Below are 57671 nucleotides of genomic sequence, written 5' to 3'. Positions count from 1 at the left end.
AGAACGATCAGTTTGCTCTAGGGGTAAAGGGCTAGGCGGAATGATTTGGCACATTGCAGTACACCCTGATTTTTATAGGCAAGGAATCGGTCAACAACTACTGAGTGCGGCAGAATATAAAGCTAAGAAAATTGGCTTAAATCGTTTTGAGGCTTGGACAAGAGATGATCTATGGGTTCAAAACTGGTATCAATCTATGAATTTTAATATGGTTGAATCGTATTACCACGTATATTTTGAAGGCGATGAAATGGACAATAAAATTCAAAAAAACGTGCACAATCTATACGTAATAAATGCTTTTGCTCACTATGTCGGGAACGAAATTGACCAATTTAAAAATAATAAACGAATTCATCAGTGCGTTTGTTTTGAAAAGTATTTTTAATTTGAAATACCTATCCATATTAAACAATAATTGTATTCAATTATCGGGCGCGATCCAGGAACAAGGATCAGCGCTCGTTTTTATATGGGCTAAATAGAAAAATAGTTTATTGTAGGAATTTTTAGCTTATGAAATAATTGGCATTAACCAGTAGGGTAGTCTAATTCAACAAGGAAGTGATAATATGCAAGGTTATAATGTATTGATGGTTTATAACAAAGATATGGACAAGTTGTTAATGTGTGAAAGATTGAAAAACCCTTATAAAGGCTTAAGTAATTTAGTAGGCGGAAAAATTGAAGATGGAGAAAAAGGTATAGATGCTGCTTATAGAGAACTTCATGAAGAAACTAATATTTCCAGTGAGGACATAAATCTTCATCACTTAATGGATTTTAAATACTTTCTACAAGATTGTTATGTTGAAGTATATGTTGGTAGATTAAAACGAGATGTACTAGTTTCTGGAAATGAAAATATTCTTTATTGGTCTAATTTAGATAATAACTTTTTTGATATGTCCTTATATGCTGGAGAAGGAAATATAGGTCATATGATAGAGCAAGTAAATTATGTTAAAGACAAGCTATTCTCCGATAAAGACTTGTTTGTATAGTACGTTTTTCTTAAAACTTATCTTCAACAATCGGGCGCGTTTCTAAAGTAAAAAGAACGAATTGTAAGAGAAAAATAGTTGGTTTTATATCAGATAAGGTGAGGTTTAATGGAGTTCAAATATTATCTTAGTGGAATTGGATGGGCAACTTGCATTGTTGAAGTTAACTCGCAAAAATTGGAGTTTACAGCAAGTTATTTAACTGACTGTTTAGATGACTTTCTAAAATCATTAATGTATTTAAATTCTTTTTGTGTTCCTAAAGATGAGGTAATGAAAAAAACTGAATGTGAATGGCAGGGTGAACCAGAGGGAATTGTGTGGTCTTTTGAATTAAAAGCAAATCACAAACTAATTGTTGAGGTAATGTATTTTGAAGATGAATACAACAAAGAAAACTCTCGAACATTAATAAAAACTGAGTACCCGTATGATGATTTTTTAAGAACTGTTTTGATTGAAATAGATGCCCTAATAAAAAGACACGGAATTATTGGTTACAGAGAAGAATGGTATGATTTTGATTTTCCCTTAAGTTCCTTTTTAAAATTAAAGCACTATATAATGAAAAAACAGAAATACCCTGTAAAACAAGAAATGGGAGAGTTTGACGAAGAAACAAGAAGCAATATAAATTTCGATTTAGAATTATTATTACAAGAAATTAACAAGTCTTATTAAACAATATGGCGCTTTCCTGCAGCAATGAACAGCACTTATTTGAATTTAGTGCCATTTAATCGAATGTTTCATTTAAAAGTGATGAAAATTAGACATAATTTTATTTAGTTTAATGGCTGGTTATTGAAACAGGGGCTAGAGGTGGTTATATGAAAAACGGTTACCCACGACAAGGGTTAAGAATAAGATGTGAACAAGGAGTTCATTCAGAAGTTAGAAGGGCTTGTCTGGGATTTGCAAAATGGTTAAGGAAAGAATTTGAATTTCCTATTCGAGTTGTTGTTTATCTAAAAAAAGATTATCAAATTAAAAGTCAGACTGATAAAGAATTAGTATCGGGTACATTTTTTGGACCCTACTACAAAAATGAAGAACCATATATAAGGATCGCTACTGGTGACTATTCAGAATTACTTGGAGAGAGTGGTCAAGATAATGCTCTCTGGGCTATTCTTGGAACGTTTGCTCATGAGTTAGGACACTATTATCAATGGATTGATGACGAACTTGATGATGAAGATGCAGAAGAAGGAGCAGAAAATAATAGAGAGTATATGCTTGATTTGTTTGCTGAGACCATAGAGCATCCATAAGAAATAAGATTTTTTTTAAAACTTCAAGGGGGACGTATCTGCAATATCACCTCCCGATGTATGTCATATTACAATTTCAGCAATCGGGCGCAATAATCTAATATTGCGTCCTTTTTGTCTTGAAAAATGATTGTCAGATCTGAGGATATTTGAAATAATTGGTATTAAGTTAAAAGGCAGGATTGTTGAGTAAGAACAATATTAAGTAAGGGGGATTAAAATGCTATTATTTATACTTTTTTATATTTTGGTTATCCCAATATGTGTCCTATTGCATGAAATAGGTCATGGTTTAGGAGTTGTTTCCCTTTCAAAGTCTGACGTGCATATTTATCTTGGAAAAAGAAATAAGGAAAATAAAGAAAACTTCAGTATAGGAAGGCTTCACTTTCATATAGTTTGGTCATATGTAGGCTTCGCTTATTGGAAAGGAAATTTAAACAAAAGTCAGAGGATTGGAGCTTTGGCAGGTGGACCTGTCATGTCGTTATTACTTGTGTTTATATTTGGATTGATAGCGTTTTTGGTACCTCAAGGAGATTTACGTTTATTTTTTTTAGGAGCAACATATTTAAATCTTTCCATGTTTTTTTTTACAATATTTCCTATGACTTATCCTCGTTGGATGGGGTCTTTAAATGGTCATCCGTCTGATGGACTGCAACTGTTACGACTTTTAAGAAAGTAACGATTATCAATCTCTTTATTAAAGAAAATAGGGCTTTTATTTAGTAACGCGTTTATTGCGTGTAATGGCTGCTTTTGCTGAACAAAGTTAGATGAAGGGGTTTTAATAAATGGAAATAGAATTGTTACGAAAAGCATTAGAAAATGATAATCAAGATGTAGTATACAGTTTGTTAGAGCAAATCGGGAAAAATAAACAAAATGAAGCTATTCCCCTACTCATACATTATTTAAAATGCACTCATAATCATATGTTAAGAAATTCAATTGCACTTTCCCTAAGTGATATTAGAAACGAAGTAGCAGTAGAACCATTAATAGAAATGATAAATGACCCGAAAACTTTGGGGTATAGAGGTACCTTGCTTTATGCATTGAAGCCATTCGATTGTTCGCCCCACCTTGAAACACTGATTTATCATTTGCTAACAGGTAACTACGAAGTCCAAATGAATTCTTATCAACTAATCGAAGAAAGTATTAAATCAAAAATTGACGATGAAGTTCTATTAAATTGTATATTAAAAGTAAAGAAAGAACTAGATGAAATAGAAAGACAACAGGATATACTCTCAGATGCTTTAGAAATGTTATTCTCCTTAAAGAAAAATATAGTTATTCAATCACCTTATTGAACTAGTGTGTGATCTACAATAACGATCTTAAGCAATCTAGGAGCGATTGCAGCATAGTAGGCCTTAAGAAAAAGCTATATAGGAGTGAGTTATATGGATAGGTTTTTATTTGTATTTGGTATTATCGTATTTTTCTTTAGTTTTATATTTTTTGTAATGAATTTTTTTTCTGATTATGAAGGTACCACAATGGTAGGTTCTTTATTAGTAATGCTTAATGCAGGTATAGCGATAGGTGTTTCAGAGATTTTATCAAGAACAAAAAAACTAACATAACATTCAATCTTTATTAAACAACCTAGGGCTATAGTTGAAGAAATGTATAGTTATCTTGGAATCGAATCTTCCGCAATTGGGCGCAATAATCTAATATTGCGTCCTTTTTGTCTTGAAAAATGATTGTCAGATCTGAGGATATTTGAAATAATTGGTATTAATTTAAAGGGCAGTTTAGTTCAAGAATGATAGATGGTAAATTTAGAATATGTTAGTCTAAATTTCTGTATTAAAGGGGTCAGGTATGAGAGAAGAAATTAAATCTCAAATAGGAAAATTAGTTGGTTTGAAATTACAGTATGCAGGACGGGCATCAAACCTCTTTTGGCTTGGTTTTGGGGACATAGTTCAAATAGTCCGAAGGAGCAGAACCGAGGAAACAGCAGAATATGCTTTACATATCCAATGTTCGTGGAGAATTACTTTAGGAAACAAAATTGTTGTTGCTTCTAGGGATTTCTATACTCCATACTCACAATGGGTTGAAAAAAATGAGGATTTCGACTGGGATATACAAGGCAACAATAGATTTGATGAACGTATTAAACATTTTACAAAAGACAATAGACAAATAGAAGTTTTACAAATTGTTTCTGATGAAGTCGGTGGATTTAATGTTACCTTGTCTGGGGGTTACAATTTAGAAGTATTTCCAGATAGTTCCGAAGAAGATGAACAAAGTGAACATTGGAGACTCTTTAATCGGAAAAAAAATAATTATCATTTTATTGTAACTGGAAATGGAATTGAAAAAGTTTGAACTTCAACTAAAGGGTGCTTTAGTTCAATAACAATCTTCAGCAATCTAGGGGCTTTTCTTTAATAAGATATTAATTGAAGATCCTCAACTATAGGGCGCGATTGTTTTAAACGGTTGCGCCGTATTCGAGCTAAATTGTTGAGGAACTCTCCGATGGACTTAATAAAATGAGGTGAAAAAAATGGAATTTTTATTGGTACTTTTCATTTTCCCTGCTGCTGTTATTGTAGCTTCAATCATTGGGATTCTTTTGTTTAAAAAGTGGTTTATAGTTCCAGCGTTAACATTAGTTGTTTTTGCAATCTTAATGTTTACATTATTTAATGAATCATTCTTTATCTGGGTAGTGATTTATACAATTCTTTCGCTCGTTATTAGTTTGATGGTAAAATTTACCAAATGGCTATTTATCCGATAAGAGGCAATACACCTTTATTCAATTATCGGGCGCAAATGTTTAACTACAGCGAGGACTTATATTTCATTCTCTAGCGAATAACTAATAAATGTGAAAGGGGATATAAAATTATGCCGTTTCATGAGTTTGGAATTATTGAGGATTTTAATATTCGAAAAGATTATAGTTACTACTCTCCAGAAGAATATAGTTGTATTTCAGTGGATGATGATCTCATTCAAAACTTTTCAGAGAGCTTAAAAATGATGAAGAGCTATTTCCATTCGTATGAAAGACTAGGATTCGGACTAGCATATTGTGGAGTTACGATTATTCCACCAGAATCTTTAACATTATTTTATGAAGTTATTGTATCTTCTCCGAGTTTCAAAGAGTCAAGCAATCTTACAGACTTAGCAGCAAAAGTTTCTAAATCAAATGAAGAAAAGAGATATATGATCCACTTCGGGATTTAAATAATAGTATATTTAAAAATCGGGCGCCTTTCTTCAATAAGACAAGAATTAATCGTCTTCGTAAATCGGGGGCGATGCATAAATTAGGGGCATCGCCTTTGTTATTTAACAAAAGGGCAGATTGGTAGAAGAATGAATTAATATGGTATTAATTAAACGAGTGAAAATCATTATAGGAGTGTAAAAGGTGATAAAAATACAAAACAAATCTGAAAATTTAATTATTGTAGTACACGAAATTTATGGTATTAACCAACATATGACAGATTTATGTGAGTTATTATCAGAACAAAATTTTGATGTGATTTGTCCAAATTTATTAGAACAAGAAATACCTTTTGACTATTCACAAGAGGAAGAAGCTTATCGTAATTTTATGGATGTTGTAGGTTTCACAAATACACTACAAAAAGTAAAAAATATAATATTAGATAATCAAGATGAGTACTCAAAAATATTTATCATTGGATTTAGTGTAGGGGCAACTGTTGCTTGGTTGTGTAGTAAGGAAGAGTGTGTCGAAGGTATTGTTGGATACTATGGTTCACGTATTAGAGACTATGTTAATATATCTCCAAAATGTTCAACACTGCTATTTTTCCCGAAAGAAGAAAAATCATTTAATGTTGATGAACTAATTTTAACATTAGATAAAAAGAATATAGATGTACATATATGCAAGGGTCACCACGGATTTGGCGATCCATATTCACCTAAATACAATGTAGAATCAGCACAATATACATTTAGAGAAACATTAAACTTCATTAAAACGAACTGAGTTGTTTATTCCACATTCGGGCGCGATCCTGTAACAAGGATTAGCGCTCTTTTTTCAAAGAAGACTCTTTAGGACGAAGGGAATATGGTCGAGCTTCTTGAAATTATAAGATATGCAAGACGTGGAAAAATACTAAATAAGGCGTATTGCTTATATATTCCTATAAGAATATTATTAATTTTCTAAAAACTATTGAAAAGGTATTAGGAAAAAGGTAGCCTGATATTGGGAGTTAATACCAAAAATGTAAAAGCAGAGGTTATATTCTATGTAACAAGAAATTAACTATGTTTTTATGTAGTGCTTTACTAGTAACAACTTTTTTTGTGAGTCCGCTTGGAGCTGATGCTCACCATGGGGGATCAAATTGTGTTACACATAATACTTACTATTCTTGTATAGGTGGGAATTGGAATTAGGTTACTCAACAATATAGACTTCTTTCAGATGGTTCTACCTGTCCAATTCAATAACATAGAATTATTGTTTTAGATAGAAGTATTAACTCCCAACCAATCGGAGGGATTAGTCATGTTTCATTACATAAAATCTTCTTTTAGAGAAAGAGCTATTTTGTTTTTTGTTATATTCATTATCTTAAATGTTGTTGGATTTGGTTATATTGGTGCATTGGCCGTATCTGATCAAATGACTTTGACTGCGAACAAGAACCTAGAGGAGCATTGGAGATATCAATACGATATCTTGGTACTACCTAAGGAAGTGAGCGAGAAAAGGGCTCTAGAAGGTGGTTGGGTGCCACCACAATCGAATATTGCCAGCTACGGGGGCATGTCACTAGAAGATCTAGAGGTGATTCGCGGGATTTCTGGTGTGGAAACAGCCGCGCCACTAGCAATCATTGGTTTTTATCAGGGTGACTTTTTAAATGTGCAAGCCGAAGATGCCATTCCTGGTGAATTCTATATAGTCAAGGGAGAGAAGAAGGCTTTTGATGGGTTGCGGGAATATCATTTTCATACAGAAGAATATGTGACCAATTATTATGAGCCTGAAATGGAAGATTCGCTGCTGTTTCAGCGTTTTAATGAAGAAAAGAACATTCCAGAAGGCTTCCGCATCCAAGTTCCACCAGGTACTCATTTTCGCTATCCCAATGAATTGTTGGTGGTTGCCATTGATCCAGAAGCAGAAGAGCGTTTGTTTCAGCTCTCAGAAAGCACCGATGTGGATCTTTCTCTCTTGAATGAGACGATAAAGCGAGGGGAGTTTTTGCCGCATATTCCTTTTTTGGCGTTGCGAAATCAAGGATATGCTGTGGAGGAGTCCTTTGAGGTTAGTCGGATAAAGGTTCCTGATACTGTCATGGAGCAAGATTTGAGTGGAGGAGTGGAGAACTACTTATATAATCTACCACGGGAAACGATCGCTTCCATTAGTCTTCCTACCTATTCGGAGAAGTGGAAAAATAAGAAGGTAGAGCTGTTCATTGATAAATACAATATTCAAGAAAATCCTGTGCCCTATTCCACCTATTCGACCTTGTATAAGTACAGCCCGTTGCTATACGAAACGAAAACTACCGGGGCGAACACGATTCCGACCGTTACAGCTAAGCGTTTTCCACCGCCAGAATTCGCGGAATTTACCATCGACTTTCCTAGCTATCGTCAAAAATATGGTGATGAGGACATGCAAGTCACACCAAACATTATTGGCTATTATGATGCAGCAAAAATTAAGCCTGTGGTGGAAACCTCTTGGGAGGAAGGGGATCCGGTCGATATTTACACCCCTCATCACAGCACGATCCTGAAAGATGGAGCGGGGAAATCTGTCGAGCCCACTCCATTGATTCCGATACCGTTAAAAAGTGCCTACTATCCGGGAGCACCGGACCTGCTTACCTCTATTGAAGTAGCAAAATATTATTATCAAAACACGCCACCACTTTCATCCGTAAGGGTTTTAGTAGAGGGAGTGGAGGAAAGGTCTGAGGAGAGCCAGCGGAAAATAGAGCAGGTCGCTCAAGAAATCATGGAACAAACGGGACACCATGTGGAAATCATGCTTGGCTCTGCCGGTGGAAAAGTCCATATCGAACTCGAAGGTACAGCGGAAGGCGAGGTTGGGACCGTAGAGGAAGCCTGGCAGCAGCAGGGGGTAAACTGGAGCATCGAAAAGCAGATGAATGAGACTAACAAATGGCTATTTCTCTATCTGCTCATCATCTGCTTTATTTTCATCTACACGACCATCACCCACAGCCTTTTAAAGCGCGCAACAGAATTCTCGACATTGCGTTCGATTGGCTGGCCCCGAAAGAAGATTATGATTAGTTTGGCTTTTGAAATTGTGGCACTCAGCTCCGTGGGCTTGCTTTCCATCGTCTTTGCTGACCTGTACTTTCAGCTGTTAGGAGCCTTGGACTTCCTTCTCATATGGGGGATATTTATTTTCATTATTTCGGTTGGATATGTAACTGGTAGCAGAAAAGCGTTGAGTAAATCTCCACGAGCCAGTGTTTCAGGGGAAAATGGTCATTGGCGCGGGGGAGGACTACTAGCGATAAATAGCATTGGCACATATGTGTTCCATCAAGTAATGAGAAGGCCATTGCGATTCGGCTTGCTAGCAGGCTCCTTGTCTCTAACCCTATTTATCGGTATTCTTTTTACTGCAACCCAGCAAGGAATGTCTGATTTTCTGTTTTTGAGTGTGCTTGGGGAAACGATAGATTTGGAGATTCAATCCTATCAGAAGATGTTCATTTTCGGGGGATTAACTCTTACCATCGTAAGCATTTTTTTCCTCCTTTATCTTAATGCAGCCGAGAGGAGAAAGGAATTCTTTATTATGCGCTCCATTGGATGGTCACAAAAACAAATTGAACTATTCTTAGGGCTGGAAGCTAGTTTCATTGCTTTGACAGGGTCCATGGTCGGTTCGCTGAGTGCCTTCTGGGCAATTTATGCATGGACAGAGATATCCTTGCCGCTTTGGATTTATGGTTTAGCCATTTTAGTATCTATCGGCCTGTTTTTGTTGTGCACGTTCATTATTTCAAGATTCATTGATATGAAGGGAACAGTAAAAGATCAACACGCAGCTTAGGAGGTGGGAAGAAATGATAATTCTAAAGGATGTCGAAAAGCATTACAAGCTGGACCATGAAAAGCTGAATATATTAAAAGGTGTCAACCTATCTATCCAAAAGGGTTCTTATGTTGCCATTACCGGCCCGTCTGGTTCAGGAAAATCCACTCTATTACATGCCATAGGTGGGTTAGAATCCATTAATAACGGAGAGATTTGGATTCAGGAACAGCCGATTCATCAACTAAAGGAAGCCCAGCTAGCCAAAATCAGATCTGAAAAAATAGGCTATATTTTTCAACAGTTTCAGTTATTATCTTCTGCCACCGCATTAGAAAATGTGATGATGCCGTTGCTTAAGTTTTTTTCTAATAAAGAAATAAGATCTAAAGCGGAAGAAGCGTTAATTAGGGTAGGCCTTGGGCACCGCATCCATCATTTGCCTTCCCGTCTGTCAGGCGGGGAGCAGCAACGTGTTGCCATTGCAAGAGCACTAGTGACAGAACCATCCATTATACTTGCTGATGAACCAACAGGAAACCTTGATTCAGAAAACAGCCATCACATCATCTCGCTACTAGAGGAAATTCATAAAGACGGCGTCACCGTCATTCTCATTACACACGATCAAACCATCGCAGATCGGGCTGAAAGAATCGTTCATTTCTTGGATGGAAAAATAGTTGATCTAATTAGTTGACACACTTTTTTATCCTTCTTATTCCATAAGAGTAAGGGGGATTCTTCTTTTTTGAATGGTGAGGATAATTACATTGCTATTCAACGATTAGAGCAGTTTCAGAAGTAATGAAAGCGAGTATTCAACAATCGTATAAACCCTACTTTCTAGTCGATGTAAACTAGGAGAGTGAAGGAGAATTTGTCGAAAGTTTGGGATAAGGCGAAGTTGTTAAACTTAGTCGTGAAGATATCAATGTCGCCTCAAAATCGGTCATCGTTCATGGAAAAGGGGATAAGCTTGAAAGGAGTAATCTTTTTGAAAAGATGGTCTATAGTTTGCTTTATTATTTGTCTATTGCTCTGGATTCCTAATATATTTTTTCATATTGCTAGTCCTTTTTGGATGTGCACATTTATTATAGGTCCAATAGGAATTGCTTTCAGCCTCTATGGTAAGAACTATATACTTGCTTTCCTTAATCTAGTTATGACATTTAGTTTCTTTTTGTTTATGGCGATAGGATATTATATTAATAGTTTATAAAGGACCACACTTCAAGAAACATTTTTTTCTAATGATTCTGGCAAAAGCATTCTTACTTGGCGGGATGAAGATCTTACTTAAAAAAACTAATTATAAATTAACACCAAATGAAGTGAGTAAAGACCAATTAGTTAAGATGGGAGAGTCTTTTCAATAGTACTTATTAATGAAATTGGAGCGATTGTAGAAGAAGAAAATTCCCTTTGTGTTAATGGGGGAGGTTGCTTGGATTAGGAATACATAAAAGAGAAAATGGAGGGGTAACCATTTATGAACGAATTTGTTAAATGTCCTAAATGCAGTAATGAGGGGAAGAGGGGATATATTTTTTCTCCTCGCAGAATTTGTTGGTCAGATTCGTCTGATTCAATCATCGCTGATTTAGAGAGTGAAATATTAATAAAAGATGCAATCTTTCAAATTAGTAAAACTCCAGCATTTAGATGTGAAAACTGTAATTTAGTTGTATTTGAATATAAAAAATAATGATATAAATAAGCAGAGCTTAATAACCATACTATCTTAAACAATCTAGGAGCGATAGCTGCATAGGGTGATCGTACTTTAAATACTTAAATATCGGGCAGTACTTCTCTTTGTCGAATCTCTTTGGAGAGTATAAATAAATAGATATAAGTGGCGCTTTATTGAAATAAGCTAATGACACATACTCCTAAATGTTAAGGACTTTTGTGTCGCTCGTCTTCTTTACTATAGCCTAACTGTATTGTTTACATAACATAATTATCGTTACTAAAATACCGAGCTGAATCGATATCAGCCCGGTGGGTATAGTCTATACTTCTTTTAATTCCAATTGATAATCCTTTCCCTTTTGAACATAGGTATCAATGGACATCTGTATAAGTTCCAAATCTCTCTCCGTTAACTCCCGAACGACTTTTCCTGGTGAACCAACTACAAGGGAACGGGGAGGTATTTTCTTACCAGGAGGAATGAGGGTATTCGCACCGATTATGCATTCTTCCCCAATATCAGCACCATCAAGAATTGTTGAACCCATTCCGACAATACAGCGTTTGCGGATCGTACAACCATGAAGAATGGCAGTATGTCCAACAGTCACTTCATCCTCAATCACTAAAGGAAACCCCTCATATAAGTGTCCGGTCACATTATCCTGTATACTACATCTTTTACCAATTGTAATTGGACCCTCGTCACCGCGCAGTACAGCATTAAACCAAACTGTAGATTCTTCACCTATTGTCACATCGCCAATAATTCTAGCTCCTGGTGCAACAAATACAGAACGGTCGAGTTGAGGCTTCTTTCCACCATATGGATATAACATTGCATTCCCTCCTATGTAAATGTAGATATTGTCTAAATTTTATAATTAGTATAACATTATTTTTACGAGGGGTGAAAGAAATGATAAACAACTTAAAAGAGATCTTACAAATAGAGGTTCCCATTATTCAAGGTGGGATGGGGAATATCAGTAATGCCACACTTACGGCTGCTGTATCTAATGCAGGGGGATTAGGTACCATTGGTGCGGGGACCATGCCTCCCGATAAAGTGGAGAAGATTATTCTTGAAACGAAAAATAAAACGACTAAACCATTTGCAGTAAATGTAGCAATTTCTGTCTCTCCATTTACGAGAGACATTCTAATGCTCATCATCAAGCATAAAGTACCAGTTGTGTCTCTTTCTGCTGGAAACCCAGCTCCATTAATTCCTAAGTTAAAAGAGAATGGTATAAAAGTAATTTGTGTGGTTGCATCACCAAAACAAGCACAAAAAGCCGAAAATGCTGGAGCCGATATACTTGTTGCAGAAGGCTATGAAGCTGCAGGAATCAATTCTAATCTTGAAACAACCACGATGACACTGATTCCTCAAATTGTTCAAAAGGTGGAAATACCAGTTGCGGCTGCTGGGGGAATAGGGGATGGTCGTGGATTGGCAGCAGCGCTTTCATTAGGGGCCCAAGGAGTACAAATGGGAACAAGACTTATTGCGACAAAGGATGCTCCCTTTCATGCAAACTATAAAAATATGATTCTCCAAGCTGACGATTCAGGAACAGTGATTGTTGGGAGATCGGTTGGGCGTGTGAGAAGAGTGTTACAAACCCCATATGCACATCTACTTCTACAAAAAGAAAAAGAAGGAATTGACCTAGAGGGCTTCAACAATCTTACCACAGAGATTCAGCATATACGTGGAGCAATGGAGGGCGATTTACAAAATGGATTTATTAATGGAGGGCAAATCTCAGGAGCCATAACCACCATTCCAACAGTTCAGGAACTAGTTGAATCAATGGTAAAAGAAGCGAAAGAACAGTTAAATAGAGCATCATCGCTTATATAACAATCAGGAGACCTTTAATGGGTCTCTTTTTTAAATTCTGTAACACTAAGAGAAGGATTTTAGCTATTAATCTCGTATTTATACTAAAATAATAAACTTATTTAAATTTTTCGAATATATTGACACTATTTTAAAACAAGTGGTAATATAACGATAAATTTACGAAAGTTTTAATTATCATCATAGGATTGACATTTTTTGTATGCGGTTTCACCTGTAATTGGTTTTCTACCTTTTGCAGATAAATATATAAGGGGGATTAGGATGAAACGGTTTAAAGTGAAATCTATGTTAGCTTCATTAGCCTGTGTGGCCTTGCTTGCAGGGTGTGGAACAGACGCTACAGGGGGAGATTCTAAGGAACAAATTGTGATTGGTGTAACACAAATTGTGGAGCATCCATCACTCGATGCGGCCTTTGATGGCTTCAAAAAAGCCCTCGAGGACAACGGTTATAAAGAAGGTGAGAATGTTAAATTTGATGTTCAAGTTGCCGGCGGAGATCCCAATAACAACAAAACAATTGCAGACAAATTTGTGGCAGATGAAGTGGAATTGATTTTTGCCAACTCCACTCCAAGTGCACAAAGTGCTTTGCAAGCAACAAAGGAAATTCCAATTGTTTTTACTTCCGTTACGGATCCTGTAGGTGCAGAGCTTGTTGCCTCCTTTGATAAACCAGGAGAAAACATTACGGGTACATCTGATACACATCCAGATGCGATTGCAAGTACAATTAACTTTATTGTCGATGAAATCGGAGCAAAAAACATCGGTGTCCTTTATAATGCTGGAGAACAAAACTCTGTTGTACAGGTGAAAAATATTAAAGAACTAGCTGAAGCGAAAGGCGCGAGCTTAGTAGAAGCATCCGTTTCCACATCAGCAGAAGTTCAACAGGCAGCAGAATCACTCATCGGTAGAGTAGATGCCATTTATATCCCAACGGATAACACGGTTGTCTCTGCATTCCAGACTGTAGTGGGTGTTGCAAATAATGAACAAATCCCTTTGTTTGCTGGAGAGCTTGATTCGATGAAGCTTGGTGCTGTGGCAGCATCTGGATTCAGTTATTATGATCTTGGCTATGAAACAGGCCTAATGGCAGTGCAAATTTTAAAAGGGGAAAAGAAGCCTTCTGAAATTCCTGTTGCTTACCCTCAAAATCTCAAGCTAGTCATTAATACGAACGCTGCAGAAGCGCAAGGGGTAGAAATTAAGGAAGAATGGACTGAGATTGCAGAATTTCACGATGAAAGTAAATAAATAAATGAAGGAGATGATTCGGACGTGGTTACAGCTATTTTTGGTTCAGTCGAATTGGGAATCATCTACGGAATCATGGCCCTGGGGGTATATTTAACCTTTAGGGTCCTTGATTTTCCGGACCTGACGGTAGATGGTAGTTTTGTTACAGGTGCGGCAGTGGCTGCTACGATGATCGTGAATGGTCAAAGTCCACTCATGGCCACGATGGTGGCAATGGTAGCAGGTTTTCTTGCGGGGTGTTTAACAGGTGTACTACATACGTTTGGAAGAATCAATGCCTTGCTTTCAGGAATACTGATGATGATTGCACTGTATTCTATTAACCTAAGAATTATGGGGAGATCCAATGTTCCTCTATTAAACAGTGAAACGTTCTTTACAGGGGTGAGAGATTGGTGGAATGCGACTGGCATTGATCCATTTATCAATAATCTCTTTATTTCTATCGGATTAGAGAATTTTCTTCCACGAACTTGGGGTTTCATTTTTGTGATGCTAATCGTCACGTTTGCTATTAAATTTGTGACAGATTGGTTTTTGAAAACAGAAGTTGGCCTTGCCATGCGAGCAACAGGTGATAATAAACGGATGATCCGCAGTCTTTCCGCAAATACGAATGGCCTCGTTATTTTAGGGCTGGGTCTCTCTAATGCAATGGTTGCTTTTTCTGGAGCATTAATTGCTCAGCACGGTGGGTATGCAGATGTTGGAATGGGAATCGGGATGATTATCATTGGCTTAGCATCTGTCATCATCGGTGAAGCGATTTTTGGTACAAAAACGATTGCCAGAACGACCCTTGCTGTTATTGGAGGAGCGATTATTTACAGAGTGGTGATTACCTTAGCACTACGTGTGGAATTTTTAGAAACTGGCGATTTGAAAATCATCACAGCCACTATCGTTGTTCTCGCACTTATTACACCTAAATTGATAGAAGGCTGGAAAGAAAAGCGGCGAAAAAGGCAAAAGATGCTTAAGCTCCAAAGTCTTGCCACTTCAACAGGAGGGGGGAATCAAGGTGCTGCATCTAACACAGATTAACAAGGTTTTTAATGAGGGAACTTTAGATGAAAAAAATGCGCTAGATTCTATCAATCTTTCACTGAAAAAGGGAGATTTTGTGACCATCATCGGTAGTAACGGGGCAGGTAAGTCCACGATGATGAACATGGTATCTGGCGTGTTAACACCTGATACAGGTGCTGTTGAGATTGATGGGAAAAATGTAACCTATATGGCAGAGCATAAGCGTGCCAAATATATAGGAAGAGTGTTTCAGGATCCGATGGCTGGTACAGCACCTTCCATGACCATTGAAGAAAACCTTGCCATGGCATTTTCCAGAAACAAAACAAGAACATTAAAGCTCGGGGTTACGAAAAAAAGAAAAACCTACTTTAAAGATGTACTCGAGTCCCTTCATCTCGGTCTTGAAAACAGATTGACGGCTAAAGTAGGATTGTTGTCAGGTGGCGAAAGGCAGGCTCTATCTTTACTGATGGCAACATTCACAAATCCAGCAATCTTGCTTTTAGATGAGCATACGGCGGCATTAGATCCTGCCAGAGCTGAACTAATTACGAACATTACAAAAGAAATTGTGGCAGATAAAGGCCTAACTACTCTTATGGTGACTCATAACATGCAGCAGGCTCTTGATCTTGGAAATAGACTAATAATGATGGACAAGGGTCAAATTATTTTAGAAGTTGGGGAAGAAGAGAAAAAGACGCTCACAATTGAGAGGCTACTAGCTGAATTTCAACGAATCAGAGGTCAAAAGATGACCAATGACCGCGCATTGCTCAGTTAGGTTTTTAAGTGGAATGGATAAGAATCCTTTCCGCTTTTTTATTATTCGATTATTTATAAAATTTCTGCAATTTATTGACTGTTTATTTAACGGAATGATATGATAGCGTTAAATAAACGTTATACGTTTCATAGAAAAAAACAGATTAAAGGGTGGTTATTTTGACAAATATGAAAACGCTTACTTCTGTAGTTGGGGGGCTCGATATGTTCGATAAAATTCAACAACATCAACAAGTGGTTTTTTGTAACGATCCTGATACAGGGTTAAAAGCTATCATTGCCATACATAACACAACATTAGGTCCAGCACTTGGTGGATGCCGCATGCAGCCTTATCAATCAGTAGATGCGGCATTATATGATGTATTAAGGCTTTCCAAAGGCATGACTTATAAATGTGCCGCGGCAGATGTGGATTTTGGTGGAGGAAAAGCAGTCATCATAGGTGACCCGAAAAAAGACAAAACACCGGAGCTTTTCCGGGCATTTGGTCAATTTGTCGAATCCTTAAATGGACGTTTTTATACAGGTACTGATATGGGGACTTCTCCAGAAGACTTCGTTCATGCACTCAAAGAAACCAATTGTATTGTTGGTGTCGATGAAGTGTATGGAGGCAGTGGTGATTCCTCTGTTCCGACAGCTCAAGGGGTTCTTTATGGAATAGAAGCTACGAATCTAACACTTTGGGGATCTAAAAATCTCTACGGAAAAAGCTATGCCATTCAAGGGCTAGGAAAAGTTGGGGCGAAGGTTGCTGATCAGCTTTTGCAAGCTGGAGCTGACTTATACGTAACCGACATTAATGAGGAAGCAATAGAAAATCTCCAACTTAAAGCAAGGGAAATGGGTGCTGGTTTGAAGGTGGTTGCTGGAGATGAAATTTATTCAGTAGCGGCTGATATTTTTATCCCTTGTGCATTGGGTGGCATCATTAACGACCAGACAGTTGAGCAGCTAAAAGTGAAAGCGGTGGTTGGTTCTGCTAATAACCAGCTGTTGGAAAATCATCATTGTGCGATGCTTCAGGAAAAAGGAATACTTTATGCACCTGACTATATTGTCAATGCCGGTGGACTTATCCAAGTAGCGGATGAGCTTTATGAGCCGAATAAGGAAAGAGTACTGAGAAAAACGATGGCAATTTACAATTCCTTAATGGATGTATATAAAGAAGCAGATAAAATGAATATCACGACAGTCGAAGCTGCAAACAATTTCTGTGAACAAAGACTTGTCGACAGAAGCAGAAGAAATAGCTTTTTCAGCCATTCCAAACGACCAAAATGGTCAGTAAGAGTTTAACAAAAGGGAGGGAAATCGATGTTAGATCATTTTCCTATTCATCAAATAATGGATAATGAAGGAAATATTATTGATAAAGACTATGAATCGAAAATTACAGAAGAGCTTGGTAAAACGATGTACCGACATATGCAACGTATCCGCATGTTTGACAAAAAGGCGGTTAGCCTTCAGCGTCAAGGAAGAATAGGTACCTATGCACCTTTTGAAGGTCAGGAGGCTTCCCAGGTAGGGAGTGCGCTTTCCTTGGGGAGCGACGATTGGATGTTTCCAACCTACCGAGATCATGGTGCAACGATGACATTTGGTCATTCTCTGTTAAATATTCTCCTTTTCTGGAACGGCAGAAATGAAGGCTGCATCCCTGCAAATGGAAAAAAAGTGTTTCCACCAGGAATCCCTATCGCTACCCAGCTTCCTCATGCAGTTGGAGCAGCTTATGCAGAAAAAAGAAAGGGAACAGATAATGTCAGTATCGTGTATTTTGGTGATGGAGCAACTTCAGAGGGTGATTTTCATGAGGGCTTAAACTTTGCCAGTGTCTTAGGAGCACCTGTTGTGTTTTTCAACCAAAATAACGAATATGCCATTTCTGTCCCACTTACCAAACAAATGAAAACAAAAACGATTGCACAAAAAGGGCTTTCTTATGATATTCCTAGTTTGCGTATAGATGGAAATGATATTTTTGCTGTTTATTTTTATACTCTAAAGGCAGTAGAACGGGCTAGAAATGGTGATGGACCAACATTGATAGAGGCACTTACATGGAGATATGGCGCACATACAACAGCGGATGATCCAACAAAGTATAGGAATCAAACGGACAGTGAACAAAAGCGAGAAAATGATCCTATTCTCCGTTTAGAAAGATTTATGAATAAGAATGGCTGGTTAAATGAAGAGGCAAAAGACGCATTGTTACAAGAGCTTTCTAAAGAAATAGATGAAGCCATTATAGAAATGGAGAATTTCCCGAAAGCGAATCCAGCAGATATGTTTGATTATGTATTTGAAAAACCTACATGGGGAATACAGCAACAGAAAAAAGAACTTCTTCAAGTGCTAAGAGGTGAAGCATAATGGAAACGGCAGTAAAGACGAAAACACTAACGATGGTTCAGGCAATTACAGATGGTCTAGATACCATGCTTTCCCTTGACGAAAATGTTCTTTTGATGGGAGAAGACATTGGTGTTAATGGTGGAGTCTTCCGTGCAACCGACGGCCTACAACAGAAGCATGGGGAAGAACGCGTCCTTGATACACCTCTTAGTGAGGCAGGTTTTATTGGAGCAGCAATTGGCATGGCTGTAAATGGGTTTAAACCTGTAGCAGAAATTCAGTTCTTAGGATTTATCTATCCAGCCTATGAGCAGATTATGACTCATGCTTCGAGAATCAGAGCAAGAACGATGGGTCATTATACAGTCCCCATGGTCATTAGGGCACCATATGGAGCAGGTGTTAGAGCACCAGAAATTCATTCTGATAGCACCGAAGCTTTGTTCACACATATGCCTGGTATTAAGGTGGTTTGTCCATCAAATCCTTATGATGCTAAGGGTTTGTTAATTGCGGCTATTGAAGACCCTGATCCTGTTCTTTTTCTAGAACCCATGCGTTGTTACAGATCTGTAAGAGATGAGGTACCGGAAGGTCATTATACGGTGGAAATTGGAAAAGGAAAACGATGTCAAGAGGGGGAAGATGTTTCTGTTATTGCTTGGGGTGCCATGATTCCTGTCGCCATGCAGGCTGCTAAGGAGTTGAAAGCAGACGGAATAACGTGTGACGTTATTGACCTCAGAAGCTTGTATCCAATCGATAAAGAAATCATAAGTGAATCTGTACAGAAAACAGGAAGAACCGTCATTGTTCATGAAGCACATGCACAAACGAGCGTCAGTGGGGACGTGATGGCTATTATTAATGAAACTTCTTTTCTTTTTCAAAAAGCACCAACAGAACGAGTCACTGGGTTTGATGTCCCAGTACCTTACTTCGGATTTGAAGACTATTACCTTCCTACAAAAGAAAGAATTATCGCTGCAGTGAAAAAAGTAATGAACTTTTAGGGGGTCCATCTATATGATTGAGGTCAAGCTTCATGATATTGGCGAAGGAATGACACAGGCGGATGTGTTGACCTTTTTCGTTAAATCGGGGGATTCAGTAAAGCCGGATCAACCATTAGTTGAGGTACAAACAGATAAAATGACAGCAGAAATTCCAGCACCTGCTGCAGGTGTGATTAAAGAAATTAAAGTAGAAGTAGGGCAAACGATACCAGTAGGGACGACGATTTTTCTAATGGAATCAGATGGAAGCAGCAACAAAGCTGAGGACGAAAAAGTCATTGAAACTACTAATCTATCTGCTTCTAAACCAACAGCATCGACAAAAACGTTTCGTATTATGGCTGCACCTTACACAAGAAAAATAGCACGTGAAGCTGGTGTCAATATTGAAGAAGTGAAAGGAACAGGACCGGGTGGAAGAATTACCGATGAGGATGTGTTCCGTTTTATTTCAAATGAAGAGAAATCACCAGAAGTAACCGAAAAAGAAAAATCTGTTCCACAAAAGAGCGCTTCATCCACAACTACTTTACCAAAAGAGACTTCCCAAACTATTCCTTTTCGGGGAAGAAGAAAACAAATTGCTCACAAGATGGCACAATCACTTCGCACCATACCTCATTGCACACATTTTGAAGAAGTGGATGCTACAAATATTTTGGAAATGAGAGCAGCTTGGAAAAATAATCAAGCTACTATATCGGCTACTGCCTTTTTCCTAAAGGCCATATCGGTAGCCTTAAAGGATTACCCAATTTTTAATGCGAGATTGAACGAAGCAGAAGAAACGATTGAACTAATTAGGGAACACCATATTGGAATCGCTACCGATACAGAAGAGGGCTTAATCGTACCTGTTGTCAAAAATGTCGAAGCTAAATCACTGCGTGAGATCCATGCAAGCCTCAAAGATCTAACAGGAAGAGCGCAAGAAAACAAGTTATCGATGCAAGACATCTCAGGAGGTAGCTTTACCATTAGCAATGTCGGTCCTCTTGGTGGAAGTATTGGGGCCACCCCAATTATCAACCATCCAGAAGTCGCGTTGATATCCTTTCACAAAACGAAGAAGCGTCCGGTTGTAAATGATCAGGATGAAATCGTTATTCGTTCCATGATGAACATCTCCATGTCCTTTGACCACCGTGTAGCGGATGGCGCGACGGCGGTAGCCTTTACAAACAGACTGAGTCAACTTCTAGAACAACCAAACTTATTAATGATGGAGCTGGTGTAAATGGTAGTTGGAGAATTATCACAAGAAAGAGATGTTGTCATTATTGGCGGGGGACCTGGAGGATATCATGCCGCAATACGAGCGGCCCAGCTAGGGCTACAAGTAACACTTATTGAAAAAAAACAATTAGGTGGATTGTGTCTGCATGAAGGCTGCATCCCCTCCAAGCTACATACTGCTGCAGCGCAAAATTTTGAGCGATTACATGGTTTTAAAAATCTTGGAATGAAAATAGATCAGGTAGTCTTCGCCCTTGACGTGTTACAAGAACATAAACATAAAACCATTAACACATTAAAAAAGGGAATTGAAGCTCTTTGTAAAGCTAACAAGATTGAAATTATTGAAGGAGAGGCTTCCTTCTTAGCACAAGGAAAAATTGGCGTGGAAAATGGACATCAATATGACACCTTTACCTATCAGTATGCCATTATTGCGTCAGGCTGTCCGAGAAAGCCAATCCTTGAAACAAAAACTAAAACTTTAACTCCTAAAACGATGTGGAATTTAGATGAGCTTCCAGATGAACTAATTCTTTATGGAAATGATGATTATGTGCTTGAAATTGCAACGGCTTTTAATAGCTTCGGGTCATCTGTGACCATTCTTTTGCCGCCGAATTCAGACGAATTTTCCTTTGATAGTTCACTGACAAAAGAACTGAACAGGCAACTGAAAAAACAAAAAATAAAAGTTATTAAGTTATCAGAGCCACCAACCATCGAGGAGATAGGTGACAAGTATGAAATTAACTGTAAAGATAAGGCCAACTCTACTCTACAATTAACAAGCTCTCATGTTTATGTTGCAGAAGAAAGAGCACCCAAAGAAGTTACATTAGGATTAGATCGTGCTGGAGTGAATCTAGATGACCGCTCATTTGTAGAAATTAATGAAGGTTGTCAAACCAATGTACCTAACATCTACGCAATAGGTGATATCACATCGGGGCCTGCCTTAGCAGTAAAAGCGATCAAACAAGGGAAAGTGGCCGCAGAAAATATCAGTGGTATGAATACAGTTTATGATTTAACGTTTCTCCCTCGGGTACTGCAAACCATTCCTCCCATTGCTACAGTTGGATTAACTGAACATGCTGCAATAGATGCTGGATATAAGGTGAAGATTGGTGAGAGTCCACTACAGTCAAATGGGTATGCAACCATTATTGGGGAGAAAGCAGGAGTCATTAAAACCATCTCCGACCAAGAAACAGATGTACTTCTAGGGATGCATATTATTGGATCGCATGCAGTGGAACAAATCAGTTCAGGGGTCCTTGCTTTGGAAATGGTTGCAAGAGAGGAGGACATGTTGTTCCCGTTGTATCCACATCCAAGCTTAAATGAGTGTTTGCTAGAATCAGTAGAGGATACAACAGATAAAGCGATTCACAAACCACCACAAGTAAAAAAGCAAAAGGTTACAGCAACTTGATAGCGCTTTCTCGCGTCAAAGCATTTTAGCTTTAAATGGTACTCTTGCCAACGTGAAAATCAATCGCTTATATTGAATATTAGAATAGTAAAAATTTTATAATAATATGGGAGGTCTTCTGATGAACGTTGAAAAAGCAGTGCTTCAAAAGGATCAGGTGGAAGAAGTTTTTCCAGTAAAAGATGTAGATTATTTAGAGATTTATTCTGGTAACGCAAAACAAGCAATGCACTTTTTTGCTACTACCTTTGGGTTTATGCCAATTGCTTACTCTGGACTTGAAACAGGAAACAGAGAAAGTGTTTCGTATGTATTAAAGCAACGAAATGTCCGTCTTGTTATTACAGGTTCATTAAAACAAGAAACAAAAGTATCCGAATTTGTGAAAAAACACGGTGACGGTGTAAAAGATATTGCGCTTGTAGTGGAAGACGTAGAAGCGGCATACAATGGGGCTGTTGAAAGAGGAGCAATTGCAATTTCCCCGCCACAGGTTCATACAGACGAAAATGGAAGCCTGAAAAAAGCGGTTATTGGTACATATGGTGATACGATTCACACGTTAGTGGAGCGCAAGGATTATAAAGGTGTCTTCATGCCTGGGTTTAAGGAATACAAAAATTCCACACCTGTCAAAGATGCAGGCATTATTGGGATCGACCACGTTGTTGGAAATGTCGAACAGATGGAAGAATGGGTGGCATATTACGAAAAAGTGATGGGCTTTAAGGAAATGACCCATTTTACAGATAAGGATATTAATACGGAATATTCCGCACTTATGTCCAAGGTAATGCATAACGGTGGAAGAATAAAGTTCCCAATCAATGAACCAGCTGAAGGGAAAAGGAAGTCACAAATTCAAGAATACCTAGAGTTTTATAATGGCCCTGGTGTTCAGCATATAGCCATCCTGACTGAGGATATCGTAAAAACAGTCAGTACGTTAAAAGAAAATGGAGTTGAATTTTTAAATACTCCAGATACGTACTATGAAATGCTCTCTGAACGCGTAGGGGAAATTGATGAAGAAATTGCTAAGCTACGTGAATTAAGTATTTTAGTGGATCGTGATGATGAAGGCTATTTATTACAAATCTTCACGAAACCTATCGTTGACCGTCCAACTCTTTTCATTGAAGTAATCCAAAGAAAAGGTGCCAAAGGGTTTGGCGAAGGAAACTTTAAAGCATTATTTGAATCGATTGAAAGAGAACAGGAATTAAGAGGCAATTTGTAAGCAAAAAGGGGGGAGGCTGCTCCCTCCTTTTCTATTAGGGAGGTTATGAATTTGGCAGTTAAAGTTGAGAGCCGTAAAATCTTACAGAATATTGCTGCCTATCCTTTGGGAAAAAGCATTCATGATATTCAGTTAGAACTTGGAATTCCCTTAATAAGAAATATGTCTGAAATAGAAAATGTTTTTGGCTGTTCCCCTTTAGTGAAAGAGCAAATTAAAGAGAATTTAGAGCGAATTTACACGTATCCAGATGGCTCTGCTAGCTTATTAACAAAGAACCTAGCAGAGTACTTACAGGTGAAACAAGAGCAAGTTTTTATAGGCAATGGATCAGATGAAATCATCCGTCTCTTACTTCGTGCGTTTATAAATCCTGGAGAAGAAGCGATCATGGCGGAGATTACCTTTCCAAGGTATAAAACGAATGTTTCCATAGAAGGTGGGATCCCAGTTTTAATACCGCTCGAAAATGGAGTTCACAACCTATCTGCCATGAGCGCAGCGATAACTAGCAATACCAAAATGGTCTTTATCTGCAATCCTAATAACCCGACAGGTACGATTGTTGGTAAAGAGGAGTTAATAGCCTTTATAGAAAGAGTACCGGAAAATGTTCTCGTCATTTTAGATGAAGCTTACTATGAATATGCAACGAGTAATGAATATCTTTCCTCTGTCCCTTTCCTTAATAAATTTGCCAATCTCGTTATTTTACGTACATTTTCCAAAATATACGGTCTAGCTGGACTAAGAGTAGGGTATGGGATTATGGATTCATTCATCGTCCATGAACTTACGAAGGTAAAAGAAGTTTTCAACGTCAACCAGCTTGGCCAATCTGCAGCAGTAATGGCCCTTGAAGATCAGGGATTTAGGCTGGATTGCTTGAAAAGAAATGAAGAAGGAAAGGCTTTTATCGAATTTGAGCTAGATCGACTGGGTTATACCTATTTCCCAACACAAGCAAATTTCATCATGATTCATGTGCGAAAGGATGGGAAGAAAATTGCCGATCAACTGTTAGAACTTGGAGTCATGGTAAAGCCAGGCACTGCATTAGGATATCCCGAAAGCATTCGAGTAACCATCAGTTCCATGGATGATAACCGTTATTTTATTGAAGCATTAAAAAAAGTCGGAGAAAGGGGATAACTTCAGATGAATGTTGAACCCAGCAGTCTGCCTTGGCGAGACGCCTATAAATTAATGATAGGTTCCATTCTTCCAAGACCCATCGCGATGGTTTCTTCTATTAATAAAGCTGGTGTAACCAATATTGCACCATTTAGTTTTTTCACAGCCATTAGTGCAGAACCGATGCTAGTTTGTTTTTCACCGATGAGAAATGGCAGGGATGGGAGCAAAAAAGATACGCTTGTTAATATAGAAGAAACTAAGGAATTCGTGATAAATATTGTCAGTGAAGAAATCGTTGAGAAAATGAATGTTACTGCCACTGAATTTCCTAGTGAAATAGATGAATTCGAACAATCCGGATTCACAAAGGTAGAGAGTCTAGTCATAACTCCACCTCGGGTAAAGGAGAGTCTTGTTCAATTAGAATGCAGTCTCCATCAGGTTCTCCATTTTGGGGAAGAGGCAGGAGCAGGGAGCCTTGTGATTGGTAAAGTGGAAATGATTCATGTCCATGATGAGCTTTATTATGACGGAAAAATAGATACCAAAAAATTAAACCCAGTTGGACGGATGGCCGGAAACATTTATTCAAGATCTGTCAGTGATATGTTTGAACTTATTAGGAAATAGGGATGTGAGTAGCTCGGGATGAAATACGTTACATTTATAAATACGTCTGGAGATTGTAGGTTAGGAATGATAAAGGAGAACTTCATTATCGATCTACATGAAGCTACTAATGGCAGAGTGCCAAAGGATATGCAATCCTTCATAGAAGCGTACGATACGTACCAAGACGAAATAAAACGGATCTACTCCGAACCTCATTTAACTAAAAGCTATCCTTTTGATACTGTCACATTACTTGCTCCATTACCTAGACCTGTCAGCATCAGAGATTTTTATGCGTTTGAAGAACATGTCAAAACAGCTCGTTCCAGGAGAGGATTAGACGTTGTTCCAGAATGGTATGATATTCCCGTTTTTTACTTCACTAATCATTTAGCAGTAAGGGGTCCGGAAGAGGTAATCGATATTCCACCAGGATGCGAGCGTTTGGATTTCGAATTAGAAATAGCATGCATCATTGGGAAAGAAGGCAAAAACATACGAGCTGAGGATGCAGAGGAATATATTTTCGGCTATTGCATTATGAATGATTGGAGTGCAAGGGACCTTCAGGCACAGGAAATGAAGGTAGGGTTAGGACCAGCTAAGGGAAAGGATTTTGCAACATCTCTTGGCCCATGCATGGTAACAAAAGATGAGTTGGAGCCTTATAAAACCTCTAAAGGCTATAACTTGAAAATGACAGCCTCTGTTAATGGAAAGCAAATTTCAGAAGGTAATTTTGCTAGCATCTACTATAGCTTTGCAGAAATGATTGAACGGGCATCAAGTGGTGTAACCTTATACCCTGGTGAAGTGATTGGCTCAGGAACAGTAGGGACCGGTTGTATATTAGAACTAGGAACAGAAACTCATCGGTGGTTACGGTCAAAAGACGAAATAGCATTATCTATTACCGAATTAGGCACGTTAAAAAACACGATAAAATAGAGGTGAGATCATGTATTATCGATCGCTAGGGAAAATACCACAAAAACGTCATACACAGTTTAAAAAAGAGGATGGTACCTTGTATCGGGAGCAGGTAATGGGGACGAAAGGTTTTTCAGGTACACAATCCATACTTTATCACCACTTTCTCCCAACAGAAGTAGTGAAATCGGAACTGATTGGTAGCTACTTACCTCAATATGAAGAAGACAGTCCGTTAAATCATCGTCACCTTCTTACTCCTTCTATTGAAAAAAGAGGAAATGCTCTTGACGCTAGAGAGTATCTTTTAGGGAATAACGACCTTTTAATTGGTACAGCACTTGTTACTGAAGAGATGAAGAGCTATTACCGAAATGGAGACGGCGATGAACTTTTATTTATTCATTACGGTTCTGGTGTTGTGGAAACGATGTTTGGAACAATTACTTACCGTAAAGGAGATTATGTAACAATCCCCATTGGTACGATCTATAAGGTTATACCAAATGAAGAAACAAAAATGTTGATTGTTGAAGCATTTAGTCAAATGACAACCCCTAAGCGCTATCGGAATGAATATGGTCAGCTCCTTGAACACAGTCCATTTTGCGAACGTGATTTTAGAGGACCAGAGACACTTGAAACATACAATGAAAAAGGGGAATTCGAAGTTTTAACAAAATCAAGAGGACTAATGCATTCTCATATCCTCGGACATCATCCTCTAGATGTAGTCGGTTGGGATGGTTATCTCTATCCATGGGTGTTTAATATAGAAGATTTCGAACCAATTACAGGCAGAGTGCATCAGCCACCTCCTGTTCACCAAACCTTTGAAGGGCATAATTTTGTCGTATGTTCCTTCGTACCTAGACTTTATGATTATCATCCAGAAGCCATTCCAGCACCTTATTACCATAGTAATGTAAATAGTGATGAACTGCTTTACTATGTGGCCGGCAATTTCATGAGTCGAAAAGGTATAAAAGAAGGTTCCATCACTCTTCATCCATCGGGAATCCCTCATGGACCTCACCCAGGCACAACTGAGGCAAGTATCGGTAAAAAAGAAACATTAGAGCTGGCGGTAATGATTGATACGTTTAAGCCATTGAAAGTAGTGAAGAGTGCAACGGGAATAGAAGATAAAAACTATATGTTTACTTGGATAGAGAAATAAGAAAAAAGCTCCCAAAGAACTACAATATGGGAGCTTTTTCCTTTTTCTTTCGTGATTTTATGTAACTTTTGTAATACAAATTGAGCACTTTGTAATATATTATTGCTTTTCAAACTTTGTCAATATCTTTTTTTTAGTATAATTTATACATCTTTCATTTTTATGGAAAAATGGTGGTAGTTTTGTGTTAGAAAGAAACATGGAGTTCCATTGTTACATAAGGCATTATCCTCATTAATGAAAAATTGCCCAGTTTTTCTATTTGATATGTTTAATTTTTCCATGAATATTACAAAAAACCCGTGTTATGATTTTCGTGTAGCAACGAGCAACACAAAAATTATTTCAAGGGGGAAATTCACCTATGAAAATCAACAAGAAATCAATCTTTACTGCTGTTACTACTGCAGCTATTTTAACTGCTGCACCATTCGGATTATCTGCAAAAGCAGAATCCAATGCACCAGCAAAGCCAACATGTGACTTATCTAATGTCACGTCCTTAACTGGAAAACAATTTAAAAGTCATGAGGATGCAAAAGCATTCTTAGATAACTATATGAAAGAATTAGAAAGCAAATATGGTGTGAAGGTTCAAATGAATGGTGCACCTGCTGAAGCAGCAGAAAAACAAGCTCCAAAAGAAGAACAAAAGCAAGAAGCAAAAGCACCTGAAAAAGCTGAAGCTCCAAAAGAGGAAGCTCAAGCACCTGCTCCACAAAAAACGGAACAAGCTGAAAAGCCAGCAGCAGAAAAACAAGCTGCAGATGGTGAAGTAAGTGAATTCGAACAAAAGGTAGTGGAATTAACGAATGCTGAGCGTGAAAAAGGTGGATTAGCTCCTCTTGAATTAGATGCTGAGCTAAGCAAGGTTGCGAAAGAGAAGTCTAATGACATGCAAAAAAACAACTACTTCTCTCATAACAGTCCAACTTACGGATCTCCGTTTGACATGATGAAACAATTTGGTGTGGAATATAAGACTGCAGGGGAAAACATTGCCCAAGGTCAACAAAGTCCAGAAGAAGTAGTGAATGCTTGGATGAATTCTGAAGGTCACCGTGCAAACATTATGAATGAGAACTTTACTCATATTGGTGTAGGCCATGTTGAAGAAGGTAACTATTGGACACAAATGTTCATCGGAAAATAATGAGGAAAGACAGCCATTGAGGCTGTCTTTTTTTATGCTTTATTATGTGATAATAGATCCTCATGGTAGCGTTCAAGAAAAAGATAGGCTTTTCGTATTTGTTGCAGCACTTTTTTTATGCTATTAGGATTTATGCGGTTAACCCCTATTTCTTGTAGATAAATAAATACAACAGATAGAGTTGGCAACAAATAATCAGAAACCAGCATATTTGCGTCATACTGAACTAATATTTTTATTTCTTTTTTTAGTTCATCTTTGAAACGTTTAAAATGGCTGGCAATGATAACATGTAACTCTTGCTTTTGAGGGTGATCAGCCTGTTCATAAAGCTCAAGATAATCTAATAGTATCGCGAGTTCTTCTTTGAAAAAAGTTAAGGAATAAATCACCTTTTCAAAATCATAATGATTCATACAGAAAACCCCTTAAATAAATGTTATAAATGACTAATTTCGACATTTTACAACAAAATCCTCTTATTATTCCTATAAGAATACTCCTGAACTATCTTGATTTCGCAGTCTTCAAATATTTGTTTTGTAAAAAATACAATCGTGCCGCTAGCCCGATTGCTCCAGCTGCTAAACCAGATATTAAGCCTATCCAATAACCAAAAGCACCATGGTCTGTATAATTAGCAAGAAAATAGCCAATTGGCAGTCCTAAGAGCCAATAAGATACAAAAGCTACAATAAACGTTATATTCACATCTTTATATCCTCTTAATGCTCCTTGAATAGGGGCAGCTATAGCATCTGATAGCTGAAAAAAGATAGCGTATAGTAAAAACGCTGTGGTGAGTGAAATAACTTCAGGATCTTTCGTATACATATACGCAACCTCAGTTCTAAAGAAATAAAGAAATATTGCACAAACTAATGAAAGCAGTACCGCTGATAGTACCCCAATCCAGGCATATTGCTTTGCATCTTTAATCCGTTTTGCTCCAACCTCAAAACCTACTAGAATGGTTAAGGCCATGGAAATACTTAAAGGAACCATATATAGAAGGGAAGCGAAATTTAGAGCAACCTGATGGGCCGCTATCGTAATGGTATTAAATGAACTCATTAAAAGGGTTACAGCTGAAAATATGCTCGTTTCAAAGAAAATAGATAGTCCTATTGGTACACCGATAACTAAAATTTCTTTCCATTTTGAAAATGAAATAGGATGTAACCGGTCAAAAAGGTGGTAGTTTTTAAATGGTCGTTTCTTCAGGACAATATATAAAGATATAAACAAAATCAGCCAATACGTTAGTGCAGAGGCAACTCCGGCACCAATACCACCTAATGCTGGAAAACCAAACTTTCCGAAGATAAACAAATAGTTTAATGCAATATTTATTGGAAGAGACATTAAGGTGATAAACATAGAAGTTCTTGTTTGGCCTAGGGCATCAATAAAGCATCGAAGAACGGTATAGGCAAACAAAGGCAGAATTCCAAATCCAAGAGCAACAAGATAGTAGAATGCAACATCTCTTACTTCTTGTTCTAGGCTCATCCCTTCTAAAATAGGAGACAAAAATAATCCTCCGATAAGTAACACCAATATGCTCATGGCAATGGAAACATATAAACCTTGAGTGGTTGCAAATGGGATGCTTTTTGAATCTTTTGCACCTGTCAATTGTGCAACGATGGGGGTGATCGATAATAAGATTCCACTTAAACCTGTGAAAACTGGTACCCATAGCCCTGCACCAATGGCAACTCCGGCGAGATCTGTAGCTCCAACATTTCCTGTCATCATGATGTCAAACAGGTTCATGGAAAATAACGCCAGTTGGGTGATAAGGATAGGGAATAGGATTTTGAAAAATAGTCTTATTCTTTCTTTTAAAGTAAATACCTGCTGCATGTTCTTCTCTCAACCTTCTATAAGTATGATAATGCTATGGATTATATCACAATCAGAGATGAAAACCCTATACCTACATTTATAATTTATGCAATCTTGACACATAACATCAAACCTACTAGAATAGGAATATAGTAAAACTACATACGATTAAAGCCCAATCAAAGGGGAGTAGCTATGAGAACAATATTGCCGTCATGACGTGACTGTTTATCAGTCTCCGGCTTTATTGGCATCCTAACGGTGTTAGCAAGACCTTTGCCTAAACTGGACAGTTCTAGGTAAAGGTCTTTTTATGTGCTTCCATAAAATGCCTTTACCTTTGCCAGGTAGAGGCTTTGTTATGTGAAAAAGGAGAGGGAAACCATGGAATTATCATTATTATTAGAGTATGGCTGGGTACTTCTTGTATTAATTGCCTTAGAAGGTATCCTGGCTGCAGATAACGCACTTGTCCTAGCTATTATGGTCAAGCATCTCCCGGAAGAAGCAAGAAAAAAGGCACTCTTTTATGGGTTGGCAGGTGCTTTAGTGTTCCGTATCGGTTCATTATTTGCAATTTCTTACCTAGTTACCATTTGGCAGGTTCAAGCAATTGGAGCTGCTTACCTATTGTTTATCGCCCTCAATCACCTCTGGAGGAAGTTCGCTGTTGCCAAGGTGGAACATGCGGCAACAGTTGATAAAACGAGAAAGCAATCTGGTTTTTGGATGACCGTGTTTAAAGTAGAATTGGCAGATATTGCGTTCGCTGTAGATTCAATTCTGGCGGCATTTGCCCTTGCAATGACTCTACCACAAACAAGTCTGCCGAAAATAGGCGGAATTGATGGGGGTCAATTTATCGTCATCTTTTTAGGTGGTTTTATTGGTGTCGTTATTATGCGATTTGCAGCAACTCTTTTTGTAAAATTATTAAAAGAGCGACCAACCCTAGAAACAGCAGCATTTCTAATCGTAGGTTGGGTTGGATTTAAGCTAGCTATGTATACCTTAGCTCATCCAAGTGTTGGCGTCTTGCCTCACGACTTCGTACACAGCGGGCTGTTTAAAACATTATTCTGGATTGTTTTAATTGGGATTGCTGCTGGATCGTGGATTATATCCGGTAAAGATAAAAATGTTCGCGAAGTAGATAGCATAAAGTAAAATTACTTCAAGTAACTTTATATTCCTGCTATAATGATGAAAGCTGTTGACACGATGTCAGCAGCTTTTTTTAAGAAATTAAGCCATACTATTCAATATGTATCGATAAAAAGGAGTAATGATGTTGTTTACTATAGATCAATTACCACTGCAAATACAAAACGTACTAAAATCACGTTATGCCAAAGAGGAAGAGCAAACGGATATAGGAAAGGCTGGGTATGCTTCAGCTGACATGAATATTCTCTATGATAGTGTCATTGCCCTTGCTTTGGATAAGAACGTTTTATTAAAAGGGCCGACTGGATCTGGGAAAACGAAGCTTGCAGAAACACTTTCCTCCATTTATCAGCAACCTATGTACAGTATAAACTGCTCAGTAGATCTTGATGCAGAGGCACTTCTAGGTTTTAAAACAATAAATGAGGTAGATGGGAAATCTATAATTGATTTTGTACCCGGACCAGTTATCCAAGCAATGAAAAAGGGGCATCTTCTCTATATTGATGAGATTAATATGGCAAAACCAGAAACCTTACCAATATTAAACGGAGTGTTGGATTACCGGAAAACCATCACAAACCCCTTCACAGGGGAAGTGGTGAAAGCCAAAAACGGTTTTGGAGTAATTGCGGCAATCAACGAGGGCTATGTGGGAACAGTCCCATTAAATGAAGCCTTAAAAAACCGATTTGTGGTTGTGGATGTTCCTTATGTACAAGGTGAGACCTTACTTCAAATCCTTACAAACCAATCCCAACTTAAAGACGAAAAACTACTAAAGAAATTTGTCACACTTTCTAGTGATTTAATTGCGCTTGTCCAAAACGGAAACCTTTCAGAGGAGGCAGCCTCCATCCGGGCATTATTAGATGCTTGTGATCTTAGTGTCTATTTACCACCTCTTCGAGCAGTTCACCGAGCGATAGTTGAAAAGCTAGAAGACGAACGTGAAAAAGCGGCAATTCTCAACGTTGCTCAAACTTTATTTAACTGAGGCGATGAATTTTGAGACCAATTGTTTTTAATGATAAAAAAATCGATTCCTTTTTATTTATGCAGTTATCTGACTTAGTTGTTTCCTTATCTAAAAAAAATGGGGTAGAAGTGGAATATGCCTTTAAGTCATATTTTGATCCTTTTGAAAACAAAGTATATCTTAGCCTCTTTTGGGATAATCATCCAGAGTTTGAAAAATTTCATGGCATGAGAAGTGACGTGTATTTACGTGGAATTGGTTCTGTTCATCATACAGATTACCTTGTAGTGCAAGATTTTCTTACACGTATTAAACATTCTCCGCTAAAAAGCTTTGCAAGACAGCTATTCATGTTACTCGAGGATATTCGGCTTGAGGAAATTTGCAAAAGGGAAAGACCAGGTACAATTAACACCTTTTTAGTAAGAAGGCAGGAGTACCGCAAATACTTTCGTAGTCAGTTAACCGTAAATGCTGAAAGAAATATCCTAACTGATGCTCTCTATAACGTGTTATTTTTGCTGTTAACGACGGATAACCCGCTAGAGGAGATACCAACCCTGCATGAGAGGCTCAATCTTGCGCTCCCTTACTTAAGAGAGGAAGCTTCAAAGACCTATGAAGCAGATCATACAGAAGAAATTAAGAAAATCACCTTAAACATTCTCGATGTTTTAGAAGATGTAGTAGAAAAGGACATGCTAAATACCTACTTCTTTTTCCCAGATTTCACGAAAGAAGAGGAAAGCGGTCCAAGCTTTGATGATTTGAAACGAAAAAGCGAATTAAAAAATGATGATAGTAAGCATAAAGAAACAGAAGAAGAAGAAATACAAGAAGAAAAGCTTCCAACATGGCACCGCGAGTCTGATAGTAACAGTAAAAGCTTTCTTCAATTTGATTTAGAGCAAGGAACGAAGATGGATTTAATGGGTGAGGGCATACGAGAAGGAGAAGATGGAGACCAAGCAATGGGGTATGTGCAAGGTCAAAGTCAAAAAACCACTCGTAATGATTACTCTAAGCTTGACATGATGGATGTCATTAACAACGAAAAAAAAGAAGGGGGAAGTGGAGCGGAGTTTGGTAAAGAAAACAAATATGCGTATCCAGTCTTTCTTCAACCTGTTCCTGTTAATAGGGAAGACCACGTGGCTTATGATAAGGTGAAAACAATCATTGCTCCTTATCAAAAGAAACTAAAACAACTGATACAAAAAACATTAGAACACAAAAAGATACTTCCACGTAGTGATTTACCTTTTGGCAGGTTAAGTAAAAAACTAATGCCATGGTTTACAGATGAAAACCCGAGAGTCTTTTATAAAAAGGACAATCTCTCTATTGAAATTGATGCTGTTTTTTCCTTGCTTGTGGATTGTTCTGCGTCCATGTTTGATAAGATGGATGAAACAAAATATGGAATTACCTTGTTCCATGAAGCATTAAAGTCTGTTTTGGTTCCACATGAAGTGGTTGGTTTTTGGGAGGATACAAACGATGCAACAAAAACGAGCCAGCCGAACTATTTCAAGGCTGTCATCGATTATTCTTCCAGCCTTAAAAAGCAGTCAGGGCCAGAAATATTGCAGCTTACACCAGAGGAAGACAATAGAGATGGCTATGCGATTCGCCATACTACAAAGAGGCTCAACCAACGAAGAGAAAAACAAAAATTCCTACTCGTTTTCTCAGATGGTGAACCTGCTGCAATGGATTACGAGAAAAATGGAATAGTCGATACCCACCAAGCTGTGATGGAAGCCCGAAAAAGTGGGATAGAGGTCATAAATGTGTTTCTTGCCAATGGAGAAATAGAAGAAGCACAAGTGAAAACCATTCAAAATATGTATGGAAAATATAGCATACTTGTGCCAAATATTAATGAGCTACCGGATATTCTTTTTCCCTTATTGAAAAAACTCTTACTGAAAAGTTTATAACAAAACATAATGGGCTACCTTAACATCATGGAGTTTTTCGACTAGAAAAACCATGTGAAAGAAGGTGCCCTTTGTTTTGAAATATTTTTCACCTAAAAAGTACCTAATTACAGCTGCAATCCTATTGTTTATCACAGTACTAATATCTCTTAGCTTACAAATAAATATAGTAGTCAGGTATGACAGATTTCTTGGGGAGGCTCTCTATCAATTTACGGGCGCTGATTACTTTTTTATCTTCTTATCTGAGATAGGCTCTAGAAATTTCTTTTTTCCAACATTAACTCTCTTAAGTGTTATCATTGTTTGGAAAAATAATTGGGCAATCCTTCTATTATTATGGATCAATCTGCTAGGCGTCAGGTTTGCAAATACAGCTTTAAAAACCTTGTTTGAAAGAGAAAGACCAACGCTTGACCATATTGTGGAAGCTTCATTTTATAGCTTTCCAAGTGGTCATTCCATGAATTCAATGGCCTTTTATGGGATGCTAGCTTTGTTATCGTACCATTATATGAAGAAAAAGAGTTCTAAACTTTTGACGGTTGGATGTTTTGTACTTTTGATTTTTCTTATTGGGTTAAGCAGAATCTATTTAGGGGTTCATTTTCCACTAGATGTATTTGCAGGATTTGGTGCAGGAGCAACCTGGTTATTTGGTCTTTATGGCATATATTCCATTTATGTAAACTGGAGAGAAAAGAAAAAGCTTATGCACCGAAAAAATTTCGGGTGACGAATGAATCTGTTCCGTGGTATAGTTTTTTTAGAAAGCTCTTTACTAAAGGATTGTTGCTATCAACCAGGAAAAAGTTGGAATTAAGACTTTTTCCAATCTATATTCGAAGAAAAATTGGTCACATAGTTCAAACTTTCTCCACGAAAAGAGCACGACAGCAACCTTGTTTAAGGGCTTCTTAACTATACGTAGTAGCAACAAAGTTGTGGAAACATCCTTTTGGGATCACAATGGAACGGAGAACATAAAATGTGGAAAAATAAAAACGTTTGGATTTTGTTAATTGGAGAATTTATTGCAGGTCTTGGGCTTTGGACAGGAATTATTGGCAACCTAGAATTTATGCAGGGATTAGTCCCATCAGATTTTGCTAAATCACTAATTCTCTTTGCAGGCTTATTGGCTGGAGTAATGGTTGGACCGCTTGCAGGTAGAATCATTGATGCCACTAGCAAGAAAAAAGTCATGCTCGTTGCAGGTTTTGGCCGTATGATAAGTGTAGTATTTATGTTCCTTGCAATTGAATATCAGTCCATCTTACTGATGATAGTCTTTATGATTGCTATTCAAATCTCTGCAGCATTTTACTTTCCTGCCCTTCAATCATCGATTCCTTTGATAGTAAAGGAAAAAGAGCTCTTAGAAATGAATGGTGTTCACATGAACGTTTCCACCATATCTAGAATTGCCGGGACAGCTCTAGCAGGAGCCATGCTCGTTGTCATGAGCTTACCTTCTTTGTACTTGGCATCGATGATTGCATATGGATTATTGTTTGCTCTCACCTTTTTGTTAGAAATAAACGAGGAACCTAGAGAAAACGATTCAAAAACAATTGGGAAGTCTGGTAGTTTTAAAGAAGTACTTCCTGTTCTTAAAAGTACACCTATTGCTATGACCGTTTTAATTCTTACCTTTATCCCGATTTTATTTATCGGTGGATTCAATCTAATGGTAATTAACATTAGTGAAATTCAAAATGATCAAGTGATTAAAAGCTGGATTTATACGATCGAAGGTATTTTCTTTATGATTGGTGCATTCTCTGTAAAGCGTATCACAAATGAGCAAAAGATGGTTCCGATGCTTTTTGCTTTTGTTACCTTAATTGCCATTTCGCTTTTCAGTCTTTATTTTGCTGACTTGAAATGGATGACGTTATTCGCATTTGGACTTTTTGGTTTAGCTGTAGGTTGTTTCTTTCCATTGGCCGCGACTATTTTTCAAACAAAAATTCCGAAAGAGTTCCATGGAAGGTTCTTTTCCTTTAGAAACATGTTAGACAGAGTGCTATTTCAAGTTGCCCTGCTTGGAACAGGATTACTATTAGATACGATTGGACTACAATACATGGGTATTACTTTCGGATTTTTGTCTCTATTCATCATCTTTTCATATGGATTGCGACTACTACGACAGCCCATGGCCATATCTGAGCAAAAAACACCTTAGCATGAGGTGTTTTTTTGTGCGGTAAAAAGGGAATTAAGATTAGAGAGTGAATATAGTAATTATGTATTGAAAAATGGAGGAGGGATTCTTTTTGAAAGAATATTCAATGTACATAAATGGTGATTGGGTTCGAACGGAGGAAGAGATCACCGTTACTAATCCAGCAACTGGTGAAAAAATTGCTACTGTGCCAAGTATTACAGAAGAACTGCTTAATCAAACCGTAGAATATGCAGAACAAGCGTTTCAGACTTGGAGAAATTACACGGCAAATGAGCGAGCAGAACTATTAGACAAGTGGTTTAAGCTTTTAGAAGAAAATAAAAAAACAATTGCTGAAACATTGACAAAAGAACAAGGAAAGCCATTTCGGGAAGCGCTAGGAGAGGTGGGGTATGCGAATAGCTTCGTAGAATGGTATAAAGAAGAGGGAAAAAGAGTGTATGGTGAAACTATTCCATCGTCTTCAAAGGACAAGCGAATTCTTATTCAAAAGCAACCGGTGGGTGTTGTTGCCGCAATCACCCCATGGAACTTTCCTGCTGCCATGATTACGAGAAAAGTGGCACCTGCTCTTGCAGCTGGATGTACCGTTATTGTTAAGCCTGCTGGACAAACGCCACTGACGGCACTTTTACTTGCAAAATATGCCCATGAAGCTGGTATTCCACAAGGAGTATTACAAGTGGTAACTGGAAAATCCAGTATGATTGGGGAAGTGTTAATGAAACATTCTCTTGTGAAAAAATTGACCTTTACAGGTTCAACAGAGGTTGGAAAAACATTAATGGAGCTTGCCGCTCATACTGTAAAAAAACTCTCGCTTGAATTAGGCGGTCATGCTCCATTTATTGTTTTTAAAGATGCTAACTTAGAAAAAGCGGCAAAAGGACTTGTTCAATCAAAATTTAGAAATGCGGGGCAAACGTGTATTTGCGCGAATCGAATTTATGTGGAAGAGAGTGTTGCTGAAGAGTTTACCACACTGTTCGTTAAAGAGGTTGAAAAGCTAAAAGTAGGGAATGGAATGGAAAGAGGAATGGATATCGGACCATTAATTGATGATGCAGCCTTGAAAAAGGTACAGGAGCATATAAATGATGCAACGAAAAAAGGAGCCAAAGTACAGTATGGTGGAGAAGAGATGGATGGAAACTTTATGAAGCCTACTGTTCTATCTAATGTGCGTGATGAGATGCTTTGCATGCAAGAGGAAACCTTTGGCCCTGTTGCGCCGATTACAACCTTCTCAAATGAAGAAGAAGTGATTAAACGTGCCAACCATACCCCATACGGTCTTGCTGCTTATGTTTTTACAGAAAACATCTCTCGAGTCTACCGCGTGACAGAGGCATTGGATTATGGAATTATTGGTGTGAATGATGGAGCACCTTCTCTTGCGCAAGCCCCATTTGGAGGCCTAAAAGAAAGTGGAATTGGCAGAGAAGGCGGGCACCATGGAATGGAAGAATACCTAGAAGTGAAATATGTTTCTATTGGTATATAATATAATTTAGAGTAAACAGCCGGAATAGTCTATATCCGGCTGTTTTTTGCTTTTGGCTATATTGTTGATAAAAGGACTTTCTAGCTGTTGAATGGAGCAAAGGCGGAGACTCTTCTCGAGAATGAAGCGAAAGACATGTGACCCCACAGGCGCAATAGAGGAGGCTTATAATTCGCCTCGCGGACGCAGAGCCATTTACGGAAACCAACAGTATATTTTAACAGAACAAAAATTTTAATATTTCTGCTTGTTCCTTTTTTCCTATATAATAGAGAAAGAAGCTATTTTCCTGAAACCTTTTTACAACGATAATCGTATAAAAAGGACACAGGTGAGGAGTGATATAAATGAAACGTTTTTTCCTTCAAGGGTTTATCATAATACTCTCGTTCAACATAGCAGTTATCGGGTTTTTTAGCGTATTTTTCTTCACAGGCAATCAAATGCAGCTTGGTGCACTCGGAGCATTTGCTAGCTTTTTACTTAGTTATTGGAGTCTCAAAAGAAAATTACTACCTAGTAACGAATTAGACAAAATAGAACGAAAAGAAAAAAAGTATGTTTATTCACAAGTAAGAAAAGCGAGAGAAAATGCCAAAATTATCAATCAAGCCAGAATTCGTGTTCGGTCTATTTTTATGTATCAAACCATCACAAAAATAGCAAAAATAAGCAACAAAGTCATAAAATTAGTGGAAAAAGAACCAAATCGATACCGAACTGCACAAAGTTTTTTTCAGCAACATTTAGATTCCTCCGCCATCATCATCCGTAAATACATTCAGCTATTACATCAACCTGTGCGTACACATGAGGTTTCCCTTGCTATCCGAGAAACCGAAGCAGCGTTAAAAGAAATGGAACGGACGATGGAAAAGGAATGGATGAATGTTCTATCAGGTGATATAAATCATCTCCAAACAGAATTAAAGCTTATTAACCAAAATAATTTCCAAGAACCTAAATCCAATCAAAAGTAAAGTTGTATACGAGGTGAATGACTTTGAAGAACAATGATAAACTTGAACAACAGCTGAAAGAAAACACATTAAACGACCTTTTAAGCAATCCTTTTTCTACACCCAAAATGGATAACGAAATGATGGCTATGGAAAAAGAAAACGAATCTCCAAAGCAAGAGAAGGTCATGGATACATTAACTGAGGAATATAAAACAAAGGCGTTAGACATCGCAAAACAGATTGATCCTCATGACCAACAAGCCATTTCATCTTATGGCATTACTGCACAAAATGAACTTTCAACCTTCTCAAATTCCATCCTTTCGCATGTGCAAGCAAAGGATGCGGGTCCAGTGGGTGAGGTTGTTTCTGATTTAATGAGAAAAATAAAGGAAGTAAAGCCAGGAGAGCTGGAGCCACAGAAAAAAGGCTTTTTCGGGAAGCTTTTTGGAAATGTAAATAACTCCATGCAACAGCTCTTTGCTAAGTACAGAAAAATTGGGTTTGAAATAGATAAAATCTCTGATCAGCTTGAAAGCTTTAAGAAGATACTACAACGTGATAATATTATGCTTGAATCACTTTATGATAAGAATAAAGATTATTTTCAAGCTTTAAACATTTACATTGCTGCCGCAGAGTATAAATATGACGAAATACAGGAGTCGATCATCCCAGAACTTGAAAAAAAGGCGAGAGAAACGAATAATCAAATGGATGTGCAGGCAGTAAGCGATATGATGCAATTTGCAGATCGACTTCAAAAAAGAACACATGATTTGAAGATTAGCCGCCAAATCACGCTTCAAATGGCACCGCAAATTAGAATGATACAGCACACAAACCAAACGTTAGTGGAAAGAATTCAATCCTCTATCTTAACCGCAATTCCTCTTTGGAAAAATCAATTGGTAATTGCTGTTTCCTTATACAATCAACAAAAAGCAGTTGATACACAGAGGAATGTATCAGAGACAACAAATGAACTCTTATTAAAAAACTCAGAAATGTTAAAGCAAAATACCATTTCTGCAGCAAGGGAGAATGAACGAGGTCTTGTTGATATAGAAACGCTGAAGAAAACGCAAGAAAATTTAATTGAAACATTAGAAGAAACGATACTAATTCAGCAAGAAGGCAGAGAAAAAAGGTATCAGGTAGAGCAGGAGCTTGTACAAATGGAAAATGATCTGAAAACAAAGCTGCTTGAAGTTCGTTCAAAAGCCAAGCCAAACAAATAAAAAATTACCCCTGTAACTTTTTCTTACAGGGGTAATTCCATTAACGTGCTGTAGGAAAGATTCGCTCAACGAACTGTGTGAATTCATCAAAAAATCCACCAACAGGACGACCACGACGAATATCGTTAGCATACCCATCCATGCGGTCTACAAATTCTGGATTGACAGAAACGTAAACGTTACGAATATCAGGATCAGATTTTCTCACTTGGTTTGCAATTTTATCCTCTATCTCTTTTGAAAGCTCAGTACTTTCATTTCCTTCAAGTACTGCTGCAACATACGCGTTACGGTTGGTCACGATTATATTGCAGGACTCCACATCATTTAATGCGGTAATCTTATCACAAGCTTCATCGGCTACCGCAAGTCTCGCTTCATTTCGATCATTTACTCTTGTGGGGTTCATATTTCTATTGTAGCGCCCCATGTTATCGTAGTTTACATTTAAAGCATCATTTTGATTATTATCTGCACCATAATTGTCAACATTGTTACATCCAGTTAATAACAACGTCAATGCTAATCCTGTTACAATTAAGCCTTTACCTTTCATTATTTAACACCTCATTTGCTAATTTATATCGATATTTTGTTCAAAAAAAGGATGATTATTCGTTTAAAATTGTATAAAGAGGTGTAATTTATTAATAAATCTAATGGGATATAGGGGATGAAACCAATAATAGAGTATGATAAAAGGGAATATTTAACATCGTACCAATTGACAGCATGGGCTAGTATCCATCAATGTAAAATGATCAATACCGGAAAATATCGTCTCTATACTCATTCTTTTCTTCCAAAGAATCGAGAAGGAATGGTTACGATTATTCATGGATACCTTGATCATGCTGGGTCCTTGAATAAACTTATACATTTTTTACTTTCCAATCATTTTGGGGTTATTTCCTTTGACTTACCTGGTCATGGGTATTCAAATGGAAATAGAGGAGACATCGATTGCTTTAGTGACTATACCTCGGCCTTACATACTGTTCAAAGCTACTATAAAAATGAAATTGTTGAAGAAAATTGGGGAGTCATCGGTCATAGTACAGGGGCAGCAATTGTCGTTAGTTACTTACAAGAACACCCAAATGTATTTAAGAAAGTAATCCTTGCAGCACCTCTCATTCAGCCATATTTGTGGTCTTTTTCTCAAATTGGTGTTAAACTCATTGGCAGGAAAGTGAAACACTTAAACAGAGCCTATCGAAGAAATTCTTCTAATGATCAATATCTTCAATTTGTTAAAAGTGACCCATTGCAATTTTCTAAGCTACCAATGAATTGGCTCCAGTCCTTCCATGCGTGGCATAAAAAGATATCAAATATAAAAAGAGGGGAGAAAGAAGTACATATTCTTCAGGGAAATAAGGATACTACAGTAGATTGGAGACATAATGTCCGTTTTTTACTGAATGCGTATCCAAATTCTAAATGCATTTTGATAGATGGGGTAAATCATCAGCTTTTTAATGAAGAAGAGACATTACGGGAGATAGCTTTCTTTCACGTGAAAAGAATCTTAGCATTCAAAAATTAATTCAAGTTAAAGGGTGATAAAAGTAAAATGGAAGAAACAAAAAATAACAACATTCAAATTGGAGATATGATTTTAATAAACAAAGGATCAAAAAAAGGAAGCAAGGGAAAGGTTATCGTCATTAGAGATAGTTCTGTTATCGTAGAGCTAGGGAAAAACCCAAATACTGGAGAACCAATTCGAACTGTGATAAACCATAAAAATTATAAGTTGCTATAAAAAAAGTGTCAGGATATAATCCTGACACCTTTTTCTTATGATTTATTGAGCAAATACATGTTTTCCAATTTTAGTTGTTACTTCTCGAGAGCGAATCCATTGGTCACTTGTTTTATCTGGATTAAAGAAATATAAAGAATTATTCCCGTCACCACGAAAAGCAATGGCCTCTTCTGCAGCCTTCAACGCTTCTTCGTTTGCAGGCTTATCAATTTCTCCATTACCAACAGGAGAGAACTGATAAATTCCACCTGGGGATGTTTCATAAATAACTTCTTTAATAGAATCAGGGAAGATATCACTATCTACACGATTTAACACAACAGTTGCTACAGCTACTTTCCCTTCATATGGTTCACCTTTGGCTTCTGCATGAACAAGACGGGCAAGTAATTCTTTTTCCTCATTTGCTACCTGATCAGGTAACTGAATTGATTCACCTGGAAAAATCAAGTGATTATTTTTATTATTTAACTTCTTCATTTCCTTCACAGAAACACCGTACGTTTTTCCTATAGTCCACAGGCTATCACCTGATTTTACTTTATATGATTCTGCTGCCTGTGCATGAAAGCCAGAACCGGCAATAATTGTCGCACTAAGTGCAGAAAGAGTAATTAATTTTTTTAACATGAATAAGTTCCTCCTTGTTGTTGTTTTTAACCAACTTTAGGACGCTCTAGACAACATCCTAACAAGAAATAAGTCCTATTTCATTAGAGAATTGTTGGAATCAATACATATATTTTGTACATCGTACCTGTTATTTACATTAAAAAGGGTAATTTTGGTTGTTATTCAGGAGTTTTTTATTAATTTCTCCTGTTCTTTTGTCCCAGAACAAATGTATTTGTTCTTGTACATCCATTGTTGTAAAATAAATAGAAGAAACTTGGAGGTGGAAAGATGATTCATCAAACATGGGAACAAACGGCAACCATTAGTAAAGTGAAATGTGTACATACTGATGCAAAAAAATACCTTGTAAACAATATGCTTACAGTGGGCAAAACATATGAAGTAAAAAATGAAACGGAAGAGTTTTTGTTTGTTATTGATAACAGTGGAAATATTGGTGGGTACTACAAAACATATTTTGAGAAAGTATAAGGAAAAAACAAGGCATCGATTTTGCCTTGTTTTTTTTAGTATCACAAAGATTACTTTTGTCATGGAAAGGGAATAGGTAATGTGGGGGTGCTATAATTTTGAGAAAAAGCCATATATTGTTATTCATTTTTGTTATTATCTTGTCTGGATGCACAAATTCTGTGAAAGATGAGGACAATGACTATCAGGAAACAAATGCTACTGCAAATCAAAACGAAGAAAATCAAGAAATAATGGCAACCAATCTTCAAGCTCCTTGGGCTATTTCTATGCACGGTGGAACCTTCTTTATCACAGAAAGAGAGGGTGAAATTGTAAAGCTTGAAGACAAATCATCGAAAAGAGAAAACCTCAAACTTAAAGAAAAACTTTTAGTATATGGAGAAGGCGGACTGATGGGAATGGCTTTGCATCCTGATTTTGCTGATAACCGTCTTGCATACATTTATCATACATATGGAACCGAGGAGAAGGTGAGAAACAGAATCATACTTGTAAAATATAACGGTACAGAATGGACAGAGGAAAAAATGCTTTTGGATGACATTCCCGGAGCAATTTTTCATAATGGTGGACGATTAAAAATCGGACCAGATCAAAAGCTTTATGCAACTGTTGGAGATGCAAATATTCCAGAAAGTGCTCAAGATATAACAACACTTTCTGGAAGTATCTTGCGAATGAATTTAGATGGCACAATTCCAGACGATAATCCATTTGACGATTCCTACATTTACTCTTATGGACATCGTAATCCCCAAGGTCTAACCTGGGACGAGGCAAACGATACGATGTACGCATCTGAACATGGACCTTCTGGATATGATGAAATCAATAAAATTGAGGCAGGGAATAATTATGGGTGGCCGCACGTCACAGGAGATGAAAAACGTGAAGGCATGCAAACACCACTCTTTCATTCAGGTAAAAAGACGTGGGCACCTTCAGGATTAGGCTTTCATAATGGAAATCTATATGTAGCAAGCCTTAGGGGTGAACAGATAAGAAAATTAAATCTTGAATCAATGTCTGAAAGCGTAGCATGGAACAATGATGGAAGAATTAGAGATGTATGGATCGAATCAGATACGCTATTTTTTATTTCTAATAATACGGATGGTAGAGGAAATCCTCGAAAGAATGATGACATACTAATGCGGCTACCAATTCAATAGTGAAGGAACAGATACCAATATGAAAACTTTTATTAAAAGAAAAAAATATTTTCTCTTACTTATCGTTATAGTTTTAATTGTTGCAGGTACGAGTATTTATCATAGCTATAAGCCTCTACCTGACGGGGTTTCTTATGAAGGGAAAATTCATTATGTATCGAAGGTGGATTTTTTATATGATCTTACCTATAGCAATGATGATAAAACCATTCAAGAACAAGAAATTTTTAAAAGGATATTCGAAATCATTGATGAAGCAGAAGAATTTATTGTGATTGATATGTTCCTTTTTAATGGATATCATGATGGGGAGAAAGATTATCCACCTATAAGTAAGGATTTAATGGACAGCTTGATGACAAAAAAACAAAAAGAGCCAGAGATTGACATCTATTTTTTAACGGACGAAGTGAATACCACTTATGGATCTCATGAGGCGAAAGAACTATCCATTCTACAAGAAAATGGAATTAACATCGTAAAAACAAATGTAGACGTTTTAAGAGATTCCAATCCTATCTATTCAGGAATATGGAGGGTATTTTTCCAATGGTTCGGTCAAGGTGGAAGTGGCTGGATCCAAAATCCAATGGCCAAAAGTGCACCAGAAACAACTGTTCGATCATACCTAAAGCTATTAAATATTAAAGCCAATCATCGCAAAGTAGTCGCAACGGATAAAACAGCTGTAATTTCATCTGCGAATCCTCATGATGCTAGTGGGTTTCACTCCAATACAGCATTTGAAGTAAATGGCCCGATTATACAAGATATTTTAAAAACCGAACAAGCCGTTATAAATTTCTCTGATGAAGCAGTATTACCTACGTATGAAGGAGAAGAAGAAGGTGGACCAATCGCAGTACAGCTCTTAACAGAAGGAAAAATCTTAAAGCATGTTCTAAAGGAAATCCGCGCAGCAAAAGAAGAGGATACCATCTGGCTTGGAATGTTTTACTTGGCAGAAAGAAAAATCATCGAAGAGCTAATTGCTGCCTCACAAAGGGGAGTGAAGGTAAATTTAATGCTAGACCCTAATGAACACGCCTTCGGTCAACAAAAGATTGGTCTCCCAAATCGACCAGTAGCTGCGGAGTTATCCGAAGAGGGCGAGGGTAATCTGATTGTAAGATGGTATAACACACAAGGTGAGCAATATCATCCTAAAATGATTTATTTTGAAAAACAAAAGGGAGATTCGGTTGTAATAGGGGGCTCTGCTAATTTTACACGTAGAAACCTATATGACTTAAATTTAGAGACCGATATTAAAATAACTGCTGCTAAAGATGAGGATTTCATAAAAGAAGTGGATGCTTACTTTGAACGAACTTGGAATAATGAAGATGCAGTATACACACTTCCATTGGAGAAATTTAAGGATGAGACAACTGGACTGAAGAAAGTCATGTACCGCATTCAAAAATTGTTAAGATTTACAACCTATTAAAATGTCAAAAACCCCCGAAGCTCGATGCCGGGGGCTTTTTTTCATATAGGAAGTACATAAAACAGGACGAAAAAGAAATGCAACACCGTTCCGCCGATTACAAAAATATGCCACACTGCATGATGAAACGGAAAGGCACGCCAAACATAAAAAATGGCACCAAGGCTATAGACAATTCCTCCAGATACTAAAAAGGATATTCCAACGACTCCCACTTTATCAGTGATGCTGTTCCATCCGAAAATAGCCAACCACCCCATTAGAACGTAGAGGAGCGTGGAAGCAAAGATAAATCTCTTAACAAAAAACACTTTAAAAATGGTGCCACCAATCGCAAGCGCCCAAACGATTCCGAAAAGTGTCCAACCAAGTGCGCCATCCATAAGAACAAGAGTAATTGGGGTATAACTACCTGCAATAAAGAAATAGATGGATGAATGATCTAATATCTCAAACACATTCTTCGCTTTGCCTTTAGGTAAAGCATGAAGGAGAGTAGAGGCAGTGTACAGCAATACCATCGTTACTCCATAGACAATAAATGTAACCACATGAAGGGACGTACCATTTAATGCAGAAAATACAATCAATAAAACAAGCGCAGCAATACTCAGTAAAATTCCGATACCATGTGTAATCGAATTAGCAATTTCTTCGCCTTTTGAAAATGTATGAGTTGTATTCATTGGCTTCATCCTTTATTTGCTTCTGCAAATTTATAATAATTTCTCATCATTTACTTTTACTTTTCTCAGATTTATAAACCGGATCGTGTGTAAAACAATCACTTTTGAGACAGCATAGGTTGGGACCGCAAGTAATAAGCCTAACAAACCAGCAAACTTACTTGCAACCAAAAGGATGAAAATAATCGTTATCGGATGCACATCCAGTTTTTTGCCCATAACCTGGGGTGAGATTAGATTGCTTTCTACCTGTTGAACAATGATGACCACAATCAATACCCATAGCGCCATAATCGGATCATCAAAAAATGCCACAATTAAGCTTGGAATCGTCCCAATAAACGGTCCGATGAATGGAATTATATTTGTAAACATAGCTATCAACGCTAGCACAAGAGAATATTCTAGACCAATAATTAAAAATCCAATGTAAATTAATACTCCGACAAAAACACTGACAATAATTTGTCCCTGAATATACGAGCTTAGGGCAATATCCATATCTTTCAGGACATTTTTTCCTTCACGTTCATGCTGCCTTGGGATAAATTTTAACACCTGACCAGGTAATCTGTCCCCATCCTTGAGCATATAAAACAAAACAAAAGGAATGATAACGAGTAATATGAAGAATCCTGTCACCGCACTGATAATATTCAATACATTACTACCGAATGTAGATAAATAGGCATTTAGATTTTCTGCGACTTTGCCCGAAATTTCTTCTAACGAAAAGCGTTCATCCTGTTGAAAGCGAGCTATGTATTCGTTCTCCTGAAGCTCCACCACATATTTCTGAATATCATTTATAATTTCTGGTGTATTTTTCACCAAACTATTAACCTGTTGTTGTAATATGGGACCTAAAAGAAACAATAATAACGTAATAAGCCCTATAAAAGCTAAATAAATGGATAATATTGCGATCCCTCTGGGAACAAACCGAGCGGCAAGATTCACGAGCGGTCTTAGTAGATAGTAGAGGACTCCAGCAAGGATAATTGGTGCGAATAATGTTTGAATCATTATGGTAATAGGAGTGAAAATAAAATCTACTAGAGAAGCAAGAAAAATAATTAATAGGATGACAATTACAGCATAACCCACTTTAAACCACTTCGTCTGTGGCATCCACTACACCTCATTTATTCTAAAGTAATAATATCTAACTATACAGGATGGGGAAGTAAAAGCAATAACTTCACTATCTTTTGTATACGGAATCATAGAAGAAAAAGTTTCATATTTTAAAAAAAGCCCTTATAAGAAGGGCTTTTTTTGTTAGGAATTCAGCTGAGCTAGCTTTTCTTGAACACTTGCATCCTCTAGATACTCATCATAAGTCATTTGTTTATCCATGATACCTTTAGGTGTAAGTTCAATAATACGATTTGCAATCGTTTGGACAAATTGATGGTCATGAGAGGTGAAAATCATGGAACCTTTAAAGTTTATTAATCCATTATTCAGCGCCGTGATGGATTCTAAGTCCAAGTGATTAGTTGGATCGTCCAATAACAGAACATTCGAGCCGCTTAGCATCATTTTTGATAGCATACAGCGAACCTTTTCTCCTCCAGATAAAACACTTGCCTTTTTTAATACTTCTTCACCAGAAAATAACATTCTTCCTAAAAATCCGCGTAAAAAGCTTTCGGTTTGATCATTAGGGGAGTATTGTCTTAACCAATCCACAAGGTTCATGTCTACTCCTTCAAAATAAGCGGAGTTATCTCTTGGGAAAAGAGCCTGAGAAGTGGTTATACCCCATTTATACGTCCCGCTATCTTGCTCCATTCCACCAGCTAGAATCTTTAAGAGCGTCGTATTGGCAATCTCGTTTCCACCAACAAGGGCAATTTTATCATCTTTATTCATAATAAAGCTGACATTATCCAGCACTTTAACACCATCAATCGTTTTTGTTAAGCCCTCTACACGTAGAAGATCGTTTCCGATTTCACGCTCAGGTGTAAAGTTGACATATGGATATTTACGTGAAGATGGTTTGATATCATCAAGAGAAATTTTATCAAGCAATTTCTTTCTTGAAGTAGCCTGCTTGGACTTAGATGCATTTGCACTAAATCTTGCAATAAAGGCTTGTAGCTCTTTAATTTTTTCTTCTTTTTTGCGATTAGCATCTGAAGCAAGCTTAGAAGCCAACTGACTAGACTCATACCAGAAGTCATAGTTACCAACATAGATTTGAATTTTTCCATAATCTAAATCAGCAATATGCGTACACACCTTGTTCAGGAAGTGACGGTCATGGGATACCACAATAACGGTGTTTTCAAAGTTGATTAAAAACTCTTCCAGCCATTGAATAGCTTTTAGGTCCAAGTGGTTCGTAGGCTCATCCAGTAAAAGCACATCAGGCTTACCAAAAAGAGCTTGCGCAAGAAGAACCTTTACCTTTTCACTACCAGTAATGTCCGCCATTTTCTTATCGTGTAATTCTTCGGTTATGCCGAGGCCTTTTAGGAGAATAGCAGCCTCTGATTCTGCTTCCCAACCATTTAATTCTGCAAATTCTCCTTCAAGTTCAGCCGCGCGCATGCCATCTTCATCAGAAAAATCGGCTTTCATGTAAATTGCGTCTTTTTCTTGCATCACTTCATAAAGGCGAGTATGACCCATAATAACGACCTTTAATACTTCGTGTTCTTCATACTCAAAATGGTTTTGCTTTAAAATAGCCATCCGTTCGCCTGGATTCATATGGACATCGCCAGATTGAGCTTCTAATTCGCCGGATAGAATCTTTAAAAAGGTAGATTTACCAGCTCCGTTCGCTCCAATTAGACCATAGCAGTTTCCGGGAGTGAATTTTATATTAACGTCTTCAAACAATTTTCTGTCGCCAAAGCGTAAACTAATATTCGTAACTGTAAGCATGTAATAGATTTCCTCCAAAATTAATGTCGTTGAAATTATACCATTAAATACAGTACGAACAAAAGAAACAAATAGGAAATGAACAAAAAAAAGAACTAACGACATAAAAGTCCTAGTTCACCTATTAGCCCCTGTTAGATACAGCTGGTGATTTCTGCAAAAAGTTTCCGCGTGCTGAGGAGCGATTTGTATACCTCTTTAGGTTTCGCCCTGCCAGGTCTCCAGTCAATCGCTTCATTTCCGCGGGAGTCTCCGCCTTTTGCTCCAATTACCAGCTAGGCACTACATTATTAGGAATCAATAAAGGAATCAATTACTAATAAACATAAATGTAAGCAATCATTGGGGGAGCGTGATGGCCGTTGCTATGAGAATGAGTAGAACATATTAATTTGTATACTCCCGCCTTATCAAAGCGAGTTTGAATAAGGGTTTCTTCTCCTTTTTTGATCACGCCATTAACATCTGTTCCTTCAATGGTAAAAGGGTGTTCATGCCCGTTTACGCCAAATATGCTAATGGTAATATCTTTTCCTTTAGGAACTGTGATTGTTCCTGGGTCAAATCTGTATGCTTCCATTTCTGTTCCGTCTTCCATCTTTGCTTTAAATTCCGACGTGATCATATGGAAGATTAGCTCCTCTTCTTGTGCTTTTCCGGTAGTTGGAACAACTCCATTGTTTACCACATACCATCCACCAAACGCACTGATGATACAAAGAATAGTGGTCACAATAACGTTTTTCTTTATCACATAAAATTTCATTAAAAAATTCCCCCTTTTATCCATACAGTTCTTTTTAATATGTATGCAAGGGAAGGGGAAAGCTTGTCTAAAAAGTTATAAAAACAGATAAAAAGCTGATGGTGATTTCTGCAAAATGGCTCGGTGGTGTAGGAGTCTTGTTTTTTTGCGCTAATTAACAGTAAGGGAACAAAAAAACGTAAGGGGAATAGATGATTCTCCCTTACGTTCTGTAATTTAATGAACCACGATAATCATTTTGGTAAAATCTTTGAGCGTGTAAGGAACCTTACACCTTCCGGACCTTCAAGAGAGAACATCCCACCTCTGCCATTTACAACATCAATAATGAGCTGGGTATGTTTCCAATACTCATATTGTTTCTTGTTCATATAAAAGGGGGCGTTTCCGATTTCACCAAGAAGAACATCAGAATCTCCAATCATGAATTCATCTTTTGGATAGCACATAGGAGAGCTTCCATCACAACATCCGCCCGATTGGTGAAACAGAACTGGACCATGCCTCTTTTGAAGCTTTTCAATAAGTCCTAGTGCTGAATCAGTTGCAAGAACCTTTTCCATCTTAAAAGAATCCTAGTTTTTGAGGACTGTAGCTCACAAGCAGGTTTTTCGTTTGCTGATAATGTGATAGCATCATTTTGTGATTTTCTCTACCAATCCCACTCATCTTATAGCCACCAAATGCTGCATTGGCAGGGTATGCGTGATAGCAGTTTGTCCAAACGCGTCCTGCTTCAATTTGACGTCCAAAGCGATAAGCCGTGTTCACATCTCTTGTCCATACGCCGGCGCCAAGTCCATATAGCGTATTGTTGGCGATTTCTAAAGCTTCTTCCGGAGTTTTGAAGGTTGTCACAGATACAACTGGACCAAAAATCTCCTCTTGGAAGATTCTCATTTTATTATCACCCTTGAAAACAGTTGGTTTGACATAATACCCACTCGCAAGATCACCTTCAAGCATATTTCGCTCCCCACCAGCAAGAAGTTCAGCACCTTCTTGTTTTCCAATATCAAGGTAGGAAAGAATTTTTTCTAATTGCTCAGAGGATGCCTGTGCACCAATCATTGTTTCAGAATCTAAAGGATTTCCTTGTTTGATTTGAGCAACACGCTCTAAGGCACGTTCCATGAATTTATCATAGATTGATTCTTGAATTAGCGCTCGGGAAGGGCACGTACAAACCTCACCTTGGTTAAGTGCAAACATAACGAAGCCTTCCACCGCTTTATCAAAGAAGTCGTCATCTTGGTTTAATACATCCTCAAAAAAGATGTTAGGAGATTTTCCACCAAGCTCTAACGTAACAGGAATAATATTTTGGGAAGCATATTGCATGATGAGTCGACCGGTAGTGGTCTCACCAGTGAACGCAATTTTAGCAATTCTATCACTTGAAGCGAGAGGTTTTCCAGCCTCCACGCCAAAACCATTTACGATATTTAATACTCCAGGAGGAAGGAGATCCCCAATCAATTCGATTAAAACCATAATGGATGAAGGTGTTTGTTCAGCAGGTTTTAAAACTACGCAGTTTCCAGCTGCAAGTGCGGGAGCCAGCTTCCAAGTAGCCATTAATAATGGAAAGTTCCAAGGGATAATTTGACCAACTACTCCTAATGGTTCTTGGAAATGATAGGCGATGGTATCATTATCAATTTCTCCTATCGAACCCTCCTGTGAACGGATACACCCTGCAAAATAACGAAAGTGATCAATAGCAAGAGGTAAATCAGCCGCCATCGTTTCTCTGACAGGCTTCCCATTTTCCCAGGTTTCCGCCACAGCAAGCATTTCTAAATTATCTTCCATACGATCGGCAATTTTATTTAAGATATTTCCTCTTTCGGCAACAGACGTTTGGCCCCAAGCTTTTTTTGCCTTATGGGCAGCATCTAATGCGAGTTCAATATCTTCTGAAGAAGAACGAGCAATTTCACAAAAAACCTGTCCTGTTACTGGAGTTACATTTTCAAAATACTCTCCCTTTACTGGTGCTACCCATTCTCCGCCGATATAGTTTTCATACCGGCTCTTAAAAGTAACCTTTGAATCTTTTTCACCAGGGTTTGCATAGATCATGAAAAATCCTCCTTTAAAATTCAATTAATAGGCTGATAAATATGTAAGCGCATACATAAAGAAAAATAAGACAACCTATTGTAAGGTAAATTGTAAACATTCTGATAATAAAACGCAAATGATACGCAGAATGATAGGAGAAAACAGGCTTTTCCTGTTTGCAGAGTATAAAATTATAAGATAGACTGTTACTGTTATAAACCTACTAAAATCCCCCCAAAAACAATTCCCTTACAAATGATACGATGTAGAAGAGGTGTATTTCACATGTATGAACAAGGAAAAAAACTATTACAATCTTATTTTGGTTACGAAGATTTCAGGGAAGGGCAAAAAAACATCATCGAGAGCATTTTAAACAATCGCAATACTCTAGGAGTGATGCCAACTGGTGGTGGAAAATCCATCTGTTATCAAATTCCTGCACTGATGTCAGAAGGACTAACCATTGTCATTTCCCCACTAATTTCTCTGATGAAAGATCAAGTGGATGCATTAAATGATTTAGGAATTTCAGCCACGTTTATAAACAGCTCCTTAAATGGTGGGGAAATCCGTGAAAGAATGGAGCAGGTGCTCAGCAGGCAAACGAAAATACTTTACATAGCTCCAGAAAGACTAGATTCCTATGATATGAGAGAGATTCTAGAGAAATTATCCGTATCTCTTATTGCCATAGATGAGGCTCACTGTATGTCACAATGGGGGCATGACTTCCGGCCAAGCTATAGAGAAGTTGGCTTATTTACAAAACGAATCCCCGGTAATCCTGTTGTCGCAGCATTCACTGCCACTGCTACTAGACAGGTAATTTCTGATATCCAGCAACTCCTTATGATTAAGGAGGAAAATACTTATGTGACAGGATTCACTCGTGATAACTTATCCTTTTCTGTGTTACGTGGACAGAATAAAGATGCATATCTAGAAAGGTTCCTCCAAGCCAATAAAGAAGAAGCAGGAATTATTTATGCCACTACAAGAAAAGAAGTAGATCAAATTCAACGTAATCTTAGTAAAAAAGGGTATCAAATTGGAAAATATCATGCGGGATTATCAGAAGAAGAACGATTGCTCTATCAAGAGGATTTTCTTTATGATCGAACAAAATTGATGGTTGCCACGAATGCTTTTGGGATGGGGATAGACAAAAGCAACGTCCGGTTTGTTGTTCATTACAATATGCCTAAAAATGTAGAAGCATACTATCAAGAGGCTGGACGTGCAGGCAGGGATGGAGAAAAAAGCGAGTGTATTCTCCTTTTTAATGCAAGAGATATTCAAATTCAAAAATTTCTAATAGAGGAGAGTGTCGGTTCACCTGAAAGAAGAAAGCAGGAATACCAAAAACTGCAGGCAATGATGGATTATTGTTATACCCAGCGTTGTTTACAATCCTATATTGTGCACTATTTTGGTGAGGAGACAAATGAAACTTGCGGAAGATGCAGTAATTGCTCAAACGAATTCTCAGAGCAGGATATTACGCTTGAAGCTCAAAAAATCTTCAGCTGTATTCACAGAATGAACGAGAGATTTGGAGCCTCTCTTGTTGCAAAAGTTCTAAAAGGGTCAAAGGATAAAAGAATACAACAATTCCGCTTTGACAAACTGCCAACCTATGGTCTAATGAGCTCCTCTACGGAAAAAGAACTGGTGGACACAATCAACATTCTCATTGCGGAAGGCTATTTGTTTTTGACAGAGGGGCAATATCCAATTGTTAAACTTGGAAAAAGAATTGTGCCTGTACTGAAGGGTGAGGAAAAAGTAATCATTAAAAGGAAAGAACAGGTTCAGGCCATTGTTGAGAACAATGAGATGTTTGAAGTGTTAAGAGCACTCCGTCTAAAACTGTCGAAAGAAGAACAGGTTCCCCCATATATCATTTTTTCAGACAAAACACTCAAGGAAATGTGCAAGGACGTACCGCTTGATAAAACAGCTTTTCTTGAAGTAAAAGGAGTCGGAGAACAAAAAGTAGAAAAATATGGTGCCCTTTTTCTTGAAGCAATAAATGAATATGTCAAAAAGTCCAAATCCCAAGCCGAGGTTTAGATATTTTTACGAGGGGAATAATACCTCCAAGCAATGAATCAATAATAATGGAGGCGTTAATCATGAATACACGTCAAATGAAAAAGCCACTATTGATTGCAGGAGTAGCAAGCTTAACCGGCGCAGGATTACTAGCATATAAACCATATAGAGAAAAACTTTCCGCATTCACAAAGAAAGCAAAATACAAGCTCATCCCAATGAAATACAGAAGTACGGACCTTCCCATTGAAAAAGCAGGAAATCCAGATCCACAAGACATCGAAGACAATAGCATGGTAAGTGAAGGCGCACAATACTCTGTAGATTATTACAACAAAAAAATGCAATAACAAAGAAGCAAGCCGGTATTGGCTTGCTTTTCGTATGAAGCGTAGTAATTGTCACAGAGGGTTTTTTAGTGTAAAATTCCTTCACATATACATAGTAAAGGGGTAGAGCGATGACGTTAAAAAAACATGAATTTGCAACATTTGCAGGAGGCTGCTTTTGGTGCATGGTAAAGCCATTTGATGAACTACCTGGTATTATCAACATTGAATCTGGTTATACAGGGGGAGACATCATCAATCCGAAATATGAAGAAATTAAACAAGGAACCTCAGGTCATTATGAAGCAGTCCAAATTACATATGATCCCTCTTTGTTTCCTTATGAAAAATTACTAGAGCTATATTGGCCACAAATCGATCCTACTGATGATGGGGGACAATTTTTTGACCGTGGACCACAATATCGCACGGCAATTTTTTACCATACGGAAGAACAAAGAAAGCTTGCAGAAAAATCAAAAGAAGAGGTTGCTTCTAGCGGAAGGTTCAATAAACCAATCGTGACAGCTATTAAACCAGCCAGCACGTTTTATGTAGCAGAGGAATATCATCAGAAGTTTTATAAAAAGAATCCAGAGAAATATAAACAAGAAAGAGAAGAGTCTGGGCGAGATGCTCATATAAAAGAGTTTTGGGGAGAAGAATATACAAAGTAAAAGAAGGGAGGTCATCATTTGATTCATTTGTTTACACATAACGATTTGGACGGAGTAGGCTGCGGTATCGTTGCAAAGGTAGCCTTCGGTGACAAGGTGAAAGTTCACTACAATTCCGTTGGTAGCTTGAATTATCAGGTTGCTGATTTCATGGAAGAAGTAACGAAGGAAAATCAATTATACATAACTGATCTTTCTGTGAATGATGATAATGCAATAAAAATTGATGAATTTGTTAAAGCTGGCGGCTTTGCACAGTTTATTGATCATCATAAAACTGCGTTACATTTGAACGAATTTAGTTGGGCATCGGTTACAGTGGAATATGATGACGGAAGATTGACTAGTGCTACTTCATTGTTTTATGAATATTTAATAGAACAAAATTTACTCTCAAGGTCTCCCTCATTAGATGAAGCCGTTGAACTCATCAGACAATATGATACGTGGGAATGGGACAAAAACAATAATATAAAAGCTAAAAAGCTTAATGATCTTCTCTATATGATATCTATTGATGATTTTGAAGCAAGGATGCTTGATAAGCTTAAAAAAGCGGACCGTTTTGATTTTGATGATTTTGAATCACAAATCTTAGAGATGGAAGAGCAAAAGCTTGAGAGATATCTTCGTAAAAAACGACGTGAGATTATTCAAAAGCCAGTAGGAGAGCATTGGGTAGGAATTATTCACGCAGAACAGTTTTTATCTGAGGTTGGGAATACGTTAGGAAAAGAAAATGCTCATCTCGATTATATTGCAATGATAAGCATGGGTAGTAAACGAATTAGTTTAAGAACTATCCATGATGATGTGGATGTATCGAAAGTGGCAGCGAAGTATGATGGGGGAGGCCATGCTAAAGCTTCCGGCTGTCAGTTAAATGAAGAAGCCTATAAAAGCTTCGTAGCAGAAGCTTTTCCATTAGAACCATTAAAGCAGGATGCACAGAAAAACGTATTCAATATTAAAGAATCACCCAATGGTGTTCTTTTTGATTCAAAAGATAAAGGATCATTCTTTCTTAGTCCAAAAAATGACGGTTCTTGGCAGATCGAAAATAAAGGGAAACTATTGGAGCATTCATTTTCTACTTTTCATGATGCAGAAAAGTTTGTAAAAAGAAATCATGCTGCTTGGCTAGTGAAAGACGAAGACTATGTCAATTTCCTAGTGGAGAATATTCGAAGGCTTAAAAATATGTAAAATGAATTAGGAGAGAATGTAAATGGCGATTAAAAGATTAGAACATGTTGGTGTGATGGTCAAAGACATCGAAGCTTCTATTGATTTTTACACAAATATTGTTGGGTTTACACTCAAAGGAAAGTTAGACCATCCAAACGGGGAAATTAAGCTTGCATTTTTAGGATTTAGTGAAGAAGGCGAAACAGAGTTAGAGTTGATTCAAGGATATAATGACCAGCTTCCTACTGAAGGAAAAGTCCATCATTTAGCGCTCACCGTAGATTGTATTGAAACCGAATACGAGCGACTAAAAAAGCAAGATGTCACTTTTATAGAATCGGAAATTACAACCTTGCCTAATGGTGCAAAATATATCTTTTTTAGTGGACCAGACGGAGAGTGGATTGAATTATTTGAACGAAACAACTAATAAAACGGGCAGTGTTCCTACGAACACCGCCCGTTTTAGATTATTGCTTGTTCATTTCTTTTGCTTTGGCACGTGAGCTTTTCAACATATGCTTATACGTGAATCCTAGGCAGATGATACCCGTGAAGGAACATATATAGCGTACGATGGACAACCAATCCAAAAAAGTCACCTCTTAGAAACGATTTGTTCCTATTTTCTCTTTAAGAGATGACTTTTATTCATCGCCCGTGTTCATTACGGTTGTGGCTTCATCTTAGTCTATATATTTTTTATTCAAACGTTCCAATACCATTTTTAAATCTGAAGGTTTTAGCATTTCTACAGGGGAGACATTTTTCTCGAATTGAAGAAAGTCTCCTTCTAAAAGTACAACATAGCGGTTGTTTATTTTTGCAATATGAACATTCTCGCCAAAGTCTGCTAAAAGACCTTTAACTGATAGGTGATCAAGCTTAAACTTCAGCTCAATGTCAGGCGTTTCTTCTACTAGGCTTGCTGAAGCTTCAATAACTTGTTCATCGCTCCAGCGTTCCTGTAATTCTCTTTTTGGAGAGGTTGCCCACGCTTCCATGGCTTGTTCCATTTTTTCCTTTTCTTCACTTTCCTCCAAATAGGTCTCAGAAAGCTCTTGATGCACCATTCCCATCACCTGATGTTTGATAATTTCAGGCATGGATTCGCCATATTCTACATATTTCAAAAAATCCTCAAAATAACGTGAGTGAGAGGACTGATGGATTTTTACTTCCCCTTCTTCCACCATGCCTTCCTCTGGCATAAAAGGGTATTGAATAGACTTCATGTTTTTCGTTGTAATGGCCATTTGAACATTACGAATCAAGGTTTTTTGGTCTGTAATAGAGGCAACCTTTTGCTCAAAATCACATTTTAGGATAAATACAAAC

At 37.6% G+C, this 57671-nt stretch carries 59 protein-coding genes (2 of these 59 running past the window's edge); 47 read left to right on the top strand and 12 right to left on the bottom strand.

Translation table 11 applies throughout. From position 1 onward, the window contains the following. The 14 genes from FIU87_RS10955 to FIU87_RS10880 all read left to right on the top strand — a co-directional run. Positions 1 to 388: the 3' portion of a GNAT family N-acetyltransferase gene (locus FIU87_RS10955; RefSeq protein ID WP_152444629.1), read on the top strand. It extends 191 nt beyond the left edge of the window; 388 of the gene's 579 nt are visible here — the last part of the coding sequence; its start codon lies beyond the left edge, outside the window; the stop codon is at positions 386 to 388. Between the two features lie 184 nt (positions 389 to 572). Further along, positions 573 to 1004, top strand: coding sequence for an NUDIX hydrolase (locus FIU87_RS10950; RefSeq protein WP_152444628.1), 432 nt, complete (start codon positions 573 to 575; stop codon positions 1002 to 1004). A gap of 108 nt (positions 1005 to 1112) precedes the next feature. Further along, positions 1113 to 1685 (top strand): hypothetical protein, encoded by a 573-nt coding sequence (locus tag FIU87_RS10945; RefSeq protein ID WP_152444627.1) that lies wholly within the window; start codon positions 1113 to 1115, stop codon positions 1683 to 1685. A 149-nt stretch (positions 1686 to 1834) separates the two neighbouring features. Continuing rightward, positions 1835 to 2278 (top strand): hypothetical protein, encoded by a 444-nt coding sequence (locus FIU87_RS10940; protein ID WP_152444626.1) that lies wholly within the window; start codon positions 1835 to 1837, stop codon positions 2276 to 2278. A gap of 220 nt (positions 2279 to 2498) precedes the next feature. After that, complete coding sequence (locus FIU87_RS10935) at positions 2499 to 2966, top strand: hypothetical protein (protein ID WP_152444625.1); 468 nt, start codon at positions 2499 to 2501, stop codon at positions 2964 to 2966. Between the two features lie 109 nt (positions 2967 to 3075). Further along, positions 3076 to 3600 (top strand): HEAT repeat domain-containing protein, encoded by a 525-nt coding sequence (locus FIU87_RS10930; protein WP_152444624.1) that lies wholly within the window; start codon positions 3076 to 3078, stop codon positions 3598 to 3600. A gap of 93 nt (positions 3601 to 3693) precedes the next feature. Continuing rightward, positions 3694 to 3876 carry a hypothetical protein gene (locus tag FIU87_RS10925; RefSeq protein WP_060667117.1) on the top strand — a complete coding sequence of 61 codons (183 nt, stop codon included), beginning with the start codon at positions 3694 to 3696 and terminating at the stop codon, positions 3874 to 3876. Positions 3877 to 4120: 244 nt separating this feature from the next. After that, on the top strand, positions 4121 to 4636 hold the full coding sequence (locus FIU87_RS10920; protein WP_152444623.1) for a hypothetical protein: 516 nt from the start codon (positions 4121 to 4123) through the stop codon (positions 4634 to 4636). Between the two features lie 181 nt (positions 4637 to 4817). After that, a complete protein-coding gene (locus tag FIU87_RS10915) occupies positions 4818 to 5054 on the top strand; it encodes a DUF2651 family protein (RefSeq protein WP_152444622.1) in 237 nt (78 codons plus the stop codon). Positions 5055 to 5164: 110 nt separating this feature from the next. Beyond that, the gene (locus FIU87_RS10910; RefSeq protein WP_152444621.1) at positions 5165 to 5509 is read left to right on the top strand and encodes a short-chain dehydrogenase; all 345 of its coding nucleotides are present in this window, start codon (positions 5165 to 5167) and stop codon (positions 5507 to 5509) included. 187 nt (positions 5510 to 5696) lie between these two features. Beyond that, positions 5697 to 6290 (top strand): dienelactone hydrolase family protein, encoded by a 594-nt coding sequence (locus tag FIU87_RS10905; protein WP_152444620.1) that lies wholly within the window; start codon positions 5697 to 5699, stop codon positions 6288 to 6290. Between the two features lie 531 nt (positions 6291 to 6821). Continuing rightward, the gene (locus tag FIU87_RS10900) at positions 6822 to 9365 is read left to right on the top strand and encodes an ABC transporter permease (protein WP_152444619.1); all 2544 of its coding nucleotides are present in this window, start codon (positions 6822 to 6824) and stop codon (positions 9363 to 9365) included. Between the two features lie 13 nt (positions 9366 to 9378). Beyond that, a complete protein-coding gene (locus tag FIU87_RS10895) occupies positions 9379 to 10047 on the top strand; it encodes an ABC transporter ATP-binding protein (protein ID WP_152444618.1) in 669 nt (222 codons plus the stop codon). Positions 10048 to 10842: 795 nt separating this feature from the next. Next, positions 10843 to 11058, top strand: coding sequence for a PF20097 family protein (locus FIU87_RS10880; protein ID WP_152444616.1), 216 nt, complete (start codon positions 10843 to 10845; stop codon positions 11056 to 11058). Positions 11059 to 11368: 310 nt separating this feature from the next. On the opposite strand, the gene FIU87_RS10875 is transcribed toward FIU87_RS10880, so the two are convergent. Further along, positions 11369 to 11887: a gamma carbonic anhydrase family protein gene (locus FIU87_RS10875; RefSeq protein ID WP_152444615.1), complete on the bottom strand. Its 519-nt coding sequence runs from the start codon at positions 11885 to 11887 to the stop codon at positions 11369 to 11371. An 83-nt stretch (positions 11888 to 11970) separates the two neighbouring features. On the opposite strand from FIU87_RS10875, the gene FIU87_RS10870 reads away from it, so the two are divergent. The 15 genes from FIU87_RS10870 to FIU87_RS10800 all read left to right on the top strand — a co-directional run bounded on the left by FIU87_RS10870 (position 11971) and on the right by FIU87_RS10800 (position 28317). Next, positions 11971 to 12918 carry an NAD(P)H-dependent flavin oxidoreductase gene (locus FIU87_RS10870; protein WP_152446515.1) on the top strand — a complete coding sequence of 316 codons (948 nt, stop codon included), beginning with the start codon at positions 11971 to 11973 and terminating at the stop codon, positions 12916 to 12918. A gap of 264 nt (positions 12919 to 13182) precedes the next feature. Further along, complete coding sequence (locus FIU87_RS10865) at positions 13183 to 14184, top strand: ABC transporter substrate-binding protein (RefSeq protein WP_152444614.1); 1002 nt, start codon at positions 13183 to 13185, stop codon at positions 14182 to 14184. Between the two features lie 24 nt (positions 14185 to 14208). Continuing rightward, on the top strand, positions 14209 to 15231 hold the full coding sequence (locus tag FIU87_RS10860) for an ABC transporter permease (protein ID WP_152444613.1): 1023 nt from the start codon (positions 14209 to 14211) through the stop codon (positions 15229 to 15231). Further along, complete coding sequence (locus tag FIU87_RS10855; RefSeq protein WP_152444612.1) at positions 15209 to 16003, top strand: ABC transporter ATP-binding protein; 795 nt, start codon at positions 15209 to 15211, stop codon at positions 16001 to 16003. The genes FIU87_RS10860 and FIU87_RS10855 overlap by 23 nt, the downstream gene beginning before the upstream one ends. Positions 16004 to 16173: 170 nt before the next feature. Further along, positions 16174 to 17310, top strand: a complete 1137-nt coding sequence (locus FIU87_RS10850) for a Leu/Phe/Val dehydrogenase (protein ID WP_152446514.1) — start codon at positions 16174 to 16176, stop codon at positions 17308 to 17310. Between the two features lie 18 nt (positions 17311 to 17328). Beyond that, positions 17329 to 18393 (top strand): pyruvate dehydrogenase (acetyl-transferring) E1 component subunit alpha, encoded by a 1065-nt coding sequence (pdhA, locus tag FIU87_RS10845; protein WP_152444611.1) that lies wholly within the window; start codon positions 17329 to 17331, stop codon positions 18391 to 18393. Then, positions 18393 to 19388: an alpha-ketoacid dehydrogenase subunit beta gene (locus FIU87_RS10840; RefSeq protein ID WP_152444610.1), complete on the top strand. Its 996-nt coding sequence runs from the start codon at positions 18393 to 18395 to the stop codon at positions 19386 to 19388. Before pdhA ends, FIU87_RS10840 begins: the two co-directional genes overlap by 1 nt. 13 nt (positions 19389 to 19401) lie before the next feature. Continuing rightward, on the top strand, positions 19402 to 20628 hold the full coding sequence (locus FIU87_RS10835; protein ID WP_172971030.1) for a dihydrolipoamide acetyltransferase family protein: 1227 nt from the start codon (positions 19402 to 19404) through the stop codon (positions 20626 to 20628). Continuing rightward, positions 20629 to 22065 carry a dihydrolipoyl dehydrogenase family protein gene (locus tag FIU87_RS10830; RefSeq protein ID WP_152444609.1) on the top strand — a complete coding sequence of 479 codons (1437 nt, stop codon included), beginning with the start codon at positions 20629 to 20631 and terminating at the stop codon, positions 22063 to 22065. A 121-nt stretch (positions 22066 to 22186) separates the two neighbouring features. Then, positions 22187 to 23305: a 4-hydroxyphenylpyruvate dioxygenase gene (gene hppD / locus FIU87_RS10825; RefSeq protein WP_152444608.1), complete on the top strand. Its 1119-nt coding sequence runs from the start codon at positions 22187 to 22189 to the stop codon at positions 23303 to 23305. A 51-nt stretch (positions 23306 to 23356) separates the two neighbouring features. Then, complete coding sequence (gene hisC, locus FIU87_RS10820) at positions 23357 to 24457, top strand: histidinol-phosphate transaminase (RefSeq protein WP_152444607.1); 1101 nt, start codon at positions 23357 to 23359, stop codon at positions 24455 to 24457. 6 nt (positions 24458 to 24463) lie between these two features. Next, positions 24464 to 25072 (top strand): flavin reductase family protein, encoded by a 609-nt coding sequence (locus tag FIU87_RS10815; RefSeq protein ID WP_152444606.1) that lies wholly within the window; start codon positions 24464 to 24466, stop codon positions 25070 to 25072. Between the two features lie 18 nt (positions 25073 to 25090). Continuing rightward, positions 25091 to 26002, top strand: a complete 912-nt coding sequence (locus FIU87_RS10810) for a fumarylacetoacetate hydrolase family protein (protein ID WP_152444605.1) — start codon at positions 25091 to 25093, stop codon at positions 26000 to 26002. Between the two features lie 10 nt (positions 26003 to 26012). Beyond that, a complete protein-coding gene (locus FIU87_RS10805) occupies positions 26013 to 27164 on the top strand; it encodes a homogentisate 1,2-dioxygenase (RefSeq protein ID WP_152444604.1) in 1152 nt (383 codons plus the stop codon). Positions 27165 to 27528: 364 nt separating this feature from the next. Next, entirely contained in the window at positions 27529 to 28317 is a 789-nt protein-coding gene (locus tag FIU87_RS10800; RefSeq protein ID WP_152444603.1) for a CAP domain-containing protein, read from the top strand. 32 nt (positions 28318 to 28349) lie between these two features. Here FIU87_RS10800 and FIU87_RS10795 read toward each other — a convergent pair whose 3' ends face one another. Both FIU87_RS10795 and FIU87_RS10790 read right to left on the bottom strand, forming a co-directional pair. Beyond that, entirely contained in the window at positions 28350 to 28733 is a 384-nt protein-coding gene (locus FIU87_RS10795; RefSeq protein ID WP_152444602.1) for a hypothetical protein, read from the bottom strand. Between the two features lie 91 nt (positions 28734 to 28824). Then, positions 28825 to 30186, bottom strand: a complete 1362-nt coding sequence (locus FIU87_RS10790; protein ID WP_152444601.1) for an MATE family efflux transporter — start codon at positions 30184 to 30186, stop codon at positions 28825 to 28827. 366 nt (positions 30187 to 30552) lie between these two features. Here FIU87_RS10790 and FIU87_RS10785 point away from each other — a divergent pair, with 366 nt between their 5' ends. The 8 genes from FIU87_RS10785 (at position 30553) to FIU87_RS10750 (ending at position 40158) form a co-directional block, all read left to right on the top strand. Next, entirely contained in the window at positions 30553 to 31335 is a 783-nt protein-coding gene (locus tag FIU87_RS10785; RefSeq protein WP_152444600.1) for a TerC family protein, read from the top strand. 118 nt (positions 31336 to 31453) lie between these two features. Next, positions 31454 to 32332 carry an ATP-binding protein gene (locus tag FIU87_RS10780; RefSeq protein ID WP_152444599.1) on the top strand — a complete coding sequence of 293 codons (879 nt, stop codon included), beginning with the start codon at positions 31454 to 31456 and terminating at the stop codon, positions 32330 to 32332. An 11-nt stretch (positions 32333 to 32343) separates the two neighbouring features. Beyond that, on the top strand, positions 32344 to 34257 hold the full coding sequence (locus tag FIU87_RS10775; RefSeq protein ID WP_152444598.1) for a vWA domain-containing protein: 1914 nt from the start codon (positions 32344 to 32346) through the stop codon (positions 34255 to 34257). Between the two features lie 76 nt (positions 34258 to 34333). Continuing rightward, a complete protein-coding gene (locus FIU87_RS10770; protein WP_172971029.1) occupies positions 34334 to 34993 on the top strand; it encodes a phosphatase PAP2 family protein in 660 nt (219 codons plus the stop codon). 252 nt (positions 34994 to 35245) lie between these two features. Further along, positions 35246 to 36448, top strand: a complete 1203-nt coding sequence (locus FIU87_RS10765; RefSeq protein WP_152444596.1) for an MFS transporter — start codon at positions 35246 to 35248, stop codon at positions 36446 to 36448. A 106-nt stretch (positions 36449 to 36554) separates the two neighbouring features. Beyond that, positions 36555 to 37955: an NAD-dependent succinate-semialdehyde dehydrogenase gene (locus tag FIU87_RS10760; protein WP_152446512.1), complete on the top strand. Its 1401-nt coding sequence runs from the start codon at positions 36555 to 36557 to the stop codon at positions 37953 to 37955. 347 nt (positions 37956 to 38302) lie between these two features. Further along, entirely contained in the window at positions 38303 to 38935 is a 633-nt protein-coding gene (locus FIU87_RS10755) for a 5-bromo-4-chloroindolyl phosphate hydrolysis family protein (RefSeq protein ID WP_152444595.1), read from the top strand. A 23-nt stretch (positions 38936 to 38958) separates the two neighbouring features. After that, complete coding sequence (locus FIU87_RS10750) at positions 38959 to 40158, top strand: toxic anion resistance protein (RefSeq protein WP_253905395.1); 1200 nt, start codon at positions 38959 to 38961, stop codon at positions 40156 to 40158. A 40-nt stretch (positions 40159 to 40198) separates the two neighbouring features. On the opposite strand, the gene FIU87_RS10745 is transcribed toward FIU87_RS10750, so the two are convergent. After that, positions 40199 to 40714: a YhcN/YlaJ family sporulation lipoprotein gene (locus tag FIU87_RS10745; RefSeq protein ID WP_152444593.1), complete on the bottom strand. Its 516-nt coding sequence runs from the start codon at positions 40712 to 40714 to the stop codon at positions 40199 to 40201. A gap of 117 nt (positions 40715 to 40831) precedes the next feature. On the opposite strand from FIU87_RS10745, the gene FIU87_RS10740 reads away from it, so the two are divergent. Continuing rightward, positions 40832 to 41707, top strand: a complete 876-nt coding sequence (locus FIU87_RS10740; RefSeq protein WP_152444592.1) for an alpha/beta hydrolase — start codon at positions 40832 to 40834, stop codon at positions 41705 to 41707. A 27-nt stretch (positions 41708 to 41734) separates the two neighbouring features. Beyond that, positions 41735 to 41926: a DUF2187 family protein gene (locus tag FIU87_RS10735; RefSeq protein ID WP_152444591.1), complete on the top strand. Its 192-nt coding sequence runs from the start codon at positions 41735 to 41737 to the stop codon at positions 41924 to 41926. A gap of 42 nt (positions 41927 to 41968) precedes the next feature. Here FIU87_RS10735 and FIU87_RS10730 read toward each other — a convergent pair whose 3' ends face one another. Beyond that, entirely contained in the window at positions 41969 to 42559 is a 591-nt protein-coding gene (locus FIU87_RS10730) for a cell wall hydrolase (protein ID WP_152444590.1), read from the bottom strand. A gap of 273 nt (positions 42560 to 42832) precedes the next feature. On the opposite strand from FIU87_RS10730, the gene FIU87_RS10725 reads away from it, so the two are divergent. The 3 genes from FIU87_RS10725 (at position 42833) to FIU87_RS10715 (ending at position 45661) form a co-directional block, all read left to right on the top strand. Beyond that, the gene (locus tag FIU87_RS10725) at positions 42833 to 43036 is read left to right on the top strand and encodes a DUF6501 family protein (protein WP_152444589.1); all 204 of its coding nucleotides are present in this window, start codon (positions 42833 to 42835) and stop codon (positions 43034 to 43036) included. A gap of 98 nt (positions 43037 to 43134) precedes the next feature. Then, entirely contained in the window at positions 43135 to 44211 is a 1077-nt protein-coding gene (locus FIU87_RS10720; protein WP_152444588.1) for a PQQ-dependent sugar dehydrogenase, read from the top strand. 19 nt (positions 44212 to 44230) lie between these two features. Continuing rightward, positions 44231 to 45661, top strand: coding sequence for a phospholipase D family protein (locus FIU87_RS10715; protein WP_152444587.1), 1431 nt, complete (start codon positions 44231 to 44233; stop codon positions 45659 to 45661). Positions 45662 to 45702: 41 nt separating this feature from the next. Here the strand turns inward: FIU87_RS10715 and FIU87_RS10710 are convergent, their stop codons facing one another. From FIU87_RS10710 to adh, 6 genes are all read right to left on the bottom strand, one after another. Beyond that, positions 45703 to 46347, bottom strand: coding sequence for a PAQR family membrane homeostasis protein TrhA (locus tag FIU87_RS10710; RefSeq protein WP_152444586.1), 645 nt, complete (start codon positions 46345 to 46347; stop codon positions 45703 to 45705). Between the two features lie 30 nt (positions 46348 to 46377). Further along, positions 46378 to 47478 (bottom strand): AI-2E family transporter, encoded by a 1101-nt coding sequence (locus FIU87_RS10705; RefSeq protein WP_152444585.1) that lies wholly within the window; start codon positions 47476 to 47478, stop codon positions 46378 to 46380. 150 nt (positions 47479 to 47628) lie between these two features. Continuing rightward, complete coding sequence (locus FIU87_RS10700; RefSeq protein WP_152444584.1) at positions 47629 to 49248, bottom strand: ABC-F family ATP-binding cassette domain-containing protein; 1620 nt, start codon at positions 49246 to 49248, stop codon at positions 47629 to 47631. Between the two features lie 316 nt (positions 49249 to 49564). Continuing rightward, positions 49565 to 50014: a cupredoxin domain-containing protein gene (locus tag FIU87_RS10695; RefSeq protein WP_152444583.1), complete on the bottom strand. Its 450-nt coding sequence runs from the start codon at positions 50012 to 50014 to the stop codon at positions 49565 to 49567. Positions 50015 to 50247: 233 nt separating this feature from the next. Beyond that, positions 50248 to 50577 (bottom strand): DUF779 domain-containing protein, encoded by a 330-nt coding sequence (locus FIU87_RS10690; RefSeq protein WP_152444582.1) that lies wholly within the window; start codon positions 50575 to 50577, stop codon positions 50248 to 50250. A gap of 1 nt (position 50578) precedes the next feature. Then, entirely contained in the window at positions 50579 to 52099 is a 1521-nt protein-coding gene (adh, locus tag FIU87_RS10685) for an aldehyde dehydrogenase (protein ID WP_152444581.1), read from the bottom strand. A gap of 267 nt (positions 52100 to 52366) precedes the next feature. On the opposite strand from adh, the gene recQ reads away from it, so the two are divergent. From recQ to FIU87_RS10660, 5 genes are all read left to right on the top strand, one after another. Then, entirely contained in the window at positions 52367 to 54157 is a 1791-nt protein-coding gene (gene recQ / locus FIU87_RS10680) for a DNA helicase RecQ (RefSeq protein WP_152444580.1), read from the top strand. Positions 54158 to 54219: 62 nt separating this feature from the next. Next, positions 54220 to 54489, top strand: a complete 270-nt coding sequence (locus FIU87_RS10675) for a hypothetical protein (RefSeq protein WP_152444579.1) — start codon at positions 54220 to 54222, stop codon at positions 54487 to 54489. A 110-nt stretch (positions 54490 to 54599) separates the two neighbouring features. After that, complete coding sequence (gene msrA / locus FIU87_RS10670; RefSeq protein WP_152444578.1) at positions 54600 to 55145, top strand: peptide-methionine (S)-S-oxide reductase MsrA; 546 nt, start codon at positions 54600 to 54602, stop codon at positions 55143 to 55145. A gap of 18 nt (positions 55146 to 55163) precedes the next feature. Further along, a complete protein-coding gene (locus FIU87_RS10665) occupies positions 55164 to 56351 on the top strand; it encodes a DHH family phosphoesterase (RefSeq protein WP_152444577.1) in 1188 nt (395 codons plus the stop codon). Positions 56352 to 56373: 22 nt separating this feature from the next. Further along, positions 56374 to 56763 (top strand): VOC family protein, encoded by a 390-nt coding sequence (locus FIU87_RS10660; protein WP_152444576.1) that lies wholly within the window; start codon positions 56374 to 56376, stop codon positions 56761 to 56763. Between the two features lie 256 nt (positions 56764 to 57019). On the opposite strand, the gene FIU87_RS10655 is transcribed toward FIU87_RS10660, so the two are convergent. Next, positions 57020 to 57671: the 3' portion of a DUF3900 domain-containing protein gene (locus FIU87_RS10655; protein ID WP_152446511.1), read on the bottom strand. The gene runs 416 nt beyond the window's last position; 652 of the gene's 1068 nt are visible here — the last part of the coding sequence; its start codon lies off the right edge, out of view; the stop codon is at positions 57020 to 57022.

This window comes from Bacillus sp. THAF10 (assembly GCF_009363695.1).
In the GTDB taxonomy this organism is placed as follows: domain Bacteria; phylum Bacillota; class Bacilli; order Bacillales; family Bacillaceae_I; genus Sutcliffiella_A.
This window is presented reverse-complemented; position numbering and strand designations above follow the sequence as displayed.

Coding starts and splice junctions, on each gene's coding strand:
- FIU87_RS10950 (WP_152444628.1), top strand. CDS start 573: ATGCAAGGTTATAATGTATTGATGGTTTATAACAAAGATATGGACAAG.
- FIU87_RS10945 (WP_152444627.1), top strand. CDS start 1,113: ATGGAGTTCAAATATTATCTTAGTGGAATTGGATGGGCAACTTGCATT.
- FIU87_RS10940 (WP_152444626.1), top strand. CDS start 1,835: ATGAAAAACGGTTACCCACGACAAGGGTTAAGAATAAGATGTGAACAA.
- FIU87_RS10935 (WP_152444625.1), top strand. CDS start 2,499: ATGCTATTATTTATACTTTTTTATATTTTGGTTATCCCAATATGTGTC.
- FIU87_RS10930 (WP_152444624.1), top strand. CDS start 3,076: ATGGAAATAGAATTGTTACGAAAAGCATTAGAAAATGATAATCAAGAT.
- FIU87_RS10925 (WP_060667117.1), top strand. CDS start 3,694: ATGGATAGGTTTTTATTTGTATTTGGTATTATCGTATTTTTCTTTAGT.
- FIU87_RS10920 (WP_152444623.1), top strand. CDS start 4,121: ATGAGAGAAGAAATTAAATCTCAAATAGGAAAATTAGTTGGTTTGAAA.
- FIU87_RS10915 (WP_152444622.1), top strand. CDS start 4,818: ATGGAATTTTTATTGGTACTTTTCATTTTCCCTGCTGCTGTTATTGTA.
- FIU87_RS10910 (WP_152444621.1), top strand. CDS start 5,165: ATGCCGTTTCATGAGTTTGGAATTATTGAGGATTTTAATATTCGAAAA.
- FIU87_RS10900 (WP_152444619.1), top strand. CDS start 6,822: ATGTTTCATTACATAAAATCTTCTTTTAGAGAAAGAGCTATTTTGTTT.
- FIU87_RS10895 (WP_152444618.1), top strand. CDS start 9,379: ATGATAATTCTAAAGGATGTCGAAAAGCATTACAAGCTGGACCATGAA.
- FIU87_RS10880 (WP_152444616.1), top strand. CDS start 10,843: ATGAACGAATTTGTTAAATGTCCTAAATGCAGTAATGAGGGGAAGAGG.
- FIU87_RS10875 (WP_152444615.1), bottom strand. CDS start 11,887: ATGTTATATCCATATGGTGGAAAGAAGCCTCAACTCGACCGTTCTGTA.
- FIU87_RS10865 (WP_152444614.1), top strand. CDS start 13,183: ATGAAACGGTTTAAAGTGAAATCTATGTTAGCTTCATTAGCCTGTGTG.
- FIU87_RS10850 (WP_152446514.1), top strand. CDS start 16,174: ATGAAAACGCTTACTTCTGTAGTTGGGGGGCTCGATATGTTCGATAAA.
- pdhA (WP_152444611.1), top strand. CDS start 17,329: ATGTTAGATCATTTTCCTATTCATCAAATAATGGATAATGAAGGAAAT.
- FIU87_RS10840 (WP_152444610.1), top strand. CDS start 18,393: ATGGAAACGGCAGTAAAGACGAAAACACTAACGATGGTTCAGGCAATT.
- FIU87_RS10835 (WP_172971030.1), top strand. CDS start 19,402: ATGATTGAGGTCAAGCTTCATGATATTGGCGAAGGAATGACACAGGCG.
- FIU87_RS10830 (WP_152444609.1), top strand. CDS start 20,629: ATGGTAGTTGGAGAATTATCACAAGAAAGAGATGTTGTCATTATTGGC.
- hppD (WP_152444608.1), top strand. CDS start 22,187: ATGAACGTTGAAAAAGCAGTGCTTCAAAAGGATCAGGTGGAAGAAGTT.
- FIU87_RS10815 (WP_152444606.1), top strand. CDS start 24,464: ATGAATGTTGAACCCAGCAGTCTGCCTTGGCGAGACGCCTATAAATTA.
- FIU87_RS10810 (WP_152444605.1), top strand. CDS start 25,091: ATGAAATACGTTACATTTATAAATACGTCTGGAGATTGTAGGTTAGGA.
- FIU87_RS10805 (WP_152444604.1), top strand. CDS start 26,013: ATGTATTATCGATCGCTAGGGAAAATACCACAAAAACGTCATACACAG.
- FIU87_RS10800 (WP_152444603.1), top strand. CDS start 27,529: ATGAAAATCAACAAGAAATCAATCTTTACTGCTGTTACTACTGCAGCT.
- FIU87_RS10795 (WP_152444602.1), bottom strand. CDS start 28,733: ATGAATCATTATGATTTTGAAAAGGTGATTTATTCCTTAACTTTTTTC.
- FIU87_RS10790 (WP_152444601.1), bottom strand. CDS start 30,186: ATGCAGCAGGTATTTACTTTAAAAGAAAGAATAAGACTATTTTTCAAA.
- FIU87_RS10785 (WP_152444600.1), top strand. CDS start 30,553: ATGGAATTATCATTATTATTAGAGTATGGCTGGGTACTTCTTGTATTA.
- FIU87_RS10780 (WP_152444599.1), top strand. CDS start 31,454: ATGATGTTGTTTACTATAGATCAATTACCACTGCAAATACAAAACGTA.
- FIU87_RS10765 (WP_152444596.1), top strand. CDS start 35,246: ATGTGGAAAAATAAAAACGTTTGGATTTTGTTAATTGGAGAATTTATT.
- FIU87_RS10760 (WP_152446512.1), top strand. CDS start 36,555: ATGTACATAAATGGTGATTGGGTTCGAACGGAGGAAGAGATCACCGTT.
- FIU87_RS10755 (WP_152444595.1), top strand. CDS start 38,303: ATGAAACGTTTTTTCCTTCAAGGGTTTATCATAATACTCTCGTTCAAC.
- FIU87_RS10745 (WP_152444593.1), bottom strand. CDS start 40,714: ATGAAAGGTAAAGGCTTAATTGTAACAGGATTAGCATTGACGTTGTTA.
- FIU87_RS10740 (WP_152444592.1), top strand. CDS start 40,832: ATGAAACCAATAATAGAGTATGATAAAAGGGAATATTTAACATCGTAC.
- FIU87_RS10735 (WP_152444591.1), top strand. CDS start 41,735: ATGGAAGAAACAAAAAATAACAACATTCAAATTGGAGATATGATTTTA.
- FIU87_RS10730 (WP_152444590.1), bottom strand. CDS start 42,559: ATGTTAAAAAAATTAATTACTCTTTCTGCACTTAGTGCGACAATTATT.
- FIU87_RS10725 (WP_152444589.1), top strand. CDS start 42,833: ATGATTCATCAAACATGGGAACAAACGGCAACCATTAGTAAAGTGAAA.
- FIU87_RS10715 (WP_152444587.1), top strand. CDS start 44,231: ATGAAAACTTTTATTAAAAGAAAAAAATATTTTCTCTTACTTATCGTT.
- FIU87_RS10710 (WP_152444586.1), bottom strand. CDS start 46,347: ATGAATACAACTCATACATTTTCAAAAGGCGAAGAAATTGCTAATTCG.
- FIU87_RS10705 (WP_152444585.1), bottom strand. CDS start 47,478: ATGCCACAGACGAAGTGGTTTAAAGTGGGTTATGCTGTAATTGTCATC.
- FIU87_RS10700 (WP_152444584.1), bottom strand. CDS start 49,248: ATGCTTACAGTTACGAATATTAGTTTACGCTTTGGCGACAGAAAATTG.
- FIU87_RS10695 (WP_152444583.1), bottom strand. CDS start 50,014: ATGAAATTTTATGTGATAAAGAAAAACGTTATTGTGACCACTATTCTT.
- FIU87_RS10690 (WP_152444582.1), bottom strand. CDS start 50,577: ATGGAAAAGGTTCTTGCAACTGATTCAGCACTAGGACTTATTGAAAAG.
- adh (WP_152444581.1), bottom strand. CDS start 52,099: ATGATCTATGCAAACCCTGGTGAAAAAGATTCAAAGGTTACTTTTAAG.
- recQ (WP_152444580.1), top strand. CDS start 52,367: ATGTATGAACAAGGAAAAAAACTATTACAATCTTATTTTGGTTACGAA.
- FIU87_RS10675 (WP_152444579.1), top strand. CDS start 54,220: ATGAATACACGTCAAATGAAAAAGCCACTATTGATTGCAGGAGTAGCA.
- msrA (WP_152444578.1), top strand. CDS start 54,600: ATGACGTTAAAAAAACATGAATTTGCAACATTTGCAGGAGGCTGCTTT.
- FIU87_RS10660 (WP_152444576.1), top strand. CDS start 56,374: ATGGCGATTAAAAGATTAGAACATGTTGGTGTGATGGTCAAAGACATC.